Origin of the sequence: Mesorhizobium sp. M0062, assembly GCF_040323125.1 — a bacterium.
In the GTDB taxonomy this organism is placed as follows: domain Bacteria; phylum Pseudomonadota; class Alphaproteobacteria; order Rhizobiales; family Rhizobiaceae; genus Mesorhizobium.
In genome coordinates, this window is the sequence record NZ_JAMYUO010000029.1 from 1 (window position 1) to 54,633 (window position 54,633).

Below are 54,633 nucleotides of genomic sequence, written 5' to 3' on the forward strand. Positions count from 1 at the left end.
TCGCGGGAATCAGTGACGTGAACAATCACCAGCCTGCCATGACCGCCCCCTCTCAGCGAATTTGCAGAACTCTCAGCACACTACCTGAAGCCCGGCTGATTGCCGTCTGGCTCCAATGTCCAGATATGACCCCCAATAAACCTGCCGGTCCGAGCATATTTCTTGAACGCAGCCTGCACATTCGGCCACTTTTTCGAAATCTTCAGCGCAAGTCCGGTGCCAAGGCCCTCTTGATTGCCCTCTGCCACGCCTTGAGCGATATAGCTTTCCTGGGCGGCCAGCAGGTCTCCGGTGACAAAGACAATCATCGCACCTTCAATGCGCCTCGTCCCAGTTGTTCGCTGCGCGGGCATCGACATGCAGCGGCACCGACATCGAGATGGCCGGCATCGGCGCGTTCTCCATCACCCTGCGCACCACGGGGATCGTCGCCTCGACTTCCGCTTCAACCGTCTCGAAGATCAATTCGTCATGCACCTGCAAGAGCATGCGGGCGGACAGGCCGGCCTTTTCCAGCGCCTCGTCCATATGCACCATGGCGCGGCGGATGATATCGGCAGCGGTGCCTTGCAGCCTGGCGTTGATCGAGGCGCGCTCGTTGAAGGCACGGATCGACGGGTTTGACGACCGGATCTCAGGATAGTGGATGCGGCGGCCGAAGATGGTTTCGACGAAGCCATGCTCGCGGGCATAGGCTTTTGTTGCCTCGATATAGTCGCGGATGCCGGGGAAACGCTCGAAGTATTTCTTGATGTAGGCGCCGGCCTCCTCGCGCGGGATCGACAGCTGGTTGGCCAGCCCAAAGGCCGAGATGCCGTAGATGATGCCGAAATTGATTGCCTTGGCGCGGCGGCGCACTTCGGAAGGCATGCCTTCGACCGGCACGTTGAACATTTCCGAGGCGGTGATGGCGTGGATGTCGGCGCCATCGGCGAAGGCCTGCTTCAACTGCGGGATCTCGGCGACGTGGGCAAGCACGCGCAGTTCGATCTGGCTGTAGTCGGCCGAGACCAGTTTCTGGCCCTTGTCGGCGATGAAGGCCGTCCTGATCTTGCGTCCCTCCGCGGTGCGCACCGGGATGTTCTGCAGATTGGGATCGGAGGAGGACAGCCGGCCCGTCGTCGTTGCGGCCAGCGCATACGATGTGTGCACGCGCCTGGTGTCGGGATGGATGAAGCCGGGCAGCGCGTCGGTGTAGGTCGATTTCAGCTTGGTCAGCTGACGCCAGTCGACGATCTTGCGCGGCAGTTCGTGGCCTTCGGCGGCGAGGTCTTCCAGAAGCTGCGCGGAGGTCGACCATTGCCCGGTCTTGGTCTTGGAGCCGCCGGGCAGGCCCATGCGGCCGAACAGGATGTCGCCGAGTTGCTTTGGCGACCCGATGTTGATGCGCTCGCCGACAAGGCCGTAGATTTCCTCTTCCAGCCGTGCGGCGCCTTGCGCCAGCTCGCCGGAGAGCCGCGACAGGATCTGGCGGTCGACTGAGATGCCGCGCTGTTCCATCCGCGCCAGCACCGGCACCAGCGGCCGTTCCAGCCGCTCATAGACCGAAACCAGGCCCTTGGCGGCAAGTCGCGGCTTCAGCACCTGCCATAGCCGCAACGCTACGTCGGCATGGCCGGCGGCGTAGGCGGTCGCCCGGTCGATGTCGACCTGCTCGAACCCGACCGAGCTTCTGCCGGAACCGGCGAGATCCTTGAGCGGCGTCGTGGCATGGCCGAGCCATTTGTCGGCAAGCGAGGACAAAGTGTGGTGGCCGGTGCCGGCGTCGAGCACATAGGAAATCAACATCGTGTCGTCGAAGGGTGCGATATCGATGCCGTGGCGGCTCATGACGACGATGTCGTATTTGGCGTCCTGGGCGATCTTGAGCACCGATTTGTCTTCCAGCAACGGCTTCAGCAGCGCCAGCGCCTCGCGGACCGGAATCTGGTTCTCCAGCGTGCCGCCGCCGAGCAGGTCGCCAGCGCCGCTCTTGTGGGCGAGCGGCACATAGGCGGCGCGGCCGGGGCCGATCGCCAGGGAGAAACCGATGAGGTCGGCCAGCATCGGATCGGAAGACGTGGTTTCGGTGTCGAAGGCGACGGTTCCGGTCTCCTTGGCTTGGGCCAGCCAGGTCTTGAGCGTTGCCGTGTCGCGGATGGCGACATAGGCGGCAGGATCGATTTTGGCCGCGGCGGCCGTTTCCAGGCGAAGTGCGGCAAGCAGCGAAGGCGCGTCCCCGGCCCTGGCGGTTTCGGATTTGGCTTCATCCTGTGTTGCCGCAGGCACCGGTGTGCCGGAGCCGACATCGGGGCCGTGCGCGGTGTCGGCGCGCTCGACGGTGACTGCGACAGCCTGCACATCGCCGGCTTCGGTGCTGGTCGCCTCGGCCACACGGCGGGTCAGCGAGGTGAATTCCATGGTTTTGAGAAAGCCGATCAGCTTCGGCCCATCCGGCGCATGCAGCACGAAATCGTCGAGCCCGTCGGTCACCGGCACGTCGTTCTTCAGCGTCACCAGCTGGCGCGATATGCGCGCCTTGTCGGCATTGGCGATGATGGATTCGCGCCTCTTGTCCTGCTTGATCTCGCTGGCCCGGGCGAGCAGCCCGTCAAGGTCGCCGAACTGTTCCAGAAGCTGCGCCGCCGTTTTCGGCCCGATGCCGGGTACGCCCGGCACATTGTCGACGGAGTCGCCGGTCAGCGCCTGCAGGTCTATCATCTTTTCCGGCGGCACGCCCCATTTCTCGATGACTTCGGGGATGCCGATCTGGCGGTCCTTCATCGGGTCGTACATGCCGACCGTGGGTCCGACCAGCTGCATCAGATCCTTGTCAGAGGAGATGATAGTGGTGTCGCCGCCGGCCTCGCACGCCAGCCTGGCATAGGTGGCGATGAGGTCGTCGGCCTCGTAGCCTTCGATCTCGATGCAAGGCAGGTTGAAGGCCACGGTTGCCTGGCGGATCAGACCGAATTGCGGGATCAGGTCTTCGGGCGGTGCGTTGCGGTTGGCCTTGTATTCCGGGTAAAGATCATTGCGGAAGGTTTTCGACGAATAATCGAAAATGACCGCTAAATGCGTCGGCACGATGCCTACATCGGTGTTGCGGGCGTCCTGCATCAGCTTCCACAACATGTTGCAGAAGCCGGAGACCGCGCCGACCGGCAGCCCATCGGATTTGCGGGTCAGCGGCGGCAGCGCATGATAGGCGCGAAAGATGTAGCCGGAGCCGTCGATAAGGAAGAGATGGTCGCCTTTTTTCATGCCGGCAGGGATAGCGCGGCAGGACGGCGCGGTCCATGGCAAAGGCGGGCTTCCAACAGGTGTTGCGGCGACATGCTGACAGAGCCTGCCTGCCGATAGGTCCTGCTGCTGTTTGCCTCGGCGCTCACGGCTATGTTACAAAAGTGTAATTTTTGTGCCCTTGAAACGCCACGATCCGAGACACAAATAAAGGTCATCGGCAGTTTTCGCCGAGTCCGGAGCAAGGCCCGTCCCCCGCCTATCCCGGACAATTGCGGCAGCCTATCCCCCCTCTCCGGGCTGCCGCATCGTTTCGAGTAAAAGACCGCCGTGGTTCCCCTCCACCACGGCGGTTCTTTTTTGCCTTCTGACAAGTGTTTACGGTCCGTGGTCCAACGATCGCGGGCTTTTCGTTTTGATGCGCTGCCTTTACGGTCCCGGCACCGAAAAGAAAGGCCCGCAGTAATGTCCACCATTTCCTCCGTCCTCGACCGTCTCGACAAAAATCTCGACCAGAGCCTGGAGCGCCTGTTCGGCCTGCTCCGCATCAAGTCGATCTCCACCGATTCAGACTATGCCGCCGACTGCCGCAAGGCCGCCGAATGGCTGGTGGCGGACCTCAAGCTGATCGGCTTCGACGCTTCGGTGCGCGACACGCCGGGACACCCGATGGTGGTTGCGCACCATGAAGGCCCCGCCGGTTCGCCGCATGTGCTGTTTTACGGCCATTACGACGTGCAGCCGGTCGATCCGATCGAGCTTTGGGAGAACGACCCGTTTGCGCCGGCGGTCAAGGAGATTGAGCCCGGTCACAAGGTAATCACCGGCCGTGGCTCGGCCGACGACAAGGGGCAGCTGATGACCTTCGTCGAGGCCTGCCGCGCCTGGAAGCAGGTGCATGGCAATCTGCCCTGCCGCATCACCATCCTGTTCGAGGGCGAGGAGGAGTCCGGTTCGCCGTCGCTCAAGCCGTTCCTCGAGGCCAATGCCGATGAGCTCAAGGCCGATTTCGCTCTGGTCTGCGACACCGGCATGTGGGACCGCGAAACGCCGTCGATCTGCGTTTCGCTGCGCGGAATGGTCGGCGAGGAGGTCACGGTCAAGGCTGCCGATCGCGACCTGCATTCGGGCCTCTATGGCGGCGCCGCCGCCAACCCGATCCGCATCCTGGCGAAAATCCTCGCCGACATCCATGACGAGAACGGCCACATCACCATTCCCGGCTTCTATGACGGGGTCGAGGAAACGCCGTCGCAGATCCTGAAATCCTGGGAGACATTGGGCGAGACAGCCGAGACCTTCCTCGGACCGATCGGCCTGTCGATCCCGTCGGGCGAAAAAGGCCGCTCGGTGATGGAACTGACCTGGGCGCGGCCGACGGCCGAGTTCAACGGCATCATCGGCGGCTATACTGGTAAGGGCTTCAAGACTGTGATCGCGGCGGAAGCGTCGTCGAAAATCTCCTTTCGCCTTGTCCACAAACAGGACCCCGAGAAGATCCGCGCCGCGTTCCGGGAATTCGTCAAGGCGCGCATTCCCAGGGACTGTTCGGTCGAATTCCACCCGCATGGCGGCGGGCCGGCAATTCAGCTTTCCTACGACTCGCCATTCCTGGCCAAGGCCAAGACTGCGCTGTCGGATGAATGGCCGAAGCCAGCGGTGACGACGGGCAGCGGAGGCTCGATACCGGTGGTCGGCGACTTCCAGACCTATCTCGGCATGGAATCGCTGCTGGTCGGGTTCGGCCTCGACGACGACCGCATCCACTCGCCCAACGAGAAATACGAGCTGACCTCCTTCCACAAGGGCCAGCGCTCCTGGGCGCGCATTCTCGATGCGCTGACGCGCTGAGGAGGCTGGGAAGTTTTCTTGTTGATTTTTCAGCGGATCGCGGCGAGGACGAGTTACGCCGCGATCCGGAGAAAACCATGCCCGACATCCGCTTCCACAAGAACGATCTGCCCGACCTCGCCCACTACAATGTCGACGCGGTGGCCATCGATACCGAGACGCTGGGGTTGAACCCGCACCGCGACCGGCTGTGCGTGGTGCAGATCTCGCCCGGCGATGGCTCGGCCGACGTGATCCAGATCGCGCCCGGCCAGAAGAAAGCGCCGAACCTCGTCAGCCTGCTCCGCAACCGCGGCATATCGAAACTGTTCCACTACGGCCGTTTCGACCTCGCCGTGCTCTACAACGCCTTCGGCGTCATGCCGGAGCCGGTGTTCTGCACCAAGATCGCCTCGCGGCTGACCCGCACCTATACCGACCGGCACGGCTTGAAGGACATCTGCTTCGAACTGCTTGGCGTCGGCCTGTCGAAGGCGCAGCAATCGTCGGACTGGGCGGCCGAGACCCTGTCGCCCGAACAGCTCGAATATGCCGCTTCCGACGTTCTCTATCTGCACCGTCTGCGCGAGGTGCTGGCTGGACGCCTGGCGCGGGACGGGCGCACCAAGGAAGCCGACGCCTGCTTCCGCTTCCTGCCGACGCGTGCCAAGCTCGATTTGATGGGTTGGGACGAAGAGGATATTTTTGCCCACAGCTGATGGCCTTCGGATAACGCTTCCGGCAGCCTTGCAACCAGACACGCGTCGTGGCGTTCTGTCGACTCAATGAGGGGGATGACGTGGCAGACCGCAAACCGATAGCGACCGCCCCGACGGATGGATCCAAGGTCACTGTTCTGTGGAAGGACGGCGCCGGCGTCGTCAGCGAATCCGTCGGGCAATATCGCGACGGCGCCTGGTGGGTCTACACCGACAGCGATACCCAGAAAAAGGTCGACCCGACCAGCTGGCGGCCAGTCTCCAGCGACGATGACGACGATCAATGAGCGCCGCTGGCGGGTGCAACTGCTTTCGCATAGCCTGAAGTCGTTGATATCGAGGCCGATTCGGGGCCTTCCGCTCCGTAGCCTCTCTTCCTGGAGGAACGCGTCATGGGCATCGAAAGCCTTCTCATCTTCATCATAATCGGCGCCATTGCCGGCTGGCTCGCCGGCCTCATCGTCTCGGGCTTCGGCTTCGGCCTCATCGGCAACATCATCGTCGGCATTATCGGCGCCCTGATCGCCGGCTGGCTATTTCCAAGGCTCGGTTTCGCTATCGGCGGCGGCATTCTGGCTGCCATCATCAACGCCACGATCGGCGCCGTCATCCTGCTGGTGCTGGTCAAGGTTCTGAAGCGAGCTTGACGCTCTAAGTTTCATTCAACGCAATCCTCAGGAGAAAGCCTGTGCTTTCCTGGAATTGCTGCCAAAGGAGCGCGCCGTGAAACAGAACACTCTCTATCTCCTTGTCGGCGCGCTCGTTGTCGTGGTCATCGCGCTCGGTGCATATGTCTATCACGAATAGACCAAGCCCAAGGGCGTCGAACTGAAGATCGACGACAAGGGCATTTCGATCCAGCAGAATTGAAATATTCGGGGTAGCCAGGGCCTCTGCCTTTTGCGGCAGACAGGCCGCGAGGATGCGGCTTTCGGACCCAGTTGGCGGCAGCGGATTTTAGAAATTCTTAAGGAATTTCAGAAGGGTGCATAAACCCTGCTTTAACGCGCCCTTAAACCGCCGCATCTACCCTCCAACCCGAGCGCCATTGACACCGGGAAGACAGCGCAACGCATGGCGAACCGCAGAGACAGTCGCATCGAACCCAGCTTCGAGGGATCGCCAAAGGCGAAATCCGCGGCCGGTTTTTCGGTGAACGAGGAGGATCGGGTCGTGCCGGCCAATCGCAAATCATCTTCGGCGCGCAAAACCTCCAAGGCAAAATCATCGTCACGCGGCAAGCGCGGCAAACCCCGGCGCGGGCTGTTCGGCGTGATGGCGCGGATGTTCTACTGGTGCTTCGTGCTCTGCATCTGGGGCGGCATCGCGGTGGCCGGCATCATCGTCTACTACGGCGCCAAGATGCCGGCGGCGACCACCTGGTCGATCCCCGACCGTGCCCCCAACATCAAGATCGTCTCGGTCGACGGGCAACTGCTTGCCAACCGCGGCATGAGCGGCGGCGAGGCGGTCGGCCTGCACGAAATGTCGCCTTATATTCCCGAAGCCGTCATCGCCATCGAGGATCGGCGCTTTTATTCGCATTTCGGCATCGACCCGATCGGCCTGTCGCGCGCCATGGTGACCAATGTTCTGGGCCGGCGTTTCTCGCAGGGCGGCTCGACGCTGACCCAGCAACTGGCCAAGAACCTGTTCCTGAAGCCCGACCGCACGCTGGAGCGCAAGGTGCAGGAAGTGCTGCTGGCGCTGTGGCTGGAGCACAAGCATACCAAGGACCAGATCCTCGAAATGTACCTCAACCGGGTCTATTTCGGCTCCGGCGCCTATGGCGTCGAGGCGGCCTCGCGCCGCTATTTCGGCAAGAGCGCGCGCGATGTCACTCTGTCGGAGGCGGCCCTTCTCGCCGGCCTCTTGAAGGCGCCGTCGCGACTGTCGCCGGCGCGGGATCCGAAGGCGGCGGAGGAGCGCTCGCAACTGGTGCTGGCCGCCATGCGCGACGAAGGCAAGATCAGCGCCAAGGAACTGGCCTCGGCGATGAGCGCGCCGGCAACGCGCGCGCCATCCTATTGGACCGGCTCGGAAAACTATGTCGCCGACACCATCATGGAAGAATTGCCCGATTTGATTGGTGACGTGCGCAGCGACATCGTCGTCGACACCACCGTCGACCTCAACCTGCAGAAGCTCGCCGAACAGTCGATCCGCCGGCTGATCGACGAGAGCGGCAAGAAGCTCAATGTCAGCCAAGGCGCGCTGGTCTCGATCGACAATTCCGGCGCCGTGCGCGCCATGGTCGGCGGCTACGACTATTCGACCAGCCAGTTCGACCGCGCCTCCGAAGCACGCCGCCAGCCGGGCTCGGCGTTCAAGCCGTTCGTCTATATGGCCGCGCTGGAAGCCGGCCGCACGCCCGACAGCGTGCGCAACGACGCACCGATCAAGATCGGCAAGTGGACACCGGACAATTACGGCGGCAAGTATTTCGGCAAGGTGACGTTGGCGACCGCTTTGGCGAAGTCGCTGAATTCCGTCGCCGCACAGCTGACCATGGAAGTCGGGCCCGACGCCGTGGTCGAGGCGGCGCACCGTATGGGCATTCAGTCCGATCTGATCGCCAACACCTCGATCGCGCTCGGCACTTCGGAGGTGACGCCGCTGGAGCTGACATCGGCCTATGTGCCGTTCGCCAATGGCGGCTACAAGCCCGACATCCATTTCATCCGCCGCATCACCACGACCGAAGGCAAGGTGCTCTATGACGACAATGGCGGCAGCGCGCCGCGCGTCGTCAAGCAGAACATTGTCGGCATGATGAACTCGATGATGACCGGCACGGTCGAGATCGGCACGGCGAAGAAGGCGGCCTTCGCCTGGCCGTCTGCCGGCAAGACCGGAACCAGCCAGAATTCGCGCGACGCCTGGTTCGTCGGTTACACCGCAAACCTCACCACCGGCGTATGGTTCGGCAATGATGACGGCACGCCGATGAAGAAGGTCACCGGTGGCGCGCTGCCGGCACAGGCCTGGCACGAATTCATGGTGGCGGCGCATGAAGGCGTGCCGGTCAGGCCGCTGCCCGGGACCTGGAAATCGACGCCGCCCGACACCATCGTGCCCGACGATATTCCGTCAGTCGATAACAATCAGGCGGCGCCGTTGCCTGCCGTGGCCGTCAGCCGTTCGGAGCCTGCTGCCGCGCCGGCACCTGCTGCTGTACCCGCACAAGCACCGGTCCGCCGTCCGGCCGAAACGGTCGATGCCGACGGCTTCGACATGCCGGGCGACGGCGGCACCACGGCCTCGATCAAGCACCCGGTACCGCCGGGCAGCGTCGGCGGCCCGGCCAAGAAGCGGAAAACCTCAATCCTGGATATTCTCGGCGGCGGCTGAGCGGCTCGTCATTCTGGCTTCAAACCAATGGCGAGCTGGCAATCCGTTCCTCATATGAGAGCTGAGTTGACAATTCGGCCTCTCGCCACCTCCGCCGCATTCGGCTACATCTCCGGCCGGAGTGACAGACATGGCTGAGACCGACACCAGAAAAACCATCGTGCTGACCGGAGCCAGCCGCGGCATCGGCCATGCCACGGTCAAGCGCTTTTCGCGTGAGGGCTGGCGGGTCATCACCTGTTCGCGCCAGGCTTTTGCCGAGGATTGCCCGTGGCCGGCCGGCCCAGAGGACCACATCAAGGTCGATCTCGCCGACCAGGAGGATGTCGGCATCGCCGTCTCGGAGATCCGTCACCGGCTGGAAGCGCATGGCGGGCAATTGCACGCGCTGGTCAACAATGCCGGCATTTCGCCGAAGCTCAAGGACGGCAACAGCCGCATGGATTCGATCGACACGCCGATGCATGTCTGGCGCGATGTGTTCCAGGTGAATTTCTTCGCGCCGATCATGCTCGCGCGGGGCCTCTTCAAGGAGCTTGCTGCAGCGAAAGGTTCGATCGTCAACGTCACCTCGATCGCCGGCACGCGCGTGCATCCTTTCGCCGGCACCGCCTATGCGACCTCGAAGGCGGCGCTCGGCTCGCTGACGCGCGAGATGGCGCATGATTTCGGCCCGCACGGCATCCGCGTCAATGCGATTGCGCCGGGCGAGATCGACACCGCGATCCTGTCGCCTGGCACCGACAAGATCGTCGAGACGATCCCACTCAGGCGCCTTGGCGCCACCTCGGAAGTCGCCGACATCATCTTCTTCCTCTGCTCGCAGCAGGCGTCCTATGTGACGGGCTCGGAAATCCACATCAATGGCGGCCAGCACGTCTGAGCACTGACAGACTGCTCATTCGGCGATGGTGAGAACAGCCTTGCCGCTGAAGCTGCGCTGTCGCAGGGCGTCCAGAGCCTGGGCGATGTCTGTCCACGGCACGGTCATGGACACACGGGTTTCCAGCCGGCCAGCCGCGACCAGAGCGAGCAGCGAGGCGATGTCCGCGCCAATGGCTGGACCGGATGTGTAGTAGGCGAAAGTCTGAAGCCTCGCTCCCTCATGGCCCGGAACGAACTGTCTGAAGCCAACCGGCGTGAGTTCGCCGCTGCTCGAACCGAACATGACGATGGTGCCGCCGGGGGCGACGCGGTCGATGGCATGGGCGAGGCTTTGGCCGCCGACCGACTCGGTGATCAGAGAGAATGGCCCTTCGGCCAGTTCGATCGACTCGACGACCTCGTGAGCACCAAGACCGCGGAGATCCTCGGCGTGCCGGGCGGCGGCGATTGCAATCACCGCGGCGCCTTGCTCGCGGGCGATCTGGATCTGGAAACGGCCGACCGCGCCGCTGGCGCCGGTGATCAACACCTGCTGTCCCGCGAGGTCGCCGCCATGGCGCAAGACCCTGAGAGCCGTCGTGCCCGCGACCGGAAGCGTGGCGGCGGACCCGAAGCTGACCTCGTCCGGGATGACGGCGAGGCGGTCGGTCGGAACGGCGACCTGTTCGGCCCAGCCGGCCTCGTCGACCAAAGCCACAACCCGGGCGCCGACGGCAGGCCCGGAGCCATCGGCTGCCGCCCGCTTGATTACTCCAACCACGTCCTGGCCAGGTATCCAGCCTTCCGGGCGTATGGTGAGCAGGCGCAATTCACCGCGGTTCAAGGAGGTTGCGTGGACGCAGACAAGCGCTTCGTTGGGGAGGGGCCGAGGGTCCTCGACCTCGGCGAGACTGATCCGGGTGATGCTCTCGGGAGAGATGACAAGCGCGCGCATGGGAAGCCTTCCTGCCGGTTTGTGACATGCCAGCCACGAACCAGAGTCTATCGACTCCCCGCATCAAAGAATTTAGCTATCACGGCGAATAGTCGCTAAAAGCCATCAATCATGAGGCAGCCGCTCCGCTACCCCTGGGTCAATTTCGATGTCGATGATGTGCAGGCACCTGCGATTGCCGTGCGCGTCGATGTCACCGAAACCAAAGCGGAAGTCGCCGCCCATTGGCACCGCAAGGGCCAGCTCGTCTTCGCGCTCGGCGGTGGCGTCACTTGCCGCGTCCCGAGCGGCCTGTGGATGGTGCCGCCGCATTGCGGTGTGTGGATTCCTGGCAGTATGGAACACAGCAACATCGCGACCGCCAATGCGCGGATCTTCTTCGTCTATATCGAGCCGGGAGCCGCCGATCTGCCGGACCGGTGCTGCACGCTGTCGATCTCGCCATTGTTGCGCGAACTGATCATCGAGCTGGCCGATCGCGTGGAGGAAGATGAGGCGAGGGACGGGCTCTTGACCACGATCCTGCTTTCGGAACTGCCGCGCATGCCTGTCCAGCAGCTGCATCTGCCGATCTCCGCCGAGCCGCGCTTGCGGCGGATCGCCGAAGCGTTGGCGCAGAACCCTGCCGATCGCAGCACGCTTGCCGAGTGGGCCAACCGTGTTGCGCTCTCAGAAAGCAGCCTCGCCCGTCTCATCGTGAAGCAGACCGGCCTGAGCTTCGGCCGCTGGCGCCAGCAATTGCACCTGATCGTCGCCATAAGGGAGCTGGCCTCGGGTGCCAGCGTGCAGCAGGTTTCAGGCGATCTTGGCTATGGCTCCGTCACCGCCTTCATCACCATGTTCAAGAAGGCGCTTGGCAAGCCGCCGGCAAAGTATCTCGCCAGCGTCGCGCACAATGGCGGCTCCGCCTTCGTTGGATGATCGATGCGCCTGTGGCAAGCCTCAGGCCGGGGAGGGCTCAATGGCTTCGGGGCGCGGCATCGGCTTTTGCTCCAGCACTTCTTGCACGATGCCGCGGGCGATCTCGCGTTCGCCCATGATGACGGTGTCGGCGCCGAGCCCCATCAGGTGCTCGACCTCGGCATCGGAATGGGCCCGCGCTATGACGTTGATGCCGGGATTGGCGGCGCGTGCCCTGAGCACGATCTGCCCGGCCTCGAACGCGTTGGGGATGGCAAGGATCAAGCGTTTGGCCCCCTGCGGATTGGCGGCGGCAAACACGCCCCCATTGGCCGCATTGCCGGAGACGATTTCGACGCCGTCGTCTCTGAGCCTCGCCAGCGTCTTGTCGGCGTCCTCGATGACCAGGAAGGGCAGCGATGCCTGTTTCAGCGCCGCGCCGACCAGGCTGCCGACGCGGCCGTAGCCGATCAGGATGGTGTGGCCCGAAAGCGTTGTGCGTGGCGGTGGGCCATTCTCTTTTGCCGCGGCGGCCACCGAGGCCACTTGTCCGGGCTGCGTCGCCGGGCCGACCGGCTTGGCCTCTTCCGGTGGTGCTGCCTTGGCGGCGCGCGCGTCCAGCCATGGCTTCATCCAGTCGAGGGCGAGGAACATCAGCGGATTGACCAGGATCGACAGGATGGCGCCTGCCAGGATCAGGTCGCGTCCCTGTTCGGGCAACAGCTTCAGCCCGACGCCGAGCTCCGCCAGGATGAAGGAGAATTCGCCGATCTGCGCGAGGCTGGCCGAGATCATCAAGGCGGTTCCCAGCGGATAGCGGAAGGCGATGACGATAACGAAGGCGGCCAGCGACTTGCCGATGACGATGATGGCCAGCGTCGCCAGGATCGGCCAGCCATTGCTCATCAGGCTGAACGGATCGAACAGCATGCCGACCGAGACGAAGAACAGCACCGAGAAGGCGTCGCGCAGCGGCAGTGATTCCTCCGCCGCGCGGTGGCTGAGCTCGGATTCGCTCATGATCATGCCGGCGAAGAAGGCACCGAGCGCCAGCGAGACGCCGAACAGTTTGGCGGCGCCGAAGGCGACGCCGAGCGCGATCGCCAGCACCGCCAGCCGGAACAGTTCGCGCGAGCCGGTATGGGCGACGTAATGCAGGATCCACGGAATGACGCGGCGGCCAACCACCAGCATGACGATGACGAAGGCGACGACCTTGGCCAGCGTGAGGCCGACGACGCCCCAGATGCCGAAGCTGGCCGGCAGCGACAAAAGGCTCGCATGGTCATCGACCTGCGGCTGGCCGCCGAGCACGCCGGCCAACGCCGGCAAAAGCACCAGCGCCAGCACCATGGCGAGGTCCTCGACGATCAGCCAGCCGACGGCGATGCGGCCGCGCTCGGTCTCGATCAGCCGTCGCTCCTGCAACGCGCGCAACAGCACCACTGTAGACGCGACGGAAAGCGCCAGGCCGAAGACGAGGCCTGCGCCCATCGACCAGCCGAGCATCCAGGCAAGGCCGGCGCCCAGCGCGGTGGCAAAGCCGATCTGGACGATGGCGCCGGGTACGGCGATGGCGCGGACGGAGAGAAGATCCTTCAGCGAGAAATGCAGGCCGACGCCGAACATGAGCAGGATGACGCCGATTTCGGCCAGCTCATTGGCAAGACCGGCATCGGCGACGAAACCCGGCGTGTTCGGTCCAACCAGCACGCCGGCGACGAGATAGCCGACCAGCGGCGGGATGCGAAAACGGTTGGCGAGCGCCCCGAAGATGAATGCCAGCCCCAGACCGGCGACGATGGTGGCGATAAGGGGCGTGTCATGCGGCATTGTCTATGGAGCGCCTTTCGGGAAATGTCGGGTGTGCGCCGCCCGCAGCCGCCGCCTTTGCAATATGGTGGAGGGGGTGCGGGCGACGCAACCCGCGAGACGTAAATTGGTGGCCAGAGGCGCCGAAAAACGAAAGGCGCGCGCAGCGAAAACGCTGCGCGCGCGAATGATCTATGAGATAGCGTCAGGCTGCCTGCTGCAGCATGGCCTCGATGTCGATCAGCGGGCGGTTGGTCAGTGTCTTTGGGATCTCCGCCTGCACCTTGTCGGTGACTTCCTTGTGCAATTTCTTGCGCATGGTGCCGAGCACCAGCGGTGGCGCGACCAGCACGATGTCGTCGAAGATGCCGTGATGGGCGAGCTTGTAGAGCCGGTCCGCGATCTCTTCGGCAAAGCGTTCCTTGCCCTGCCGGTGCCAGTCGGTTTCCTCAACCGCGCTGCGATGCACGGAGGGGCCGTCATTGTAGCGGCCGGGACTGTCGCTGCCTTGTTCGCGCGTTGCCGGATTGTCCTGGTTCATCTCTTGGAAGAGCTGCAGGTGCGGATAGAGATTGTCGCCCTCGTTCTTCAGGAACAGCGCTTTCTCGCCATCGGCCACCATGACCAGAAGGCCATGTTTCAGGTTGATCTTGCTCATTTGCGGGCTCCTGTTTGAAGGTTCAAATCCAGCCGACGATTGTCTGTTGCGGCAGGGGCAGAACGCGTGGCGAAGCGGGAACGTTCCACTTCGTTCGCCGAGATCGCACGCAGCCATATCGAGCCCGATCTATCGTCCATCGGAGCAATGTCCAAGGTGACGGCTTTAATCTACTAAATTGGTAGAATTTAGAAAAAACAATTTTGCAGCTTGGCCGCCTGCCGGATAAAAGAGCCGCAGAACAAGGCCTGCGGCAGCAGCTTGAATCCGAGCCTGGTATGCGGATGTGAATATTTTTCTCTTGGCCCTTTGGCTTGCGGAAAAGCGATTGCCTCCCGCAAGGGGATGCGCGAGTGGGTTCCTTCAGCTTTTTCGCGTCCGCGCCTAAAACTGCCGAATTGTTCCGGAATCTGTTCGTCATGCCGCACGCCAATCCCAAGCTCACCGCGTTCCCGGTCTTCATGCGGGTCGAAGGCGAAGCCGTGGCCATCGTCGGCGGCGGCGTCGAAGCGTTGGCCAAGGCGCGGCTACTTGATCAGTCGAGTGCTGTGCTTCGCATCATTGCCGATGTTGCCGACGCCGAATTGCTGAGCTTCATCGCCACGACCGGCGCCATCCGTATCGACGCCCCCTACGACGCCGCGCATCTCGAAGGCGCGGTCCTGGTGTTTGCCGCCAGCGGCGACGAGACGCTCGACCGCCGCGTCGCCGACGATGCGCGCCGCCTTGGCATTCCGGTCAATGCCGTCGACCGGCCGGAGCTGTGCGATTTCTTCACCCCGGCGCTGGTCAACCGCGCTCCGGTCGCCATCGCCATCGGCACGGAAGGCGCCGGTCCGGTGCTGGCGCAGATGCTGCGCAGCCGCATCGACCGCATGCTGTCGCCGTCGCTCGGGCCGCTGGCAGCGCTTGCCGCCTCTTTCCGGGGTGCCGCCGAAAAGCTGCTGCCGAAAGGCAACGCCCGCCGCCAGTTCTGGAGCAGTTTTTTCCAGGGTGCACCGGCGCGCGCCGTCGAAGCCGGCGAGCTTTCGCAGGCGCATGACGCCGCCGCCGATCTGTTGCTGTCGAAGGCTCCGGCTTCGGGCCATATCGCCCTGGTCGGCGCCGGGCCAGGTGCTGAGGATCTTCTGACGCTGCGCGCACATCGGCTTTTGATGGAAGCCGACGTCATCGTCTATGACGCGTTGGTGCCGGAGGCGATCGTCGCCATGGGCCGCCGCGACGCCGAGCGGCTGCCGGTCGGAAAACGCAAGGGATGCCACACCAAGAGCCAGGCCGAGATCAATGCGCTGCTGGCCGATCTCGGCAGGCAGGGCAAGCGCGTCGTGCGGCTGAAGTCGGGCGACCCGCTGGTGTTCGGCCGCGCCGGCGAGGAGATGGCCGCACTGCGCGATGCCGGCATCGCCTATGATGTCGTCCCCGGCGTCACCGCCGCCTTTGCCGCCGCCGCCGACTTCGAGCTGCCGCTGACGCTGCGCGGCGTCTCCTCGTCGATGGTGTTCACCACCGGCCATGATCTGAAGGGCAATTCGCTGCCGGATTGGGCCAAGCTCGCCATTTCCGGCGCCACCGTCGCCGTCTATATGGGCCGCTCGGTCGCCGCCGAAGTCGCCGGGCGGCTGATCGAGGCCGGCCTGTCGCCGGACACGGCGGTTGCCGTGGTCGAGAATGCCAGCTTGCAGAACCGCCGCCGTTTCCACGGCACGCTGGCCGATTTGCCGTCGCTGGAAGCGCGCGCCGATCTGGCCGGTCCGGTGATGACCATCATCGGCGACGCGGTTGCCGGCGCCAACTTTGAACGTTCCGAGCCGCTCGCGGCACATAACTATGAGGGCGCCGCCACCGCGGCCGGCGCAGAGGTCGAGCCATGAAGATACTGACCGCAAACCGCCTCTCCGACGGCATCGCCGTCTGGTACGCCGACGGCGGCTGGGCCGAGACGGTCGACCATGCCGACCTTGCCCATGACCAAGCGGCAGAGGACAGGCTGGAAGCAATCGGCGCCAAGGCCAACGCCAACAATCAGGTTGTCGACGTCAATCTGATCGACGCTGAAGTCGTCAATGGCATCGTCGTGCCGGTGCGGCTGCGCGAAAAGATCCGCGCCGCCGGCCCGACCATCCGGGAAGATCTGGGCAAGCAGGCTGCGCGGGCAGCGTAACAAAATACGGGCGGACGCGCCCTGAAAGACGAAACATGTACCGCTACGATGAGTTCGACCACGATTTTGTCCAGGCCCGCGTCGCCGAGTTCAGCGACCAGGTCGAACGCCGGCTGTCCGGCGAGATCACCGAGGATCAGTTCCGGCCGCTGCGGCTGATGAACGGCGTCTACCTGCAGCTGCACGCCTACATGCTGCGCATCGCGGTGCCCTATGGCACGCTGAACAGCGCCCAGTTGCGCATGCTCGGCCACATCGCGCGCAAATACGACAAGGGCTACGGCCATTTCACCACGCGCCAGAACATCCAGTTCAACTGGCCGGCGCTGTCCGACATTCCGGCGATCCTGGCCGATCTCGCCAGCGTCGAGATGCATGCCATCCAGACCAGCGGCAATTGCATCCGCAACGTCACCGCCGATCATTTTGCCGGCGCCGCCGCCGACGAGGTCGCTGATCCGCGCCCCTATGCCGAGATCCTGCGGCAATGGTCGTCTGTGCATCCGGAATTCTCGTTCCTGCCGCGCAAGTTCAAGATCGCGGTGACCGGGGCCGAGCGCGACCGCGCCGCCATCCAGACGCATGATATCGGTCTGCATCTGAAGAAGGACGCCGCCGGCGAGCTCGGCTTTGCCGTCTATGTCGGTGGCGGCCAGGGCCGCACGCCGATGGTGGCGCGCAAGATCCGCGACTTCCTGCCGGAAGCCGACCTGCTGTCCTACTGCACCGCGATCCTGCGCGTGTACAACCTCTATGGCCGCCGCGACAACAAGTACAAGGCGCGCATCAAGATCCTCGTCCACGAGACCGGCGTCGAGGAAATCACCCGCCAGGTCGAGGCCGAATGGCAGGAGCTGAAGGACGCCGAGCTGAAGCTGCCGGAAGCCGACATCCGTGCCATCGACGCCTATTTCGCGCCGCCGGCACTGACCGCCCGGCCGGAAGGCGACGCGGCGATCAAGCTGGCGCGGCTCGATTCCAAAAGCTTCTCGGATTGGCTCGACCAGAATGTCGTGACGCATCGCCATCCCGACTATGCCGCGGTGACGATCTCACTGAAAGGCATTGGCGAGGTGCCGGGCGATGCCACCGACAGCCAGATGGAAGCGGTTGCCGACATCGCCGAGAAATACGCGTTCGACGAACTGCGCGTCAGCCATGAGCAGAACCTGATCCTGCCGCATGTGGCGCGCGCCGATTTGAAAGCGGTCTACGACGCTTTGGTCGACATTGGCCTCGCGACGGCCAATTCCAACCTGATCAGCGACATCATCGCGTGCCCTGGCCTCGATTATTGCGCGCTGGCGACAGCGCGCTCGATCCCGATCGCGCAGGAGATTTCGCTTCGCTTCGCCTCGCTGGAGCGGCAGCGCGAGATCGGCGAATTGAAGCTGAAGATTTCCGGCTGCATCAATGCCTGCGGACATCACCATGTCGGCCATATCGGTATCCTCGGCGTCGAGAAGAAAGGCTCCGAACTCTACCAGGTGACGCTTGGCGGATCGGCCGACGAGAACACCTCGGTTGGCGAAATCATCGGCCGCGGCTTCTCTTCGGAAGAGATCACCGACGCCATCGAGCAGATCGTCGACACCTATCTCGGCCTTCGGCTCGGTCCCAGTGAACGTTTTATCGACGCCTACCGCCGTGTCGGTCCCGCGCCGTTCAAGGAGGCGCTCTATGCTGGCGAAACCAAGGCCGCTTGACCGCATCCTCGACGTCGACGACAGCATCGCCGCCAAAGCGGCGGGCTTCGACGCGCTGTTTGGACATCTGAGCCCGCTCGACATCATCGAACGCGCGGCGAGCGAATTGTTTCATGACGAGATCGCCGCCGTGTCGTCCTTCGGCGCGGATTCCGCCGTCCTGCTGCATATGATCGCCAAGGTCGACCGCACGCTGCCGGTCATCTTCCTGGACACCGGCAAGCATTTCGAAGAGACGCTGGGCTATCGCGATGCGCTGGTCGCCGATTTCGGGCTGACCAACATCAGGGTGATCAAGCCCGAAGACGCAGCGCTCGAACGGGTCGATCCGACCGGCAATCTGCACCAGAGCAACACCGATGCCTGCTGCGACGTGCGCAAGGTCGAGCCGCTGGCGCGCGGCGTCGCCCCCTTCCGGGCCTGGCTGACCGGCCGCAAGCGCTTCCAGGCGGCGACGCGAGCCGCGCTGCCGGTGTTCGAGGCGGTCGGCCCGCGCGTACGCATCAATCCGCTGGCGCACTGGACGACATCCGACCAGGCTGACTACATGCGCGCGCATGCGCTGCGCGAAAATCCGCTGGTTGCGTACGGCTATCTGTCGATCGGCTGCTTCCCATGCACGCAGCCGGTGCAGCCGGGCGAGGATGCGCGAAGCGGACGCTGGGCCGGTCATGCCAAGACCGAGTGCGGCATCCATCTGTCGGGACTGGAAGTGTCGCTGACCGACGCATCCCTTTAAGCTATGGTGATATTCAGGTGAGGCTGGCCTGCAACGGCGGCTTCCGCTCGGAGGCCGCCGGTTTGGTGTGGACCGGCTTTCGCGGACTTTCGATTTTTAGGGCTTTAGGAATTTTCTATGACTGAACAGACCACAGCGGAGACCCGCCTCTGGACCCGGACGGGTTTTCGCGAAGACGAGTGGACACATGCCGAAAGTGCGGATGCACTGGCGGGCAATGGCCGCTTCATCCTGCCGTTGCAGGCATTTCTCGGCCTCGATGCCGAAGTGCGGCGCTCGGCCAAGGAGCGGCTTGGCGTCGCGCTGCAGCCCGGCGACCAGCTGGAAAAGATTGTGGATCTGCTCGACCAGCTGTCGCTGGTGGCGCTGGCCTTCCCGGCCTTCAGCGACGGCCGCTCGTTTTCCAAGGGCGAATTGCTGCGCAGCCGCTACCATTTCGAGGGCGCGGTCCGCGCCACTGGCCAGGTGCTCGTCGACCAGCTGCCGCATATGCTGCGCCTCGGCTTCGACGAGTTCGAAATCTCCAACCCGGTTCTGCTGAAGCGCCTCGAAGAAGGCCGCACAGGCGGGCTGGGCCTTTACTATCAGCCGACCGAAGCGTCGGAGCCGAAGGGGCCGAAATACTCCTGGCGGCGCGTTCGCAACATCTGACGCAGCGGTAATTTCGCCTGTCTTTACAAAGACTGTGATCGGGCCTTCTCCTGGCTGTCCGGACGGAAATATCCGCCGGGCGCGAGGGAGGAATCGGCGCTCATCGGCGGCAACACCAATGCACCGTCCATCATGATCGCCGAAAAGGCGCCTGACATGATCAGGGCTGCAAGGTCTGGATGCGCGAGGAGCGCAAGGCTGCCTGAGCCGGTTTTTGGAAGATGCCGCCGCGCCTTCGGTGCGGCGGTTTTTTTCTTTGTCTTACGGCATTCCCAAGCGAAAGCCCGGAAAACCGCCTCACACTTTGCTGGAATTGCTTTTAGGCCAAGGCCCGCGCTTCGCGAAACGAGATCAGCTTGCGGCGGTTCTCGTCCCACAACGCCAGCTTGACGCAGCGCAGGCTGTCGAGAAGCGTGACGCGGCCGATGCCGCGCAGTTCGGGATAGTCGCGCAGCACTTCCTGCAGCCGGTAGCCCGGCACCTTGGCCGAGAGATGGTGCACGTGATGGACGCCGATATTGCCGGTGAACCAGTTCAGCACCGGCGGCAAATCATAATAGGACGAGCCGTGCAGGGCGGCACGCTGGAATTCCCACTCTTCGTCCTTCGCCCATTCCGTCTCCTCGAACTGGTGCTGGACGTAGAACAGCCAGATTCCGGCCGATCCGGCCAGGATCACGATCGGCAAATGGACGATCAGGAAAGCGCCGGGGCCGACCAGCCAGATAAGCAGCGCTGCCGCGACCGCGATGCCGAGATTGGTGGTCATCGACGACACCCAGGGCGTCAGGCCGCCGCGCATCATGCCGACCGGCAGCCTCTGCTCGAAGATGAACAGCCAGATCGGGCCAAGGCCGAACATCACCAGGGGATGGCGGTAGAGACGATAGGCAAGGCGTCCCCGCCAAGACAGCTGCCGGTATTCAGCAACCGTCAACGTCCTGATATCGCCCATGCCGCGCTCGTCAAGATTGCCGGCGCTGGCGTGATGGGTGGCGTGCGCGCGCCGCCAGCAATCGTAAGGGGTCAGCGTCAGCACGCCGAGCGCGCGGCCGATCCAGTCGTCGGCAGTGCGGTTGGCGAAGAAGGAGCCGTGGCCGCAATCGTGCTGGATCATGAAGATCCGCACCAGAAAACCGGCGGCGGGAAGGATCAGGATCAAGCCCCACCAGTGGCCATAGGAATAGGCTGCCGAAGACAGCGCCCACAGCGTAACGAAAGGAATAAGGGTGATGGCGAGTTCAAGAGTGCTGCGTCGCCGGTCGGGCTTCTTGTAGCGCGCCAGGATCTTCAACCAGGCGCGCTTGCTGTTGGCGGCCGTCTCGGGGGAAATCATGTTCATCAGGAAGCATAGGCGGGGCGTCCCGCTGCCGCAAGGAAAAGCTCACGCAAAATTACTGCGCGTAATTGTCGCGCGATAGCATCGCTATTGACGGCGTTGGCCGCCGGCCATGCTGGCTTCTATGCCGTCCAGCCGGTCGAGCAGATCCCGGAAACGGGCGGGAATGTCGGCCTCGGTGCGGAAGGCCGGCAAGGTGCGCAAGAAGCGCGTCGTCGCCTCGGTGCCGAACTGGCGCCTGATGTCGGCGGCGAGCTCTTCGCTTCTGTTGCCAGTATTGCGGTCCATTGTCTCAAATCCTGTGTCGGTTTCAAAACTCCTCCAAGCTTTGAATGGTTCCCCATAGCGGGGTATTGGCAAGCAAAGGCTGCCGTTACGGTAAAGTTTGAATTAATTTTGAACGTCTTTGCGTCCCGCACCAAGTCCGACGGGCAGCCCGCAACATTGCCTGCTGTTGGGCGTCCTCCTGGGCTTGCCCCTTGATTTTTGGCCGCCAAACCTCGATATCGGGCGCAAATCCAAACCATTCGAATGACGGGAAATGGCGATGAGCGACCAGACAAAAGACGAACGCGCGCCCGAGGATATCGAAACGGCCGAGGCCGAGCGCACGCAAGGCGGCATCGACGGCGACTATGAAGCGCTGGTGCGGCTGCTGAAGGAAAACGAGGAGCTGAAGGACCGCGCGCTGCGGGTCGCGGCCGAGATGGAGAATCTGCGCCGCCGCACCGCCCGCGACGTGCATGATGCGCGCGCCTATGCGGTGGCCAATTTCGCCCGCGACATGCTGTCGGTATCGGACAATCTGCGCCGCGCACTCGATGCTATCCCCGCCCAGGCGAAAGCGGCCGGAGATGCCGGCTTCAAGGCGCTGATCGACGGCGTCGAGATCACCGAGCGCGCCATGCTGTCGACGCTGGAACGGCATGGGGTGAAGAAGCTCGAACCGGAAGGTGAGAAGTTCGACCCGAATTTCCACCAGGCGATGTTCGAAGTGCCCAATCCCGATGTGCCGGCCAACACCGTCGTCCAGGTCGTGCAGCCGGGCTATTCGATCGGCGAGCGCGTGCTGCGGCCGGCCATGGTCGGGGTCGCCAAGGGCGGCCCCAAGATCGCGGCCACCGAAGCGCCGGTCGAGCCGGGGCCGGTGAACGAGCAGGCCGAGAAGGATGCGTGAGTAGGAATAGGCAGTAGGGGATAGGGAATAGGGAATAGGGAATAGGGAATAGGGAATAGGGAATAGGCAGGCGTATCAATCGCGCGGCTTCGTGTTATTCATTCTTTCCCTAATTCCCAATCCCTACTACCTCATGTCCCTGACACCCATCGACCTCCTCGACTATGCTGGCGTCGCCGTCTTTGCCGCGACCGGGGCGTTGGCGGCTTCGCGCAAGCAGCTCGACATCATCGGCTTCCTGTTTCTGGCCAGCGTCACCGGCATTGGCGGCGGCACGCTTCGCGACGTCATCCTCAACCTGCCCGTCTTTTGGGTCGCCAACTCCGGCTATGTGCTGGTTTGCGCGGCGGTTGCGGTGCTGGTCTTCTTCATCGCCCACCGCGTCGAATCCCGCTGGAAATGGCTGCTCTGGCTCGACGCCATCGGATTGGCGGCCTTTTCCGTAATGGGCGCGGCCAAGGGGCTGGCCATCACCGGCTCGCCGGTCGTCTCCGTTGTTATGGGCGTGTTGACCGCCACATTTGGCGGCATCCTGCGCGATCTGCTGGCCGGCGAGCCATCGGTGCTGCTCAGGCCCGAAATCTACGTCACCGCCGCACTCGCGGGCGCCGGCCTCTACACACTTGGCGATCTTGCCGGCCTGCCGCCGCTCGCCTCGGATATCGCCGGCTTCGTCGCGGCTTTCCTGGTGCGCGGCGGCGCGCTGAAATTCGGCTGGACCTTTCCGTCCTACAAGAGCCGCCCGGGACGGCGACCGGAGGATATTCCGTAGGGAGAGGGATTAGGGAATAGGGAATAGGGAATAGTCGGTAGTCAGCAATTCGCGGCAGCCTTCACTACTGCCTACTGCCTACTGCCTACTGCCTCACGCCGCAAAGCGCTGCGCTTCCCCGCCATAATAGTTGACGTAGCGGGCGCCGATTTCCTTGACCGGCATCACCACGAACACATCGACGGTGGAGAACTCACGGTCGATGACGCAGCCGTCGCCGATGCGGGCGCCGACGCGCAGATAGCCCTTGACCAACGGCGGCATGGCCGCAATCGCCGCCTTGGCGTTGACCGCCTCGATCGGCATAAGGTCCATCGAGCAATAGCGCCCGGAGACCGCCCGCACATCCCAGGCGGAGTTGGTCCGGCAGTGATGGGCAAGGTAGGTGAGCGCCTCGGCATGCGCAGCCGGCACCGTGCCAGGGAACGAGGCACAACCGGTCATCACGCCGATCTCATAGTGGTTGATGTAGGCCCAGATGCCTTGCCACAGCGCCTCGATGGTGCGCTTCGAGCGGTATTCCGGCAGCACGCAGGAGCGGCCGAGCTCAAGGAAGCGCTGGCCAGGATGGCGGGCGATCAGCTTGGTCAGTTCGAACTCGCCTTCGGAATAGAAGCCGCCGGCGGTCGCGGCAATCTCTTGCCGCAGCAGGCGGTAAGTGCCGACGATGCGGCGATGCTCGGGGCCGGAGATCGAAGTGTCCAGCACGAGGAGATGGTCGCACAGCGGGTCGAAGCGGTCGGCGTCGCGCCGGTCCTGCGCCTGGAACAGGTCCTTCCTGGCGCCAAGCTCGTCATAAAACACCCGGTAGCGCACTTCCTGGGCGGCGGCGATTTCGGCCTCATTGCGGGCAAGCCGCACTTCGAGATTGCCGATACGGCCCAGCGGTGCGCCTGTTGCGACGGCATCGGCGTTCCGCGCGGCGAGCAAAGCGCCGCCTGCGCTGGGCCGAGTGTCACATTCCGGCATAACTGTATGCACGAGTGATTCTCCTTCGAGCCATCCCTCTTGGCACGGGGATACGGTGTAGGTGCAACAGGATTGTGACAGTACCGTGATACGGCGCGACGGGCAATACTTCGTCGGCTGGCGAAAACCCTCATTCGGCTACCTACGTGAGGCGAGGATTGCGCCAGCGTCGCCTTGAAGCGCGTCGCGCTGGGACAATTCACGCGACGCGCTTCAAGTCTTTGTTTTGCATGTCGTCTTCTCAAAACCGGGGCCACTTTTGAGCGACATGAATTCAGGCGGCCACCTGGCCCTCGACGGCATGGACCAGCGCGTCGGGATCGAGCGGCTTGGTGACAAAGCCGCTGGCGCCATGGGCGAGCACGGTGTGGCGGGTCTTTTCCTGGCTGTCGGCCGAAAGCACCATGATCGGAACCGGCGGCACAGCCATTTCCTCCTCGTGGCGGCGGATGGCGGCGATCGCGTCCAGCCCGTCCATGACCGGCATGTGCAAATCCATCAGCACCACATCGAAGCGATTTTTCAGCCCGGCTTCGGTCACCGCCTCGACCGCGGCCTTGCCATTGCCGACCACTTTCACGCGATGTCCCGCCTTCAAAAGCGTGGCGCGGGCAAGCATGGCGTTGATGTCGTTGTCTTCGGCGATCAGCACCGACAAACCTTGCTGGCGCCCGCCATGGGCACGAAGCGAGGACGCGCCGGTCTTTTCCGGCTTGGGCGGCGGCAAGGCAGGGGCATGACTGGTCAGCAGCACGCGCAGCAGGGTTTCGCCGCGCACCGGCCTCGCCAAGAAGGTGGCGTAGCCGCTGGTGCGGAATTCGCCAAGCATGCCGCGGTCGGTCGGCGCGATCAGCGTGATCGCCTCGCAATCGGCAAAGCCACTCTGGCGCAGGCGCTTGAGCAGTCTGCCGTCGCCGTCCTCCAGGGCCGCGTCGATCAACAGCACATCGCAATGTTCGGCGAAGGGCGTCGCCTGGGAAGCGGTTGCGGCGACGTCGACGGCGCCGCCATGGGCGCGGATGGTGCGGGCGATGGCGTCCGCCTCGACGGCGTTCTTCGACACGATCACGGCGCGCCGGCCGGCCAGGATGTTCTGCCGGTTCTGCGGTGCTTCGGTTGCTCCTGCGGCCGGGATCTCGAAGACGAATTCCGATCCCTCGCCAAGCCGGCTCGACACCGAAATGGCACCGCCCATGGCGGCGACCAGGCGCCTCGATATGGCCAGACCGAGGCCGGCGCCGCCATGGGTGCGGGTCGAGGTGCCGTCGGACTGTTCGAACTCCTCGAAGATGCGCTCCATATCCTCTTCGCGCAGGCCAGGGCCGGTGTCGGCGACGGTGAAGCAGATGCGGTCGCTGGTCTCGGTGCGGGCCCGTGCAACCGAAACCAGCACGCCGCCGGTGTCGGTGAACTTGATCGCATTGCCGATCAGGTTGAGCAGCACCTGCCTGACTCTTCCCGGATCGGCCATGATCATCTGTGGCACGTCGGGCTCGACATGACAGCCGAGGCCGATGTTCTTGGCGAAGGCTTTGGCCGCCATCAGTTCGATGATGTTGTCGGCGATTTCGCGCAGCGATGTCGGCTGCGGCTCCGGGTCGAAACGGCCGGCCTCTATCTTGGAATAGTCGAGCAAATCCTCGATGAGCGCCAAAAGGGCGCTGGCCGAGGTCGAGACAGCGCCGACATAGGTGCGCTGCTCGGGCGACAGATTGGTGTCAGCCAGAAGCTTGGCCATGCCCATGATGCCGTTCATCGGCGTGCGGATCTCATGGCTGACGGTGGCGAGGAAGCGCGACTTGGCCTGGCTGGCATATTCGGCGCGCTCACGCGCGGTGATCAACGAGGATTCGGCGCGCTTGCGGGCGGTGATGTCACGGGCAATCGCCCGGTGCGAGACGGCGCCGCTATCCTTGTCGCGCACCGACAGTTCGATCCATGAGAACCAGCGCGGACCGTTCGGGGTACGTATGGAGACGTCGGTGGAGCTCAGGCATTCATGATCGGAAAAGGCGGCGTCGGGAACGATACCGACATCGATGCCGAGGTCGGCCAGAGTCCTGCCGGCAAGGTCGCGCTGATCGGTTCCGACGAGGCCGGCGAAAACCATGTTCGCATAGACGATGTGGCCGTCGCGGTCGCGGTGGACGACGAGATCGCCGAGCGCATCGATCAGCCCGCGAAAACGCTCCTCGCTCTCCTGCATCTCCCACATGCGGTCGGCCAGCGTCTCGATCTCGGCGCGGCTGCGGGCGGCGGTTTCGTCGAGCAAGGCCGTCGCGCGGTGGACGGTGCGGCGGTTGCGCAGGTGCATGGCGACGCCGGCAAGGCCGGTCGCCAGCAGACCGAACGTGATGAAGATCGGCGCGCCGGTGAGGTGAGACAGGCCCGCCAGCACGACGCTGGCGACGACCGTCAGGAACAGCAGGCCCTCGTGCGTGGCGCGCGGAAAATCCGGCGCCAGCGGCGGCGCAGCAACATGCTGCCGCTTGGGCGTCGCCGGGTTCGGCCCGTCGATGCTTTCGGCGCGGCTCTTCTCTTTCCTGGCGGACTCCGCGATCATGCGGAAATCCTTGCCAGATAGAGATTATGGAAAAGCGCGGCGGATCGTTCGAATTTTAGCGGTCATGCATTTTTGCCGCCCGTTCTGGCGGCTTCGGGGCCTCACATATCCACGACCATGCGCCCCCTGATCTTGCCCTCGACGATGTCGTGGGCGGCGGCGATGATGTCGTCGAAGCCGATGGTCGTCGACAGGCCGGCGAGCTTTTGCAGATCGAGATCGCTGCCGATGCGGCGCCAGGCTTCGAGGCGCACGGCCTTGGGCGCCATCACCGAATCGATGCCGAGCAGCGAGACGCCGCGCAGGATGAACGGGGCGACGCTCGACGGCAGATCCATGCCACCCGCCAGGCCGCAGGCGGCGACCGCGCCGCCATAGGCGGTCATCGACAGCACATTGGCCAGCGTGTGGCTGCCGACGGCATCGATGCCGCCGGCCCAGCGCTCCTTGGCCAGCGGCTTGGCCGGCTGGGAGAGTTCCTCGCGCGAAATCACTTCGGCGGCACCGAGGTCGATCAGATAGTAGCTTTCGGCGTTGCGGCCGGTCGAAGCGATGACGTGATAGCCAAGGCTGGACAGGATCGAGACCGCGACCGACCCAACGCCGCCGGCTGCACCCGTCACCACCACCGGGCCGCGATCCGGCAGGATGCCGTGCCGCTCCAGCGCCATGACGCTGAGCATGGCCGTATAGCCGGCGGTGCCGACCGCCATCGCATCGTGGGCGCTGATGCCGTCGGGCAACGGCACCAGCCAGTCGCCGTTGACGCGGGCGCGCCCGGCATAGGCGCCGAAATGCGTCTCGCCGACGCCCCAGCCATTGAGAATGACCTTGTCGCCCTTGCGCCAGTCGGCATGCGATGAGGAGAGGACGGTTCCGGCGAAATCGATGCCCGGCACCAGCGGCCAGCGGCGGATCACTGGCGCTTTCCCAGTGATGGCCAGCCCGTCCTTGTAGTTGACCGTCGTCGCCTCGACCGCGACGGTGACGTCGCCTTCCATCAGATCGGCTTCGCCGAAATCGACGACCTCCACCGACTGTTTCTTTTCGGCGTCGCGCGAAACGAGGATGGCTTTGAAGGTTTCAGGCATCTCTTCTCCTCGGCTTCGCAAAGGCTGGAGGTCGGCATTGGCTGGCTCTGGCCGAACTGTGCGGCGACCGTCCGGCGAGGTCAATTGGTCAAAAGAGTCGGGCCGTCAGGCTTCTGGGCCTTGCGGCTTGGCCTCGCGCCGCCAGCCTATGAACTCGTCGAAGACAACCAGCGCCGCGCCGACCGAAATGAAGGCATCGGCGAGGTTGAAGACGGCGAAGGACCATACCGGCGTGTGGAACAATATATAGTCGATGACGTGGCCGTAGACGGCGCGGTCGATCAGATTGCCGATCGCACCGCCGATGATCAATGCAAAGCCGATGCGGGCCAGCACATGGCCGGCGGGGGTGCGCGTTGCCAGATAAAGCACGAAGGCGACGACGACGACCGCGATGACGACCAGGCCGGTGTCGCCGAAAGACGAGAACATCGAAAAGGCAATACCGGTATTGTAGGTGCGAAACAGCGCCAGGAACGGCATCAGGTCGAGCTTTTCCTGAAAGGCGAGGCCGGTCTCGATCAGATGCTTTATCCACTGGTCGAGCGCGATTGCCACCACCACCAGCAGCGCATAGGGAGACCATGATTTCACGATGTGGCGTCCTCGGGGGCAAGTTTCAGAGCGCCGCGCCGGATCTCGAACAGCATGATTCCGGTGGCGACCGCCAAATTGAGCGAATCGGCGCGGCCGGCCTGCGGAATCCGCAGCAGCCGGTCGCAGCTTTCCGCCAGATTGTCGGGCAGGCCCTGCTGCTCATTGCCCATCATCAAGAGCACCGGTCCTCGGGAGAAATCGACCGAGCGGTAGTCGACCGCACCCTTCAGATGGGTGCCGACCACCAGGCCCGAGAAGCTGTTTCGCCAAGCCAGAAATGCTTCCGGCGTCGCCTTGGTCACCGGCACGGCGAAGATCGAGCCCATGGTGGCGCGCACGGTCTCGACAGAAAAAGGATCGGTGGTCTCGCCGACCAGGATGACGCCCTTGGCGCCGACGGCATCGACGGTGCGGATGACGGTGCCGAGATTGCCGGGATCGCGCACCCGGTCGAGCGCCACCCAGACGTCGCCGTCGTGAGCGCGGATGTCTCTTAGCGGCAGCAGTTTTTGCCGGAAGACGCCGACCACCATTTGCGGATTGTCGCGGCGGGTGATGGCGACCAGCACTTTTTCGGACACTTCGAGCACGGTGCCGCCGGCGGCAACCGTGCGCGCCGCCACCTTTTCGACCGCCGCATTGCCGCGTCCGGCCTTGGCGAAAACCAGCGTCCTGATCGACCAGCCGAGGTCGAGGGCGTCGATGACCAGCTTCAGCCCTTCGGCCATGAAGGCGTTCTGCTGGTCGCGGAATTTCTTCTGGGCGAGCGCCTTGATGTCCTTGATCAGCGGATTGGCAAGGCTGGTGACTTCCTTGACCTGCCCGGGCGCACCTGCGTGCCGCTCATTCATTCGGGACTCCCGGGCATTCAGGTCTCCCGGGCATTCAGGCCACCCAGCGCGAAAACAGCGATGTCGACAGCGCCCGGCCGGCGGATTGCTCGCGGATGATCAGTTCGCCTGATTCAACGGTGCCGCCCATGCTGGCAAAGGTGTCGCGCATCAAGGCATGGATGGCGAAGAAGGAGGCGCGGATGGAATAGGCGGTCAGCACCACGGTGAGCGGTTTCGGCGTCAGGATCGCGCGGCAAAGATCGGTCAGGCCGGGCAGGTCCTCGAACAACTGCCAGACCTCGCCCTTGGGGCCGCGGCCATAGGCGGGCGGGTCGAACAGGATGATGTCGTAGCGGCTGCCGCGGCGCTCTTCGCGCTCGGCGAATTTCACAGCATCGTCGACGATCCAGCGGATCGGCTTGCTGCCGAGACCGGCCATTTCCTGGTTTTCGCGCGCCCAGCCGACCGCCTTCTTGGAGGCATCGACATGGGTGACCTCGGCACCGGCGCGGGCGGCTACGAGAGACGCGAGCCCGGTATAGCCGAACAGGTTCAGCACCTTGACCGGGCGGTTGGCCGCCGCGATCAGGCTGGCCATATGGTCCCAGTGCGAAGCCTGCTCGGGGAAGACGCCGACATGGCGAAACGAGGTGAAGCGGCCGAGATAGTCGATGCCGTCATGCTTCATCGGCCAGGTCTCGCCCAGCGGTACCTTCGGGAACCGCCAGCGGCCGATGCCTTCCTCGTCGGTGTCGCCGGTGAAGATGGCGTCGGCTCGGTCCCAGTCCCTGGCGGGCAAGGCCTTTTGCCAGATCGCCTGTCCCTCGGGCCGCACGATGCGGTAGGGGCCGTATTGTTCGAGCTTCTCGCCGGCACCGCTGTCGAGCAGTGCATAATCCTGATTGGGCGCCACTTCGAGGATCACCGGCAGGCGCTCAGTGGGCAGGATGCCTTCGCGACGCGCCAGGATACGGGGGGCGGGCTTCGGATCAGACCGGTCGTCCGGTTTTGTTTCGTGGCGTTGCTGTCTGGCTTGGGGTCGGACTGGTACGGTCTCCGGCTGTGGCCGCGCATGTTCGGTCCTGCCTTTTGCGGGCGGACGGTTGTCGCGGCGTTTGTCGCGAAAAGACTTCAAGCAGGAGCGTCTCCGGAGGCGGCAGGCCGCTTTTGGCATAGGGTTACCGGCTGCGCAAACAAAATGGTCCAGCGTGCGAATGTCTGAGGTGGTGGACCTCGCTGAGGAAACAGGCAAATCTCGAATCATGTCCCGTTCCGAACGCCTGCTCGACCTGATCCAGATCCTGCGCCGGCATCGCCGGCCGGTGAGCGGTCGCACGCTTGCCGGCGAGATGGACGTTTCGATCCGAACGCTCTACCGCGACATTGCCACGCTGCAGGGGCAAGGCGCGCCGATCGAGGGCGAGGCTGGGCTGGGCTATGTGCTGAAACCCGGCTTCATGCTGCCGCCACTGATGTTCACCGACGAGGAGATCGAGGCCATCGTTCTGGGATCGCGTTGGGTTGCCAGACAACCGGACAAGCGGCTGTCGGCCGCCGCCACCGACGCGCTGGCCAAGATCGCCGCTGTGCTGCCGGATGATCTGCGCGAGGACCTCGATGCGACCGCGCTTTTGGTCGGGCCGCACGGCGATGCTGTCGAAAGCATCGACCTTGGCCTGGTGCGCCAGGCGATCCGCAACGAGAGAAAACTCGGCTTTCTTTACCGCGATGCCGGCGGCGCCGCCTCCGAGCGCTTGATCTGGCCATTCGCGCTCGGCTTTTTCGACAAGGTGCGGGTGGTGGTGGCCTGGTGCGAGACGCGGCAGGATTTCAGACATTTTCGCTCCGACCGGATGTCGGGGCTCAACACCACGGATATCCGCTATCCGCGTCGTCGGCAGGCGCTGCTGAAGGAATGGCGCGCGACGCTGGACGCACCGAAGCGCCAGCCTGGCGCTTAATGCTCCTTTCCACGCGCCCACAAGACGCTGCTGCCAGAATCTGACAGTGGGGTCACCTATGCTCCTCCAATCGAAACCCTGGAGAGCAGACATGAACACCCCCAATTTCGTCATTCTTTATGTCGACAGCCCGGAGCGGAGCGGCGCCTTCTACGGTGCGCTGCTGGGACGCCAGCCGGTGGAGACGTCGCCGACCTTCGTGCTGTTCGTGCTCGACAATGGCTTCAAGCTCGGCCTGTGGTCGCGCCACACGGTGGAGCCGTCGGCCGCGGCCGCGGGCGGCGGTGCGGAGCTCGTCTTCGCGTTGGACCGGCCTGATGCGGTGGACGCCGCCTACACGGACTGGGCAGGACGCGGCTTGACCATTCTGCAGACGCCGACCGACATGGACTTCGGCCGCACCTTCGTTGCGCTCGATCCCGACAAGCACCGGCTGCGCGTCTACTGGCTGAACGACGGAGAACAGGCCAATGGGGAACAGGCCAATGGAGAACAGAAATGAGTGCGCACTGGATCGCGGTCGCTTCCGCCGAACATGTCCGGCGCGGCCGCGAGGCCGGCTTCATGCAGGTCAACCACGGCAAGGCGGCACCTTTGCGCCGCATGAAGCCCGGCGACGGCATCATCTACTACTCGCCGACCACAATTCTGCGCGAGAAGGACGGCCTGCAGGCCTTCACGGCAATCGGCACCGTGCGAGAAGGCGAGCCTTACCAGGGCGACATGGGCGGTGGCTTCACGCCGTTCCGCAGGGATGTCGAATGGGCCAAGGCCGAGGAGGCGCCGATCAAGCCGCTGCTCGAGCAGCTCGACTTCACCGCGGGCAAATCGAACTGGGGTTATCAACTGCGCTTTGGGCTGTTCGAAATTACGGCGCATGATTTCGCGCTGATCGCCGAGGCGATGGGCGCTGCCATGAAGGCCGACTGAAGCATCCAGCCGCCGGATCGGCAAGGCACCGTGACAACGCTGCTGACACCAAGTTGTCAGCAGCGTTGTGCGACAAGCGATTGTCTTCAGATAGCGTCGCGCTTGCCCCAGGAGAATAAGATGGACTTCGTCTCGATCCGCATCATTACCGATCAGATCAAGCCCTTGGTGGCATTCTACGACACGATCACCGGGCTTACCGCAACCTGGTTCACAGACGATTTCGCCGAACTGGCAACGCCGTCCTGCACACTGGCGATCGGCAGCACCCACACGCTGGCCCTGTTCGGAACTGATGTGGGGCAGCCGGCCGCCAATCGCTCAGCGATCATCGAGTTTCGCGTCGCCGATGTTGATGCTGAGTACAGCAGGCTGGCGAAAATCATCGGCGATTTCGTACAGACGCCGACGACGATGCCATGGGGTAACCGGTCGCTGCTGCTGCGCGATCCCGATGGCAATCTGGTGAACTTCTTCACCCCGGTCAGCGCGGAAGCGATCAGGAAGTTCGATCGCAGAACCGGCGCAGACGCTACTGCTTGAGCGCGTTGTAGACGGCAATGCCGGCGGCAAGGTCCTCAAGCGCGGCGCCGACCGACTTGAACAGCGTGACCTCAGTGGGGCTCTGCCGGCCCTGTTTTTCCCCGCGCGCCAGCTCATGCAGATCGGCGACGATGGCTTCCGGCTTCAGCACGCCGGAGGCGAGCGGCTGGACGATGTCGCCGGCTTCCTTGGTGGCGCCGGCGCGGGTGTCGACATAGACGCGGGCGCGCGCGATCGCGTCGTCGTCGCTCTCGCGCATGGTCGGCGTGAAGCCGCCGACCAGATCGACATGCGCGCCCGGCTTGAGCAGCGCACCCTTGACCAGCGGCGTCGTCGTGATCGTCGCCGATGAGACGATGTCGGCCTCGGCGAGTTCGGCGTCGAGATCGCTTGCGGCCTCGGCGTTGAAACCGTCCGCGCGCAAATCAGCCGCGACCTTTTCGGCATTGGCGGGCGTGCGGTTCCAGATGCGGATGGTCTTGATCGGCCGCACCGCGGAGTGCGCCTTGGCGAGGAACGGCGACAGCGCGCCGGCGCCGGCCACCAGAAGCCGCGATGCGTCCTCGCGGGCGAGATAGGAGGCCGCCAGCGCCGAGGCGCAAGCGGTGCGCCACTGTGTCAGCCGTTGGCCGTCGATCAGCGCTTCGGGCTCGCCGGTGGAGCCGTTGAGCAGGAGGTAGAGCCCCATCACCGCCGGTTTGCCGATGGCGTTGTTGTCGGGCGATACGGTGACGATCTTGACGCCGATATGACCCCCGACCGATGTGCCGGCCGCATGGAAGTCGGTCCACGCCGGCATCAAAAGCAGCGTGGATGTGGCACCGTCGGGCCGCTCGACCCCGTGATGATGGCGGACGGGTTGCACAGCACCCTCGCGGAAGGCCGCGCGCAATGTCTCGACCAGCCCGGGAAAGGTCAGCGCCTGGTCGACAGCGTCGGCCGAAATGGTCAGCATGCAAAACTCCGCGAAGATAAAAGCGCCGGCTTCAGGCCGTTGGCTTCGGCAGCGCCGGCCCGGTGGCCGCGCCCTGCTGCACGGCGGGTATACGGCTGACCGCCTGGCGCAAATTCTCGGCCTCGACGCCGCGCTGGCGCGCCAGCTTGCGGTAGCGGCCCTGCTTGACCCAGGTCGCCAGGCTGCCGACGACCATGCCGATGGCGAGCGCCACGAACAGGAAGATGAACAGCGGCAAGGTCAGCGTCAGTTTCGGATTGCCGGGGTTGAACGGGTCGAGCGTGAAGGCGACCAGCTCGCGGTTGGCGACGGCCAGCGCAATCAGGATGACGGCGAGCGGCACGAAGACCACGATAAGTATGAAGCGGTTCAACATAGAAATTCCCTGGAGAAGGCAGGCCTTGATAACGCCGGCGCGTTGGTCCGCGCCTACTTGCCGCCATTCAGCCTTTCACGCAATTCCTTGCCGGTCTTGAAGAACGGCACCCACTTCTCCTCGACCTCGACGGATTCGCCGGTGCGCGGGTTGCGGCCGGTGCGGGCAGGGCGATTTTTCACCGAAAAAGCGCCGAAGCCACGCAACTCGACCCGATTGCCTTCCGCCAGGGCATCGGTGATCTCGTCGAAGATCGCTCCCACGATGTTTTCGACGTCGCGCAGGAAAAGATGCGGGTTGCGCGTGGCAATGATCTGCACAAGCTCGGATTTGATCATCAGAAAGGTCCCCGTGAAAGCGCTGCGGTCAAATTATCAGGATGATTTTATTTGCTTTTTTACTCGCCCCAACCGGCAGATCAAGGGTGCCAGACGGAAACGAGACCGTCAAGAAACAAGCGATCCGCGCCAATTTCGTGAAGCACGTCGCTGCCGGCCTCCGACAGGCCGAGCGCGCTGCCGACGCTGCGCGCTATTGCTTTCGAGAACAGGAAGCCGCCACGCCGCTCGGTGTCCTTCCATTCCACCACCTTGAGCTTGGCGTCGACACCCTTGGTCGCCAGCCAGTCGATCGCCACGCTCTCGCCGCCGACAGCGTCGATCAGACCGTTGGCAAGGCCCTGGCGGCCGGTGAAGATCGAGCCGTCGGCAAGGGCCAGTGCCTGATCGCGGGTCATTTTGCGGCGCTCGGCGACGATGCCGACGAACCAGTCATAGCTGTCGAGGATGAGCTTGCGGACCATGGCTCGCTCGTCTTCATTGGTCGGCTTGAAGGGCGAGGGCGATGCCTTCAGCGGCGAGGATTTCACTTCCTCGAGCTTGATGCCGACCTTGTCCATCAGACCGCTGACATCGGGATACTGGATGAGCACACCGATCGAGCCGACGATCGACGTCTTGCGGGCAACGATATGGTCGCTGGCACTGGCGATCATGTAGCCGGCCGATGCGGCCAGCGTGCCGACCTCGGCCACCACCGGCTTGTCGGCGGCAAGCTTGCGCACCTCCTCGTAGATCGATTCGCCGCCGACCGTGGTGCCGCCGGGCGAATCGATCGCCAGGATGACGCCCTTGACCTGCGAGGATGTGCGGATGGTTTCCAACCGCTTGATCAGTTCCTCGTCCTCGGTGATGGTGCCTTCGATCCTGACCTTGGCGATGTGGTCGACGGAAGAACCGCCGAGGTCGCCCCCATAGAACCAGCTTGCAAGCGCAATCACCCCAAGGGCCACGATGGCAATGGCGGCGCCGCGCCAGAAGGTCAGCTTGCGCCGCAAGCGGCGGCGGTCGATCAGGTCGTCGGCTCTCAGTGCCATGGTCTGCCTCACAGTCGGTGGGAAGCGATGCTTTTAAAGCAAGCGTCCGCGCCCGGCTACCTCTTCCTCAAGAGCCTGCGACGAAGCGACCTTCACGACGGAGGCATTTCAGGAAAAAATGACGCGGCGCGTTCGTTTCTGCTATGAAGTGACGAAATTGTGTCGCCTGAGTTCCGTCTGTAAAACAGCGGCCGTCACATTTTTGCGGTTTTCCTCCGCTTGTGCTTGCTTGCGGGGGCCGGCAACCCACCTATAGCAGGTGTTTTGGCGGACAAGGGTTTATTAGAAGTCAGTCATGCTTGCGCGATCGAACGAACCGACCAACGCCGATGCGGCCTTGGCGCCCACGGCGCCAGCGGGCACGCGCGGCGACGCCTTCGACCGCGCCCAGCGCCACTCGCGCCGCGTGCGCGTGCTTAAGTTTGCCGTGCCGGTGCTTGCCGCCGGGATCGCGGTTGCGTTTCCGGTCTATTCCTATCTGGCGGCGCCGATCAACATTTCGATACAGGCAGACGGCACCGCTTTCGCGGATGGCAAGCTGGTGATGGCCAATCCGAAGCTCAACGGCTTCACCAAGGACAAGCTGCCCTATTCGCTGACGGCCTTGCGCGCCATTCAGGATGTCGGCAAGCAGGACATCATCGAACTCGAAGGCATCCATGCCAAATTGCCGCTGACGGCCGACAATGTGGCGACCGTCGACGCCAAGCGCGGGATCTACAACAGAAACGCCAACACGATGGACATGACCAGCGACGTTACCGTCACCACCACCGACGGCGTCGCTGCCATCTTCAAATCGGTCTTCCTCGATATGGGCAAAGGCTCTATGAAGACAGGTGATGCGGTCGATGTCAGCCGTAACGGCTCGCGGATCACCGCGGGTTCAATGTCGGTCGAAGACAATGGCAAGGTCATCGTTTTCGAGAACAAGGTAAGCGTTCACATCGATCCGGCCACTATGAAGGCGGCAGAGGCAAAGAGCGGAGAAACGAATGCGTCCCAGTAATTCGGCACGGCTTGTCGCCGCAGCTTCGGCCTTGCTGTTGCTGGGTATGGCGCCGTCCTGGGCTCAGTCCAGCGCCAGCAGCCAATCCGGGCTCAAACTGTCGGGCGACCAGCCGATCCAGATCGAGAGCGACAAACTTGAGGTCCGCCAGGCCGACAGCATGGCGCTGTTCAGCGGCAACGTCACCGTCACGCAAGGGCCGACGCTGCTCAAGGCCGGCAGCATGGAGGTCTACTACGTCAAGGACCCCAACGCCGCCAAAGGTGCTGCCGCCGGCGCTTCGGCGATGACCGGTTCGGCCAATATCGACCATCTGGTGGTCAAGAACAAAGTCTACATCAAGTCGAATGACCAGATCGCCACCGGCGACAACGCCACGTTCGACATGAAGACGCAGGTGCTTGTTCTGTCGGGCAAGGAGGTCGTCTTGTCCCAAGGACCCAACGTCCTCAAGGGCTGCAAGCTCACCGTGCAGATGAAAAGCGGCCTTGCTCAGGTCGATGGCTGCGGCGGGCGCGTCATCATGTCGATGACGCCGCCACCGAAATCCGAGGCCCCGAAGCCCGAATGACTGGCGTGTCTTCGCTGCTGACCCGCCTTCCGGGACGGGCGGCCAGTAAACTTGCAGCACCGGCCACAGTCACCGTTGATTCCTCGAAGTTCAAGGGCACCCTGATCGCCAAGGGTCTGACCAAGAGCTACAAGGGCCGCAAGGTGGTCAGCGGTGTCACCATCGGCGTGCGCGCCGGCGAGGCTGTCGGGCTGCTCGGGCCGAACGGCGCCGGCAAGACCACCTGTTTCTACATGGTCACCGGCTTGGTGCCGGTCGATGAGGGCACGATCGAGATCGACGGTTTCGACGTCACCTCGATGCCGATGTACCGCCGCGCCCGCCTCGGCATCGGCTATTTGCCGCAGGAAGCCTCGATCTTCCGCGGCCTGAATGTCGAGCAGAACATCCGCGCCGTGCTCGAAGTGGTTGAGAAGGACCGCAAGGTGCGCGAGCGCAATCTCGACGAACTGCTCGAGGAATTTCACATCAGCCATCTGCGGAAGTCGCCGTCCATGTCGCTGTCGGGTGGCGAGCGGCGGCGTCTTGAGATCGCCCGAGCTTTGGCGACGCGCCCGGCCTACATGCTGCTCGACGAGCCGTTCGCCGGCATCGACCCGATTGCCGTCGCCGACATCCAGCAGCTGGTTCGTCATCTAACGGCGCGCGGCATCGGCGTGCTGATTACCGACCACAATGTGCGCGAAACGCTCGGCCTCATCGACCGCGCCTACATCATCCATGCCGGCCAGGTGCTGACTCATGGCCGTGCCGACGAGGTGGTGGCGAACCCCGATGTGCGCCGGCTCTACCTCGGCGAAGGTTTCACGCTCTGAGCGTGAAATTTGTTTCCTGACGTGATTTTTGCCGCCCCGCCGGGCTTTTTTCTCCGATTTTGCGTGAGATAATGCTTCGGTAGGGGCCTTTTGCCATCGTTCGCCTTGACAAGCAAAAGCCGGGCCAGTTTCTATGGAAGGTCGGAAAAATTCATTTTCCGGCAGCTTCTGATGTGTAGGCTTCCGGGTGCAGAAGGGCGTTTGAAACCGAACCATGGCGTTGGCGGCGAAACTACAGCTACGACAATCCCAGTCGCTGGTGATGACGCCGCAGCTGATGCAGTCGATCAGGCTGTTGCAGCTCACCCATGTCGAGCTCGACCACTTCATCGACGACGAGATCGAGCGCAATCCGCTGCTGGAGCGCGCCGAGCCCCAGGATGACGCCGCAAGCGACCAGGTGCAGAAGGGCGATGCCGCTCCTGAGCCTGCCGCCGATGGCGACTGGTTCGAAAACGAGACGGCGTGGAGCGCCGAAGCGATCTCCGACAAGCTCGACAGCTCGCTGGAAAATCTGTTCCCCGACGATCCCGGCACCAGCGAGCGGCTCGGCCCGGACCTGACGGCGCAGTGGAAGTCGGCCACCGGCAATAGTTCGTCCGGTTCTTCCGAAGGCTTCGACGTCGGCGACATGGCAGCCGCAGCGATCACGCTGCGCCAGCATGTTGGCGAGCAGATCGCGCTTGCCTTTGCCGATCCGGCCGCAAGGCTGATCGCAGCCGAACTGGCCGACGGCCTGGACGAGGCCGGCTATCTGCGCGCCGATCCCGCCGAGATCGCCAAACGGCTCGGCGCCGATCAGGCGATGGTGGCCAATGTGCTGGCAGCCTGCCACACATTCGAGCCGGTCGGCCTGTTTGCGCGCGACCTTGCCGAATGCCTGTCGCTGCAGCTTGCCATGCGCGATCGTCTCGATCCGGCGATGAAGACGCTGATCGGCAACCTAGAACTCCTGGCGCGGCGCGATTTCCAGACGCTGAAGCGGCTTTGCGGGGTCGACGAAGAGGATCTCCTCGACATGCTGGCCGAAATCCGCGCGCTCGACCCGCGCCCGGGCATGGCGTTTTCGGGCGGCGCCAGCGACGCCATCGTCGCCGATGTCGAAGTCCGCGCCGCCAATGACGGCAGCTGGACGGTCGAGCTCAATGCCGAGACGCTGCCGCGCGTGCTTGTCGATCACATCTATTTCGCCCAGGTCTCGCCGCATGCGAAGAATCAGGCGGAGAAGGATTTCCTGGCCGAATGCCTGCAGAATGCCAACTGGCTGACGCGCAGTCTCGACCAGCGGGCAAAGACGATCCTGAAAGTGGCGTCGGAAATCGTGCGCCAGCAGGACGCTTTTCTCGTCCATGGCGTGCGTCAGCTCAGGCCGCTCAACCTGCGCACGGTGGCCGATGCCATCGGCATGCATGAATCGACCGTCAGCCGGGTGACGGCCAACAAATACATGCTGACGCCGCGTGGCGTGTTCGAGCTGCGTTATTTCTTCACGGCTTCGATCGCGGCGTCGGGCGGCGGTGATGCGCATTCCTCGGAAGCGGTGCGCGACCGCATCAAGCAGCTGATCGACGAGGAAAAGCCCGCCGATGTGCTGTCCGATGACGCAATCGTCGACATGTTGAAGGAAAGCGGCGTCGATATTGCCCGGCGCACGGTGGCCAAGTACCGGGAGGGTATGAATATTCCGTCGTCGGTGCAGCGGCGGCGTGAAAAGCGCGCTCTGGCGAGCGCGGGGCGCTAGCTCTGCTTGCCCGACAAGGGCTTTTGCTATGGCTGGATTCCACAACTTTCCGACCTTAAAGCGCATCGCGCTGAAACGGATTCATACGACGCGCTTTAAGTCTTTGTTTTTATGCATGTCGTTGTCCCAGAACCGCAGCGCACTTCTGGGCGACATGCATTAATTGACAAGCTGCAATGAAGTGTCTAGAAGCCCGCCCGCATGAGACGGGCTCGCGGCCCGCATGCGGATGGTCCGTCACGACGAAGGCCACGGGACGGCCAAGAAGGCGGATTGTGATCAACCGGAAAGTTCGGATCTAAAATCGGCGCGAGTTGACGCCGCAAAGCTTGTGCGCACGGATCACGAGTATAAACTCTGGCCAGTTTGAAGCCTGAGCAAGGAAGGTCAGTTTTCAGATGAAATTGCGCATATCGGGTAAACACATGGATATCGGCGATGCGTTGCGTACGCGCATTACCGATCGTGTCGGCGAGGCGATTGGAAAATATTTCGATCGCGGTTTTTCAGGGCACGTCACGGTCATCAAATCGGGGTCGCGTTACTCGGCCGATTGCATGATCAGGCTGGATTCCGGCGCTTCGCTGCAGGCAACCGGCGATTCCCAGGATCCGACACTTGCCTTCGAGGCGGCCGCGGACCGCCTCGAAACCAGGCTGCGGCGCTACAAACGCCGTCTGAAATCGCACAATTCAGGCAATGGAAATGGCGAAATCACCGACATCGCCTATACGGTAATGGCGCCGCTGACCGATGACGATGAGGACATTCCGGAGGACTACGCCCCGGCCATCGTCGCCGAATCAACCATGACGCTGCAGACCATGTCGGTGGCGTCGGCGGTTATCGAACTCGACACCAAGGACAGCCCGGTTTTCGTATTCCGCAACGCCGGAAACGACCACCTCAACATCGTCTATCGGCGGCCGGACGGAAATATCGGCTGGATCGACCCGTCGACGACCAAAGTCGCACAGGCGTGACGACAACGACAATGGTCGCACAGGTGACGGCAATGGTCGCACAGGGATAATAGCCAGCCGCGCGAGGGGCGAGGACTGGCGACGGCAGGCGAATAAGGGATTTCAAATATGGATCTGAGCGATCTTCTCAACGTTCCGGCGATCTTGCCGGCGTTGAAGGCGAACTCCAAAAAGCAGCTTCTGCAGTTGCTGTCCGAGAGAGCGGCGGCGATTTCCGGCATTCCGGAGCGCGAAGTGTTCGACACCATCCTGCAGCGCGAACGGCTGGGCTCCACCGGCGTCGGCAACGGCATCGCCATTCCGCACGGCAAGCTCGCCGGGGTGAAGCGCATCGCCGGCGTCTTTGCCCGGCTGGAGACGCCGGTCGATTTCGAGGCCTTGGATGACCAGCCGGTTGATCTGGTGTTTTTGCTGCTGGCCCCGGAAGGCGCCGGCGCCGATCACCTCAAGGCACTGTCGCGCATCGCCAGGGTTTTGCGCGACGCCGACACGGTGGCCAAGATCAGAGGCACGCGCGACGCGGTCGCCATCCACGCACTGCTTTCGGACACGCAGGCCTCGCACGCCGCCTGAAGTTCTTCGGATTTAAGTCTTCCAGGGGCCGCCGAAGGCGGCCCTCTCCATTTCAACCGCCAGCAGTCGCCTTAGTGAATGGCGACAGTGGTCAGGTCGTTTTCCATGGCGCCGGCCAAAGCCCGGTCTTTCGCATCCGAAAGCAGGATCGGCTGGCCGTTGGCGGCAAACAGGGCCCACAGGACCATACCAGGCGCTATTTCGCCGAGGTTGGGGAAGCGCCCGAGCAGCTCGTCGCTCGAGACCTTGCGGAGATAAGCGACCGAGCCTTCGCCGAGATGGGCGAATTCGCCGCTGGTCATGGTGATGGTTTCGTCAGTTCTGGTCATTTCAAGCCTCCTTGGCGCGAGGACGCCGCTCAAGGCCATCCCGCATGAGAGCCATCGGTAAAGATCAGTCTTTCACCGATATATTTATTTTCCGTACCAGCCGTTCGGTATCCGGCCGATCGAGATCGATCGACAAAAGGCCGTTCTTCAGTTCCGCTGCGATCACCCGCATGCCGTCGGCCAGCACGAAACAGCGCTGGAACTGGCGCGCGGCGATGCCGCGGTGGAGGAATTCGCGCTCGGTGTCGTCGGTTTGACGGCCGCGCACGACCAACTGGTTTTCCTCCGTGGTGACATCGAGATCGCTTTCGGCGAAACCCGCGACAGCCAGCGTAATGCGCAGCCTTTCGGCCTTGCCGTCAGCACCGCTGAGGCGCTCGATGTTGTAGGGAGGATAACTGTCACCGGATTTCGCCAGTCGTTCCAGGGTCTTTTCCATGGCATCGAAACCAAGGAGAAGCGGGCTGGAGAAGGGCGTCATTCGGCTCATGTTACACTGTCCTCTTTGGAGCGACATAAACTGGAAAAACCCGGATGGCATTTTTCCCGATGGTCTTGATATGGTCCGCGCCGCGGCCAAGTTCAAGCCGCCGAACACCCCCGCCAAAAAGACTCCCCCGCATAAGGAAATGAAATGCCCCAGACCCGCAAGATCATCATCGACACGGATCCCGGCCAGGACGATGCCGTCGCCATATTGCTGGCGCTCGGCAGCGCCGAGCTGGAGATCGTCGGCATCTCTGCTGTTGCCGGCAACGTGCCGCTGAAATTGACCGAAAAGAACGCCAGGAAAATCTGCGAACTGGCCGGCCGGCCCGACATCAAGGTCTATGCAGGCGCCATCCGCCCGTTGGCGCGCGAGCTGGTCACCGCCGAGGAAGTGCATGGCAAGACCGGCCTCAACGGCCCGCAACTGCCCGATCCGAAGATGAAGCTGCAGGGCCAGTATGCGGTCGACTTCATCGTCGAGACGCTGATGAAGGAAGAGGCCGGCACGATCACGCTGTGCGCGCTCGGCCCGCTCACCAATGTCGCGCTGGCGCTGATCCGTGAGCCGAAGATCGCGCCGCGCATCAAGGAAATCGTACTGATGGGCGGCGGTTTCTTCGAAGGCGGCAATGTCACGCCGACCGCAGAATTCAACATCTATGTCGATCCGCAAGCCGCCGACCTGGTGTTCAAATCCGGCATTCCGATCGTCATGATGCCGCTCGACGTCACCCACAAGGCGCTGACCACGGCCAAGCGCACGCAGGCCATCCGCCAGCTCGGCACCCGGGTCGGCACCGCGACGGCCGAGATGCTGGAGTTCTTCGAGCGCTTCGACGAGGAGAAATACGGCACCGATGGCGGCCCGCTGCACGACCCCTGCGTCATCGCGTATCTGTTGAAGCCGGAGCTGTTCAAGGGCCGCAACTGCAACGTCACCGTCGAAACCACCTCCGAACTCACCATGGGCATGACCGTGATCGACTGGTGGGGCGTGACCAAGCGGCCGAAGAACGCCATGGTGATGCGCGACATCGACCATGACGCCTTTTTCGCGCTTCTGGTGGAGCGGTTGGCTCGGCTTTAGCTCTGTCTTTCCTTTCTCCCCATTGTGGGTTCCGAAGGGACGGGGCGAGACAAGTGGCTCGCCCCCGGGCGGTGTCGCCGAAGGCGACGGATGTGGGGTGTTCCAGGGAACGCCCACGTCTCACTCCGCTGGAACACCCCTCATCCGTCTCGGCGCTATCGCGCCGATCCACCTTCTCCCACAGGGGAGAAGGAAGGCGCCGCCGCCGTTCACTTTGCAAATCGATAGAAGACCATTCCATTCTCGCGCGTGACGCGCTCCATGTTTGCCGTCGCGCCGATCAGATGCGGCCGGTCGTCATCGACAAGAATGGACGAACCGCTTTCGAGCGAAACCAGATAAAGGGTGTGGTCGTGGTCCGATTGGGCGCTTTTGACCGTTGCGTGGATTGGCTCGACTGACCGGATGGGGCTTGCATCATTCGTCCATTTGTAGAGCGCCGAAGGAACCATCATCGCGAACATGGCGACGATCAGGACCACGCCGGGCGCGTTCCTTTTCAAATCCCTATAAGTCCATGACATTTGAAAGAATCCCCAGCACAAAGTCATGTGGTGGCGTGGAGACTGACTTTCAATCAGCCTTCACGTACGGGCTCATTCTGCCGTTGGAAACGACCGTCCACGGTTGTTACTTCGCCTTCGAAAAAGCTAGCCACAGGCCGCCGCCGACCAGAAAGCTGCCGCTGATCCTGGACATCAGCTTGATGCGGCTGGCCGAGAGCAGGCGGCCGGCGCGGCTGGCGGCGAGAGCATAGGTGGAATCCGAGACGGCGGCGAAGATCATGGCGGTGAGGCCCATGACGACGATCTGCAGGGTGTAATTGCCCTGCGGGGCGATGAATTGCGGGAAGAAGGCGCCGAAGAACACCAGGGTCTTGGGGTTGCTGAGCGCCACCAGCAGACCCTGCAGGAAGAAGCCGCCACGCGGCTTTCTCGCCGTGCCGTCGGCGTTCAGCGTGCCCTTGGCGCGGAACATCTGCACGCCCATCCAGATCAGATAGGCGGCGCCGATCAGACGCACCCATTCGAACCAGTGGCCCATGCCCGCGATCAGCGTGTTGAGGCCGATGCCGACGATGGCGATCATGATGGCAAGCCCGGCCTGCGTGCCGGCGACATTGGCAAGCCCGGCTCGCGCGCCGTGGCGGATGCTGTTGGCGATGATCAGCGTCACCGTCGGACCGGGCACCAGGATGATGACGATGCAGGCAAGGACATAGGCGGCGTAGAGTTCCAGCGACATGGGGATTTCCTCGAGGATGCGCTTAGGCGGCTGGCTGCAATCAATGCATGGCGCCGGGGCTGGTGCAAGCCGTCGCAGACCGTGCCGCCCCTCGCGTCAGGACGCCCCCGCCTGCCAAGGCAAGGTCGCCTCATAGGCCGCGCCGGCCCTGAGCACGGCGAGGTCGCCGCGCGGGCGTCCGATCAGCTGCATGCCCATGGGACGGCCTTTGTCGTCGAAGCCGACCGGCACATTGAGCGCAGGACAGCCGCCGAGCGTGGCGAAGGCCGAAACCTGCATCCAGCGATGGTAGCTGTCCATCGCCCGCCCGGCGACCTCACTTGGCCAATGCGTGTCGACGTCGAAAGGAAACACCTGCGCAGTCGGCAGCGCGATGAGATCGAAGTGCTCGAACAGCGACAGCAGCGTCCGGTGCCAGGCGGTGCGGATGACCGAGGCCGCGCGGATTTGCGGCGCCGTCAGCCGCATGGCGTTCTCCACCTCCCAGACGGCTTCCGGCTTCAGCAGGGCGCGCTTGTGCGGGTCGTCATAATGGACTTTCAGCGCCGAGCCGCTGCTCGCCTGCCGCAGCGTCACGAAGGCTTGCCACAGTGCCTCGAAATCGAAATCCGGCAGCAAGGGCTCGGTCAGGAAGGATGCCTCCGCGAAGCGGCCGAGTGCGGCCTCGCACAGATCGAGGATGCCAGGCTCTACCGGCAGGTGACCGCCGAGATCACCGAGCCAGCCGACGCGGCCGCCGCTTGCCGGCGTTGCCAGCCCTTCGAGGAACGAGCCGGGTTTCTCCCAAGACAGCGGCGCGTGCGGGTGGTAGCCCGCCTGCACATCGAGCAGCAGCGCCATGTCGCTGATGCTGCGGCCCATCGGCCCGTCGATGCCCATCTGGGCATGAAAGACTTCGAGGTCCGGCCCACCGGGGACAAGGCCCTGCGACGGGCGGAAGCCAAAGACATTGTTCCACGCCGCCGGATTGCGGAGCGAGCCGCCGAAATCGCTGCCGTCGGCGACCGGGACCATGTCGAGCGCAAGGGCGACCGCTGCGCCGCCGCTCGAGCCGCCGGCGGTCAGCGCCGGATCGAACGCGTTCAGCGTCGGTCCGAAAACATTATTGTAGGTGTTGGATCCCAGCCCGAATTCGGGAACATTGGTCTTGCCGATGATGATGGCGCCGGCCTTGCGGATGCGCTCGACGAAGAAATCATCCTCCTGCGGCACGAAATCGGCGAAGATCGGCGAGCCGAAACTGGTCCTCAAGCCTCGCGTCATGGCGAGGTCCTTTATCGCCACCGGCAGGCCAAACAGCGAGCCGGCCGGCCCGCCTTGCGCCAGATCGGCGTCCGCCGCGTCGGCCTCGCGCAGGATGTCGGAGCGCTCGCGCAACGAGACGATGGCGTTGACCAGCGGGTTTGCCGCGTCGATGCGGTCGAGGAATGCGGCGACCAACTCGCGCACGGACAGGCGGCGCAGCCGGATCGCCTCGGCCAGGTCGACAGCGGACATCCGGCAGATGTCGCCGGCGGGGGGCACGGCGTGCTTCGTTGCGGGGCGCAGGGCTGTCATCCGGCGTTGTTGCGCAGGGCGGTGTCGACATCCGCCGCCAGCGGGATGGCCGGCTGGGCGCCGGGCTTCAGGCAGGCGAGCGAGCCGGCGGCTGCGGCGCGAGTGAGAGCCTGCTCCAGCGGCAGGTTGGACGCCAGCCCGGCAGCGAGATAACCGCAAAAAGTATCGCCGGCCCCGACCGTGTCGACCGGCGTGATTTTCAGCGCCGGCACGGTCAGGAAATCCTCCGGGGTCGCCGCCAGCACGCCGTCGCCGCCGAGCGTGACGACGATGGTGCGGCCGGTTTTGCCGGCGAAGTCGCGCATGCGCGCCGGGCGGTCGCGGCCTTTCAGCGACAGCGCCTCGCCGTAAAGGTCGAATTCGGTTTCGTTGGCGACGGCGTAGTCGGCCTTGCCGAGCAACGCTGCCGCCTCGCTACGGAACGGCGCGGTGTTGAGCACGGTGACCGCGGCGGCGGCGCGTGCGGCGTCGAGCGCTGCATCGACAGTCTGCAACGGGATCTCGTGCTGCAGCAGGACGACGTCGCCCTTCGCAAGGAAAGCCTTGGCGAGATCGCCGGGCAGCACCGAATCATTGGCGCCCGGCACCACGGCGATGACATTCTCGCCATCGGCGCCGACGAGGATCAGCGCCGTGCCGGTGGAGGCGAAGCTCTGGCCGACGCCGGAGAGATCGACCTTGCCGGCCACGAGCAAAGCGAGGGCTTCGGTTGCGAAATTGTCCTTGCCGACGGCGCCGACCATGCGCACCTTGGCGCCGGCGCGCGCCGCAGCCAGCGCCTGGTTGGCGCCCTTGCCGCCGGGCGCGGTGGTGAAGCCGGAGCCGCGGACCGTCTCGCCCGGCGAAGGCAGGCGGTCGACATTGGCGATAAGGTCGAGGTTGATCGAGCCGACAACGATGATCAAGAAAGCCTCCTGCGGAATGCGCGGGAAGCTAACCTGTAAGCCGGCGGCTTGCCAGAGCGTGCGGATGTTTTGCGCCGGGAGCTCGCAAAAAGAAAAACACCGGCGAAGGGATTTCGCCGGTGTTGTTTGATGCGGGCAGCTTCAGGACGCGGTCTGGCCCGCTTCCCAACCGAGGATGGCGCGTTTGCGGGTCAGGCCCCAGTGGTAGCCGGTGAGTGCGCCGGACTTGCCCAGCGCCCGATGGCAAGGGACGACGAATGACAATGGGTTGGCACCGACCGCCGCCCCCACCGCCCGGCTGGCGTTTGGCGCGCCGATCCTGGAGGCGATCGAGGAATAAGTGCAGGCCTTGCCCATCGGGATCCTGAGCAGCGCGTCCCAGACGCGCAGCTGGAAGTCGGAGCCGATCATCACCACGCGCAGCGGCTGGTCGGCGCGCCACAATGTCGGATCGAAGATGCGCGCCGCATAGGGCTGGGTGGCGCTCATGTCCTCGACATAGGTGGCGTTCGGCCAGCGGCCCGACATGTCGGCGAAAGCCGCCCGCTCGCCGCCCGGATCGTTGAAGGCGAGCCCCGCAAGGCCACGGTCGGTGACCATGATCAGGGCGATGCCGAAGGGCGAGATGTGGTAGCCGTAGCGGATGGTCAGGCCAGCGCCGCGCGTCTTGTAGTCGCCCGGCGACATCGCTTCATGGGTGACGAACAAATCGTGCAGCCGGCCGGGGCCGGACATGCCGAGTTCGAACGATGTTTCGAGGAGCGGCATGCCGGAATCGAGCAGTTTGCGGGCATGGTCGAGGGTGACCGCCTGCAGGAAGGCTTTTGGCGACAGGCCGGCCCAGCGGGTGAACAGTTTTTGCAGGCCCGTGGGTGTCTCGCCGACATCGGCTGCCAGGGCTTCCAGCGAGGGCTGGTCGCGATAGTCGAGGCTGATCTTCTCGATGGCGCGGCGCACGACCTCGTAGTCGCTGCCCTCGGGGGTGATGTCGTGCTGCAGGATCGCTGTCGGTTTCATCTGCGTATTCATGGTCATCTGGGCGTTCATGGCAATATCTCCTTGACCGCGAATATCGGTCTTTCCGCCCCTTGCAACCACCCGAAACTTGCCTTGTTGCCGCCTGTTCCCAGATAAATACTGGATTGCGCCCCGGGAGATGCCAATGGCCGGCGAAAGGGTGAATCTGAGCGGAGCAAGGGAGACCTTGCTGATGACGCTTTATGGCAAGGCACTGGAAAGCCGGCTGCCGCATTCGCTGCTCGGGGATCGCTTCGCCGACGAGGCCGTGCGCAAGATCGACTATGATTTCTCGCGCCTCAAGGTCGACACCAATCTCGGCATCGGCCTGGCGATCCGGGCCAAGACGTATGATGTCCGCGTTCAGGATTTCATCGCCAGAAATCCCGGCGCCATCGTGCTGCATCTCGGCTGCGGGCTCGATACGCGCATTTTCCGTGTCGATCCACCCGAATGCGTGGAGTGGTTCGATGTCGATTTTCCGGATGTCATCGCGCTCCGGCGCAAGCTTTACCCGTCCCGGGACCATTACCACCTCGTCGGCTCTTCGGTAACCGACCCAGACTGGCTGGCAGAAGTGCCGCGCAATCGTCCGGCCGTCGTGGTGATGGAGGGGTTGACGCCTTATCTCCCGGTAGAGGAGGGGCCACGGCTGCTGTCACGCCTTGTCGCGCATCTTGCCGGCGGCGAGCTGATGTTCGACGCCTACAGCCACTTCGGCCTGAAGATGCTGCGCCTCGATCCGACCATCAGGGCGACGGGCGCCGAGGTTCACTGGGCGATCGACGACCCGCAGGTACTGGAGCGTGCCGTTCCGAAGCTGCGCTTTGTCGACGATATCTCGGCCTACAGCGCGGAACGCACAGCGCATATGAGCTGGTCCGCAAAACTGTTCATCGGGCTCTGGAGACACATTCCCGCATTGCGCAAGGTCGGCAGGATTTTACGCTACCGGTTCTGACGCGCCGGCTCTAACGCGTCCTGGCTTTTGTCAGAGCACGTGAAAATGCAGTGGCAAAACTCTCGCGGGAGTCAGGGTCCAGGAATGACCCGATCGGCACATTCTGTCCTTGTGCTTCCACCGTCATCCTGGTGATGCCGATCTCGGCATGGCGCGCGACGGAAAAGCGCGCCCAGAACGGGTTGAAGCGATGCGCTTCCGACTTTCCCGAGGGCGCCGTCTTGCGGATGTCGAGGCTGGTGCGCGACACCGACACTTCCTCGCGGGCACGGGCGGCACGATAGTTGGCGCGGAAGGCGATGTAGACGGCGATGACGTCGAGGCCGAAGAAGCCGAACACCGGCCAAGCGCCGCGCGACAGGAAAAACGCCCCGGTCACCACCCAGCCGAACAGCAGCGCGCCCATCAGCACGGCAAAGCCGGTGCGGCCCAGCGAGCGGTGCGGTGTCAGCAGCGCCTGGAAGAATGGCTCGTCGGCCTGAAACGAGGCGTTTGTGTCGCTCATCCCAGGATATTATAGGAGGGAAATGGCCAGCCCCAAGTCCAAAAATCTTTCCCTATCCAAAAGTGAACTGCCGCCCGGGCGGCGCGACGGCTCGAATGCCAAGCGGCGACCGCGGCCGGCGCGGCTCCGTTCGCTCTACAGCGCCGCCGAGGTGCATGAGATCTTCCGGCGGTTTTCGGTGCAGCGGCCCGAGCCGAAGGGCGAGCTCGAGCACGTCAACGCCTTCACGCTGCTGGTGGCCGTGGTGCTGTCGGCGCAGGCGACCGATGCCGGCGTCAACAAGGCGACGCGGGCGTTGTTCAAGGTCGCCGACACACCTGAAAAGATGCTGGCGCTGGGCGGAGCCAGGGTCGGCGAGTACATCCGCACCATCGGACTCTGGCGCAACAAGGCCAAGAATGTCGTGGCGCTCTCGGAGGCGCTGATACGCGATTACGGCGGCGAGGTGCCCAGCGAGCGCGATGAGTTGGTCAAGCTGCCGGGGGTCGGGCGCAAGACCGCCAATGTCGTGCTCAACATGGCGTTCGGCCAGCACACGATGGCGGTCGACACCCATATTTTCCGCATCGGCAACCGCCTCGGCCTGGCGCCAGGCAAGACGCCGGAGCAGGTCGAGCAAGGGCTGCTGCGGATCATTCCGGACGAGTATATGCGCCACGCGCATCACTGGCTGATCCTGCATGGCCGCTATGTCTGCAAGGCGCGCAAACCCGATTGCCCGGCCTGCGTCATCGCCGATCTCTGCAAGGCCGAAGTGAAGACGACCGATGTGCCGGCGCCGCTGGTGGAAATCGCGGCGCCCGGCGTCCCGACAACTAGCTTTCCTCCACGAACACCTCTTCGCGCTTCTTCTTGACCGACGGCAGGAAGACGACGACGAGCACGGCCAGTGCGACGAGCAGCAGGCCGGCGCTGATCGGCCGCGTCACGAAGGTCGAGGGGTCGCCGCGCGACAGGATCATGGCGCGGCGCAGGTTTTCCTCGAGCAGCGGGCCGAGCACGAAGCCGAGCAGCAGGGGTGCGGGTTCGCAGCGCAGCTTGGTCAGGATGTAGCCGAGCAGGCCGAAGAATGCGACCGCGTAGAGATCGAAGGCGTTGGTGTTGACGCTGTAAACGCCGATCGAGCAGAACGCCATGATGATCGGGAAGAGCACATAATAGGGGATCGTCAGCAGCTTCACCCACAGCCCGATCAGCGGCAGGTTCAGCACGATCAGCATCAGATTGCCGATCCACATCGAGGCGATGATGCCCCAGAACAGCGCCGGCTGCTCGATCGCGACATTGGGGCCGGGCACGATGCCCTGGATGATCATGGCGCCGATCATCAGCGCCATGACCGGATTGGCCGGAATGCCCAGCGTCAGCATCGGAATGAAGGAGGTCTGGGCGCCGGCATTGTTGGCCGATTCCGGGCCGGCGACGCCGGCGATGGCGCCCTTGCCGAACTCCTCCGGGTGTTTCGACACGCGCTTTTCGACCGTGTAGGAGGCAAAGGCCGCAAGCACCGCGCCGCCGCCGGGCAGGATGCCGAGCGCCGAACCGATGATCGTGCCGCGCACGATGGGCGCGGCCATCGCCTTGAAGTCGTCGCGGGTCGGCATCAGGCCGGAGACCTTTTTGATCATCACCGAGCGCTCGTGCTCGTTTTCGAGATTGCGCAGGATCTCGGCAACGCCGAAGACGCCGACCGCCACCGCGACGAAGTTCAGCCCGTCGGCATATTCGCGGATGCCGAGCGTGAAGCGCGGCGTGCCGGTGTAGATGTCGGTGCCGACAATGCCGAGCAGCAGGCCGAGCACGACCATCGCCAGCGCCTTGACGATCGAGCCGTGGGCGAGCGCGATGGACGAGACGAGGCCGACGATCATCAGCGAAAAATATTCGGCCGCGCCGAATTGCAGGGCTATTGCCGTCAGCGGCGGGGCAAAGACGGCGACGAGGAAGGTCGACACCGTGCCGGCGAAGAACGAGCCGATCGCGGCGATCGCCAGAGCCGCCCCGGCGCGACCGTTCCTGGCCATCTGGTAGCCGTCGATGGCGGTCACGGCCGAGGAGGATTCGCCGGGCATGTTGATGAGAATGGCGGTGGTCGAACCGCCATACTGGGCGCCGTAGTAGATGCCGGCCAGCATGATGAGGGACGAGACCGGGTCGCCGATCTGAAAGGTGATCGGCAGCAGCATGGCGATGGTTGCGGTGGCGCCGATGCCGGGCAGGACGCCGATCAGCGTGCCGAGCAGAACGCCGATGAGGCAAAAACCCAGATTGGCCGGCGTGGTGGCCGTCGAAAAGCCGAGTTCGAGGTTCCTGAGGAGGTCCATCTCAGCGCCTCACAATGCCAGCCATTGGGGCAACCAGGGGCCGAAGCGCTGGAATGGCAGCCCGAGCGCGTAGCTGAAGACCAGCACCGAAAACAGCGTCAGGCCGGCCGACAGCAGAAGTGCCGTCAGCGGCTTCATGCGGGCGCTGGCAAAAGAGGCGATCAACGCCGTCAGGAAGATCGACGGGACGAAGCCGAGGCCGCGCACGGTCATGCCGAAAAAGATCGGCGCCGGCAGGATGAACAGCATGCCGCGCCACGCAATGGGGCCGATCGGCTCGCCCTCGACGCGCACCGCCTGGACGAGGATGATGGCGCCGAGCACGATCAGCACGATCGCCAGCACCAGCGGGAAATAGCCCGGTCCCATGCGAAAGGCGGTGCCGATTTCGAGGCCGAGCGATTGTATCGCGAAAAAGGCGCCGAAAAAGATGAACAGCGCGGCGCACAGGCCGTTTGTCCTGTCGATGGCGAAAGGTTTCATGGCGGTCCTCCCCTGACCCTTGCAACGGGCTTGCCGTTGCAAATGTGAAAACGGACGTCGAAGCGAAAACGGGGCGCCGGCAGCGCCCCGTTCAAGCCTCAGTCGGCGTATTGGCCGGCGGCTTCGATGATCGGCTTCCAGCGCGTGATCTCGCCTTCCAGCTTGGCCTTCAGCGCTGCCGGCGTCGCGTCGGACTCGGACGACGGCTTGGTGCCGAGTTCGGCAAAGCGGGCGATGACGTTGGGGTCCTTCAGCGCGACCTGGAGCGATTTCGACAGTCGGCCGGTGATCTCGGCCGGCGTGCCCTTCGGCGCATAGAGGCCGTGCCAGATGCCGACCTGCACCGCGGGCAGGCCGGCTTCGATGGTCGTCGGCACGTCCTTCAGCACGTCGAGGCGCTCCGGCGTGGTGACGGCATAGGCCTTGATCGTGCCGCCCTGGATCTGCTTGGTGGTGTTGGTGGTCTGGTCGCACATAATGTCGACCTGGCCGCCGAGAAGGTCGGTCATGGCCGGGCCGGTGCCCTTGTAGGGCACGGTGACCAGCGGCGTGCCGATGGCGCTCATGAACAGCATGCCGCACAGATGCGAGGCAGCGCCGATGCCGGCATTGGCGACGGTGATGGTGTCCTTGTTGGTCTTGGCGTATTCGACCAGCCCTTTCAGGTCGGCCGGCTCCAGATCCTTGCGGGCGACGATCGCCATCGGCACCTCGGTGACGAGGCCGATATACTCGAAGCCGTTCAGCGTGTCGTAGGCGAGTTTTCTGTAGAGGGTCGCGCTGGTCGCCATGCCGATGTGATGGAGGAGCAGCGTGTAGCCATCCGGGTCGGCGTTGGCGACGCGGCCGGCGCCCAGCGTGCCGCCGGCGCCGCCGACATTTTCGACGATGATCTGCTGGCCGAGATCCTTCGACATGGCTTCGGCGACGAGCCGCGTAACCGTGTCGGTCGGACCGCCGGCCGCAAACGGCACGACGACGGTGATGGTGCGCTCGGGATACGTCTGTGCGCTGGCGGTGAACGAATAAAGCGTGACGGCCGCGGCGGCGGCCAGGGCGGCTACAATTTTCCTCATCGTAATTCTCCTCCCAGGATATCAATCTCCGATCGCTGTGCAGGTCAGGCAGCAGGGTGCAACAAAGGCAAGCTAACAGATTGTCGCCTGACGCAAACTGCAAAATACAGTCGTGCGCAACCATGGCAATCAGGGGGAGTATGCCCGGCGAAGATGGGGTTTCGTGTTGGCGTTGCTTCAATAACCGTAGCCGCGCGCCATCGCCGCCGCGAAGACCGGGATCAGCAGGAAGATGAAGGCCTCGGCGCGCACATAGGTCTTCACCGAGGCGAGTTCCGCCGCCGGCACCTGGAAGCCGGGACTGGCGCTGGCTTGCCGGTTCCAGGAGATGAAGCGGATGGTCGGGATGATCGACAGCAGGCCAACGATGCCGAACGCCGCCATCTTGGCCCAGAACACCCAGTTGTAGACATAGAACTCCCAGCCCTTCAGGCCGTAGACGACGCGGCCGATGCCGACGATGATGATCGACATCGCGAGGATGCCGTAGTGGCGGTCGATGCCGGCAAGCCGCTTCAGCGTGGCGGCGGAGAGGTCGCCGCGGATCAGGACAAATTCGGCGCCAATGATGCCGGCCAGCGAGAACACCAGCAGATGATGGAAAATGGCAAGCACGAGATCGGTGGTGTCCATGGCGTTCTCCTCCCATTGGCGGTATCGAGACCGGCCCTTGCCGGACCGGTTGCGAAAGGTAGCATCGTTCGGCAGAATTCCCAGAGGCGGACCTGGGTTGGACCATCGGCGTCGCCATCCTGACAGCTGGGGTTTTCTGAAATGACCGGACTGAAGCGCGCCCTGAACCCGATGCCGGACGACATCCGCATCGCCCTGACCGAAAAAGGACTGACAGCGGCCTACGAGGCGCGGCCGGACTACCAGAAGAACGATTATCTCGGCTGGGTCGCCCGCGCCAAACGCAGCGACACCAGGCAGAAGCGGCTCGACCAGATGCTGGACGAATTGCGGCGCGGTGGGCTCTACATGAAGATGGTCTGGCACGGCTGAAAGTAAGCCGACGCTGTTCGCTTCGACCGCCTGGTCGCGCCAGGCCGTTCGGAAGCTTCCCTGGCTGAATGATGATCCGGCTTGGCCCTTGTCCGGGCGCGCTGGTTTGCTAAGCGCTGACCGTCAACGGAGGCAGAGTTTCATGGGCAGTCCAAAAACAGCCGGCGTCCCGGTTCTCGAAACGGAACGGACCATCATGCGGGCGCACCGGATCGAAGATTTCGACGACTATGCCGTCATGTGGGCCGACCCCGTCACCACCCGTTTCATCGGCGGCAAGCCGCGGACGCGGGAGGAAAGCTGGATGCGGTTCCTGCGGCATGCCGGCCTGTGGTCGCTGCTCGGCTACGGCTTCTGGGCGGTCGAGGACAAGGCCAGCGGTCGCTTCATCGGCGAGGCCGGATTCCACGATCTGAAGCGCGACATCGAGCCGTCGCTCGAGGGCATTCCGGAAGCCGGCTGGGCGCTGGCGCCCCAAGCACATGGCAAGGGTCTTGCCAGCGAAGTCGTCAGAAGGGCCCTGGCCTGGGGCGACGAAACCTTTGCCGGCGCGAGAACCGTCTGCATCATCGATCCGGAAAACACCGGCTCGTTGAACGTTGCGGCAAAGTGCGGCTACACCAAGGTCCTGGAAACGACCTATCACGACGGGCTGACGATCCTGCTCGAACGGCGGGTGTGAGGCGCTTCATCGACGCAATTTCCACGTTCTGCCAGGGTTGGCTATTCTAATCTAGCTACGCAATTCCTGTGGGAAAACCGCTCACACTTTTCCTGGAATTGCCCTTTGGGGGAGCCGACCATGCGTGCGATCAATGCGATATTTCTGAAGCTTTTCTGGGCGGGGCTGCTGCTCCTGGCGGCCGTGCAACTGGCGGGCGCCGATGCGACGGTACCGACCGCCGACAT

At 63.8% G+C, this 54,633-nt stretch carries 60 protein-coding genes (1 of these 60 only partly in view); 30 read left to right on the plus strand and 30 right to left on the minus strand.

Features of this window, described 5'->3' with window-relative positions; translation table 11 throughout:
- Positions 1-80: 80 nt before the first annotated feature.
- Positions 81-308 carry a hypothetical protein gene (locus NKJ64_RS25795; protein WP_352463563.1) on the minus strand — a complete coding sequence of 76 codons (228 nt, stop codon included), beginning with the start codon at positions 306-308 and terminating at the stop codon, positions 81-83.
- Between the two features lie 7 nt (positions 309-315).
- Positions 316-3,243: a DNA polymerase I gene (gene polA / locus NKJ64_RS25800; protein ID WP_023691985.1), complete on the minus strand. Its 2,928-nt coding sequence runs from the start codon at positions 3,241-3,243 to the stop codon at positions 316-318.
- Between the two features lie 444 nt (positions 3,244-3,687).
- Between polA and NKJ64_RS25805 the strand changes: the two genes are divergently transcribed.
- The 6 genes from NKJ64_RS25805 to NKJ64_RS25830 all read left to right on the plus strand — a co-directional run bounded on the left by NKJ64_RS25805 (position 3,688) and on the right by NKJ64_RS25830 (position 10,005).
- A complete protein-coding gene (locus tag NKJ64_RS25805) occupies positions 3,688-5,073 on the plus strand; it encodes a M20/M25/M40 family metallo-hydrolase (protein WP_023686593.1) in 1,386 nt (461 codons plus the stop codon).
- A gap of 77 nt (positions 5,074-5,150) precedes the next feature.
- A complete protein-coding gene (locus NKJ64_RS25810) occupies positions 5,151-5,771 on the plus strand; it encodes a ribonuclease D (protein WP_023698188.1) in 621 nt (206 codons plus the stop codon).
- Between the two features lie 80 nt (positions 5,772-5,851).
- Positions 5,852-6,058: a hypothetical protein gene (locus NKJ64_RS25815; protein ID WP_023683046.1), complete on the plus strand. Its 207-nt coding sequence runs from the start codon at positions 5,852-5,854 to the stop codon at positions 6,056-6,058.
- Positions 6,059-6,163: 105 nt separating this feature from the next.
- Complete coding sequence (locus NKJ64_RS25820) at positions 6,164-6,418, plus strand: GlsB/YeaQ/YmgE family stress response membrane protein (RefSeq protein ID WP_023704219.1); 255 nt, start codon at positions 6,164-6,166, stop codon at positions 6,416-6,418.
- 427 nt (positions 6,419-6,845) lie between these two features.
- Positions 6,846-9,122, plus strand: coding sequence for a transglycosylase domain-containing protein (locus NKJ64_RS25825; RefSeq protein WP_023754251.1), 2,277 nt, complete (start codon positions 6,846-6,848; stop codon positions 9,120-9,122).
- Positions 9,123-9,252: 130 nt separating this feature from the next.
- Positions 9,253-10,005 (plus strand): SDR family NAD(P)-dependent oxidoreductase, encoded by a 753-nt coding sequence (locus tag NKJ64_RS25830; RefSeq protein WP_023669777.1) that lies wholly within the window; start codon positions 9,253-9,255, stop codon positions 10,003-10,005.
- A 15-nt stretch (positions 10,006-10,020) separates the two neighbouring features.
- Here NKJ64_RS25830 and NKJ64_RS25835 read toward each other — a convergent pair whose 3' ends face one another.
- Positions 10,021-10,941, minus strand: a complete 921-nt coding sequence (locus tag NKJ64_RS25835; protein ID WP_023712327.1) for a zinc-binding dehydrogenase — start codon at positions 10,939-10,941, stop codon at positions 10,021-10,023.
- 111 nt (positions 10,942-11,052) lie between these two features.
- On the opposite strand from NKJ64_RS25835, the gene NKJ64_RS25840 reads away from it, so the two are divergent.
- Positions 11,053-11,862 carry an AraC family transcriptional regulator gene (locus tag NKJ64_RS25840; protein WP_023754252.1) on the plus strand — a complete coding sequence of 270 codons (810 nt, stop codon included), beginning with the start codon at positions 11,053-11,055 and terminating at the stop codon, positions 11,860-11,862.
- A gap of 21 nt (positions 11,863-11,883) precedes the next feature.
- Here the strand turns inward: NKJ64_RS25840 and NKJ64_RS25845 are convergent, their stop codons facing one another.
- From NKJ64_RS25845 to NKJ64_RS25855, 3 genes are all read right to left on the minus strand, one after another.
- Complete coding sequence (locus NKJ64_RS25845) at positions 11,884-13,674, minus strand: cation:proton antiporter domain-containing protein (protein WP_023754253.1); 1,791 nt, start codon at positions 13,672-13,674, stop codon at positions 11,884-11,886.
- Between the two features lie 184 nt (positions 13,675-13,858).
- Positions 13,859-14,311, minus strand: coding sequence for a baeRF12 domain-containing protein (locus tag NKJ64_RS25850; RefSeq protein WP_023686586.1), 453 nt, complete (start codon positions 14,309-14,311; stop codon positions 13,859-13,861).
- Between the two features lie 188 nt (positions 14,312-14,499).
- Positions 14,500-14,739, minus strand: coding sequence for a hypothetical protein (locus NKJ64_RS25855; RefSeq protein WP_352463564.1), 240 nt, complete (start codon positions 14,737-14,739; stop codon positions 14,500-14,502).
- On the opposite strand from NKJ64_RS25855, the gene cysG reads away from it, so the two are divergent.
- The 5 genes from cysG to NKJ64_RS25880 all read left to right on the plus strand — a co-directional run bounded on the left by cysG (position 14,731) and on the right by NKJ64_RS25880 (position 19,568).
- Positions 14,731-16,182, plus strand: coding sequence for a siroheme synthase CysG (cysG, locus tag NKJ64_RS25860; RefSeq protein ID WP_023754254.1), 1,452 nt, complete (start codon positions 14,731-14,733; stop codon positions 16,180-16,182). The two genes, NKJ64_RS25855 and cysG, sit on opposite strands and share 9 nt — an antisense overlap.
- Positions 16,179-16,472, plus strand: a complete 294-nt coding sequence (locus NKJ64_RS25865) for a DUF2849 domain-containing protein (RefSeq protein ID WP_023691980.1) — start codon at positions 16,179-16,181, stop codon at positions 16,470-16,472. The genes cysG and NKJ64_RS25865 overlap by 4 nt, the downstream gene beginning before the upstream one ends.
- Before the next feature lie 35 nt (positions 16,473-16,507).
- On the plus strand, positions 16,508-18,178 hold the full coding sequence (locus NKJ64_RS25870) for a nitrite/sulfite reductase (protein WP_023726455.1): 1,671 nt from the start codon (positions 16,508-16,510) through the stop codon (positions 18,176-18,178).
- Positions 18,153-18,917, plus strand: a complete 765-nt coding sequence (locus NKJ64_RS25875; RefSeq protein ID WP_023754256.1) for a phosphoadenylyl-sulfate reductase — start codon at positions 18,153-18,155, stop codon at positions 18,915-18,917. The genes NKJ64_RS25870 and NKJ64_RS25875 overlap by 26 nt, the downstream gene beginning before the upstream one ends.
- 117 nt (positions 18,918-19,034) lie before the next feature.
- Complete coding sequence (locus tag NKJ64_RS25880) at positions 19,035-19,568, plus strand: DUF934 domain-containing protein (protein WP_023754257.1); 534 nt, start codon at positions 19,035-19,037, stop codon at positions 19,566-19,568.
- 319 nt (positions 19,569-19,887) lie between these two features.
- On the opposite strand, the gene NKJ64_RS25885 is transcribed toward NKJ64_RS25880, so the two are convergent.
- Both NKJ64_RS25885 and NKJ64_RS25890 read right to left on the minus strand, forming a co-directional pair.
- On the minus strand, positions 19,888-20,910 hold the full coding sequence (locus tag NKJ64_RS25885) for a fatty acid desaturase (RefSeq protein WP_023691976.1): 1,023 nt from the start codon (positions 20,908-20,910) through the stop codon (positions 19,888-19,890).
- A gap of 84 nt (positions 20,911-20,994) precedes the next feature.
- Entirely contained in the window at positions 20,995-21,195 is a 201-nt protein-coding gene (locus NKJ64_RS25890) for a hypothetical protein (protein WP_023669766.1), read from the minus strand.
- Positions 21,196-21,454: 259 nt separating this feature from the next.
- On the opposite strand from NKJ64_RS25890, the gene grpE reads away from it, so the two are divergent.
- Positions 21,455-22,084 (plus strand): nucleotide exchange factor GrpE, encoded by a 630-nt coding sequence (gene grpE / locus NKJ64_RS25895; protein ID WP_352463565.1) that lies wholly within the window; start codon positions 21,455-21,457, stop codon positions 22,082-22,084.
- Between the two features lie 139 nt (positions 22,085-22,223).
- Positions 22,224-22,856, plus strand: a complete 633-nt coding sequence (locus NKJ64_RS25900) for a trimeric intracellular cation channel family protein (protein WP_023683056.1) — start codon at positions 22,224-22,226, stop codon at positions 22,854-22,856.
- Positions 22,857-22,949: 93 nt separating this feature from the next.
- Here NKJ64_RS25900 and olsB read toward each other — a convergent pair whose 3' ends face one another.
- From olsB to NKJ64_RS25930, 6 genes are all read right to left on the minus strand, one after another.
- The gene (olsB, locus tag NKJ64_RS25905; RefSeq protein ID WP_023683057.1) at positions 22,950-23,825 is read right to left on the minus strand and encodes a l-ornithine N(alpha)-acyltransferase; all 876 of its coding nucleotides are present in this window, start codon (positions 23,823-23,825) and stop codon (positions 22,950-22,952) included.
- 274 nt (positions 23,826-24,099) lie between these two features.
- The gene (locus tag NKJ64_RS25910) at positions 24,100-26,388 is read right to left on the minus strand and encodes a response regulator (RefSeq protein ID WP_023740832.1); all 2,289 of its coding nucleotides are present in this window, start codon (positions 26,386-26,388) and stop codon (positions 24,100-24,102) included.
- Between the two features lie 101 nt (positions 26,389-26,489).
- Positions 26,490-27,479, minus strand: coding sequence for an acrylyl-CoA reductase (NADPH) (acuI, locus tag NKJ64_RS25915; protein WP_352463566.1), 990 nt, complete (start codon positions 27,477-27,479; stop codon positions 26,490-26,492).
- Between the two features lie 105 nt (positions 27,480-27,584).
- Positions 27,585-28,073, minus strand: coding sequence for a signal peptidase II (lspA, locus tag NKJ64_RS25920; RefSeq protein ID WP_352463567.1), 489 nt, complete (start codon positions 28,071-28,073; stop codon positions 27,585-27,587).
- Entirely contained in the window at positions 28,070-28,927 is an 858-nt protein-coding gene (locus tag NKJ64_RS25925; protein ID WP_023683061.1) for a TrmH family RNA methyltransferase, read from the minus strand. Before NKJ64_RS25925 ends, lspA begins: the two co-directional genes overlap by 4 nt.
- A 34-nt stretch (positions 28,928-28,961) precedes the next feature.
- Entirely contained in the window at positions 28,962-30,044 is a 1,083-nt protein-coding gene (locus NKJ64_RS25930) for an RsmD family RNA methyltransferase (protein WP_352463568.1), read from the minus strand.
- A 127-nt stretch (positions 30,045-30,171) separates the two neighbouring features.
- Between NKJ64_RS25930 and NKJ64_RS25935 the strand changes: the two genes are divergently transcribed.
- The 4 genes from NKJ64_RS25935 to NKJ64_RS25950 all read left to right on the plus strand — a co-directional run bounded on the left by NKJ64_RS25935 (position 30,172) and on the right by NKJ64_RS25950 (position 32,343).
- Positions 30,172-30,870 (plus strand): helix-turn-helix transcriptional regulator, encoded by a 699-nt coding sequence (locus tag NKJ64_RS25935; protein ID WP_023698199.1) that lies wholly within the window; start codon positions 30,172-30,174, stop codon positions 30,868-30,870.
- Positions 30,871-30,961: 91 nt separating this feature from the next.
- The gene (locus tag NKJ64_RS25940) at positions 30,962-31,372 is read left to right on the plus strand and encodes a VOC family protein (protein ID WP_023698200.1); all 411 of its coding nucleotides are present in this window, start codon (positions 30,962-30,964) and stop codon (positions 31,370-31,372) included.
- Complete coding sequence (locus NKJ64_RS25945; protein ID WP_352463569.1) at positions 31,369-31,800, plus strand: EVE domain-containing protein; 432 nt, start codon at positions 31,369-31,371, stop codon at positions 31,798-31,800. The genes NKJ64_RS25940 and NKJ64_RS25945 overlap by 4 nt, the downstream gene beginning before the upstream one ends.
- 120 nt (positions 31,801-31,920) lie before the next feature.
- The gene (locus tag NKJ64_RS25950) at positions 31,921-32,343 is read left to right on the plus strand and encodes a VOC family protein (RefSeq protein ID WP_352463570.1); all 423 of its coding nucleotides are present in this window, start codon (positions 31,921-31,923) and stop codon (positions 32,341-32,343) included.
- On the opposite strand, the gene lhpI is transcribed toward NKJ64_RS25950, so the two are convergent.
- From lhpI to sppA, 4 genes are all read right to left on the minus strand, one after another.
- Positions 32,333-33,298, minus strand: coding sequence for a bifunctional Delta(1)-pyrroline-2-carboxylate/Delta(1)-piperideine-2-carboxylate reductase (lhpI, locus tag NKJ64_RS25955; RefSeq protein WP_352463571.1), 966 nt, complete (start codon positions 33,296-33,298; stop codon positions 32,333-32,335). The two genes, NKJ64_RS25950 and lhpI, sit on opposite strands and share 11 nt — an antisense overlap.
- 31 nt (positions 33,299-33,329) lie before the next feature.
- On the minus strand, positions 33,330-33,674 hold the full coding sequence (locus NKJ64_RS25960) for a lipopolysaccharide assembly protein LapA domain-containing protein (RefSeq protein ID WP_023691965.1): 345 nt from the start codon (positions 33,672-33,674) through the stop codon (positions 33,330-33,332).
- Positions 33,675-33,727: 53 nt separating this feature from the next.
- Positions 33,728-34,012 (minus strand): integration host factor subunit beta, encoded by a 285-nt coding sequence (locus NKJ64_RS25965; RefSeq protein ID WP_006200394.1) that lies wholly within the window; start codon positions 34,010-34,012, stop codon positions 33,728-33,730.
- A gap of 80 nt (positions 34,013-34,092) precedes the next feature.
- On the minus strand, positions 34,093-35,049 hold the full coding sequence (gene sppA / locus NKJ64_RS25970) for a signal peptide peptidase SppA (RefSeq protein ID WP_023698204.1): 957 nt from the start codon (positions 35,047-35,049) through the stop codon (positions 34,093-34,095).
- 295 nt (positions 35,050-35,344) lie between these two features.
- Between sppA and lptC the strand changes: the two genes are divergently transcribed.
- The 6 genes from lptC to ptsN all read left to right on the plus strand — a co-directional run bounded on the left by lptC (position 35,345) and on the right by ptsN (position 40,741).
- On the plus strand, positions 35,345-36,058 hold the full coding sequence (gene lptC / locus NKJ64_RS25975) for an LPS export ABC transporter periplasmic protein LptC (protein WP_023669748.1): 714 nt from the start codon (positions 35,345-35,347) through the stop codon (positions 36,056-36,058).
- A complete protein-coding gene (locus tag NKJ64_RS25980; protein ID WP_023683069.1) occupies positions 36,045-36,629 on the plus strand; it encodes an LptA/OstA family protein in 585 nt (194 codons plus the stop codon). Before lptC ends, NKJ64_RS25980 begins: the two co-directional genes overlap by 14 nt.
- Complete coding sequence (gene lptB / locus NKJ64_RS25985) at positions 36,626-37,444, plus strand: LPS export ABC transporter ATP-binding protein (RefSeq protein WP_023669746.1); 819 nt, start codon at positions 36,626-36,628, stop codon at positions 37,442-37,444. Before NKJ64_RS25980 ends, lptB begins: the two co-directional genes overlap by 4 nt.
- 214 nt (positions 37,445-37,658) lie before the next feature.
- Complete coding sequence (rpoN, locus tag NKJ64_RS25990; protein ID WP_023683070.1) at positions 37,659-39,185, plus strand: RNA polymerase factor sigma-54; 1,527 nt, start codon at positions 37,659-37,661, stop codon at positions 39,183-39,185.
- Between the two features lie 398 nt (positions 39,186-39,583).
- Positions 39,584-40,168, plus strand: coding sequence for a ribosome hibernation-promoting factor, HPF/YfiA family (hpf, locus tag NKJ64_RS25995; RefSeq protein ID WP_023751408.1), 585 nt, complete (start codon positions 39,584-39,586; stop codon positions 40,166-40,168).
- Between the two features lie 108 nt (positions 40,169-40,276).
- On the plus strand, positions 40,277-40,741 hold the full coding sequence (ptsN, locus tag NKJ64_RS26000; RefSeq protein WP_023669743.1) for a PTS IIA-like nitrogen regulatory protein PtsN: 465 nt from the start codon (positions 40,277-40,279) through the stop codon (positions 40,739-40,741).
- A 71-nt stretch (positions 40,742-40,812) separates the two neighbouring features.
- Here the strand turns inward: ptsN and NKJ64_RS26005 are convergent, their stop codons facing one another.
- Positions 40,813-41,070 carry a BQ00720 family protein gene (locus NKJ64_RS26005; protein WP_023683072.1) on the minus strand — a complete coding sequence of 86 codons (258 nt, stop codon included), beginning with the start codon at positions 41,068-41,070 and terminating at the stop codon, positions 40,813-40,815.
- A 64-nt stretch (positions 41,071-41,134) separates the two neighbouring features.
- A complete protein-coding gene (locus NKJ64_RS26010; protein WP_023669741.1) occupies positions 41,135-41,560 on the minus strand; it encodes an Hsp20 family protein in 426 nt (141 codons plus the stop codon).
- Between the two features lie 144 nt (positions 41,561-41,704).
- Here NKJ64_RS26010 and NKJ64_RS26015 point away from each other — a divergent pair, with 144 nt between their 5' ends.
- Positions 41,705-42,646: a nucleoside hydrolase gene (locus tag NKJ64_RS26015; RefSeq protein WP_023698210.1), complete on the plus strand. Its 942-nt coding sequence runs from the start codon at positions 41,705-41,707 to the stop codon at positions 42,644-42,646.
- 209 nt (positions 42,647-42,855) lie between these two features.
- On the opposite strand, the gene NKJ64_RS26020 is transcribed toward NKJ64_RS26015, so the two are convergent.
- From NKJ64_RS26020 to NKJ64_RS26040, 5 genes are all read right to left on the minus strand, one after another.
- Positions 42,856-43,128 (minus strand): hypothetical protein, encoded by a 273-nt coding sequence (locus NKJ64_RS26020; RefSeq protein WP_245261353.1) that lies wholly within the window; start codon positions 43,126-43,128, stop codon positions 42,856-42,858.
- A gap of 148 nt (positions 43,129-43,276) precedes the next feature.
- Complete coding sequence (locus NKJ64_RS26025) at positions 43,277-43,891, minus strand: LysE family translocator (protein WP_023728526.1); 615 nt, start codon at positions 43,889-43,891, stop codon at positions 43,277-43,279.
- A gap of 96 nt (positions 43,892-43,987) precedes the next feature.
- Positions 43,988-45,448, minus strand: coding sequence for an amidase (locus NKJ64_RS26030; RefSeq protein ID WP_352463572.1), 1,461 nt, complete (start codon positions 45,446-45,448; stop codon positions 43,988-43,990).
- Positions 45,445-46,353 (minus strand): ribokinase, encoded by a 909-nt coding sequence (locus tag NKJ64_RS26035; protein WP_023714115.1) that lies wholly within the window; start codon positions 46,351-46,353, stop codon positions 45,445-45,447. Before NKJ64_RS26035 ends, NKJ64_RS26030 begins: the two co-directional genes overlap by 4 nt.
- A gap of 141 nt (positions 46,354-46,494) precedes the next feature.
- Positions 46,495-47,400, minus strand: coding sequence for a methylated-DNA--[protein]-cysteine S-methyltransferase (locus tag NKJ64_RS26040; RefSeq protein ID WP_023669734.1), 906 nt, complete (start codon positions 47,398-47,400; stop codon positions 46,495-46,497).
- A 115-nt stretch (positions 47,401-47,515) separates the two neighbouring features.
- Here NKJ64_RS26040 and NKJ64_RS26045 point away from each other — a divergent pair, with 115 nt between their 5' ends.
- A complete protein-coding gene (locus NKJ64_RS26045; protein ID WP_023828333.1) occupies positions 47,516-48,331 on the plus strand; it encodes a class I SAM-dependent methyltransferase in 816 nt (271 codons plus the stop codon).
- Between the two features lie 10 nt (positions 48,332-48,341).
- Here the strand turns inward: NKJ64_RS26045 and NKJ64_RS26050 are convergent, their stop codons facing one another.
- Positions 48,342-48,836 (minus strand): DUF2244 domain-containing protein, encoded by a 495-nt coding sequence (locus NKJ64_RS26050; RefSeq protein WP_023669732.1) that lies wholly within the window; start codon positions 48,834-48,836, stop codon positions 48,342-48,344.
- Between the two features lie 22 nt (positions 48,837-48,858).
- On the opposite strand from NKJ64_RS26050, the gene nth reads away from it, so the two are divergent.
- Entirely contained in the window at positions 48,859-49,692 is an 834-nt protein-coding gene (gene nth / locus NKJ64_RS26055) for an endonuclease III (protein WP_023828334.1), read from the plus strand.
- Here nth and NKJ64_RS26060 read toward each other — a convergent pair.
- The 4 genes from NKJ64_RS26060 to NKJ64_RS26075 form a co-directional block, all read right to left on the minus strand.
- Positions 49,652-51,160 (minus strand): tripartite tricarboxylate transporter permease, encoded by a 1,509-nt coding sequence (locus NKJ64_RS26060; protein ID WP_023683079.1) that lies wholly within the window; start codon positions 51,158-51,160, stop codon positions 49,652-49,654. The two genes, nth and NKJ64_RS26060, sit on opposite strands and share 41 nt — an antisense overlap.
- Positions 51,161-51,169: 9 nt before the next feature.
- On the minus strand, positions 51,170-51,643 hold the full coding sequence (locus NKJ64_RS26065; protein ID WP_023686558.1) for a tripartite tricarboxylate transporter TctB family protein: 474 nt from the start codon (positions 51,641-51,643) through the stop codon (positions 51,170-51,172).
- A 98-nt stretch (positions 51,644-51,741) separates the two neighbouring features.
- Positions 51,742-52,719 (minus strand): tripartite tricarboxylate transporter substrate-binding protein, encoded by a 978-nt coding sequence (locus NKJ64_RS26070; RefSeq protein ID WP_023699120.1) that lies wholly within the window; start codon positions 52,717-52,719, stop codon positions 51,742-51,744.
- Between the two features lie 177 nt (positions 52,720-52,896).
- Complete coding sequence (locus tag NKJ64_RS26075; RefSeq protein WP_023700090.1) at positions 52,897-53,352, minus strand: DUF2214 family protein; 456 nt, start codon at positions 53,350-53,352, stop codon at positions 52,897-52,899.
- Between the two features lie 141 nt (positions 53,353-53,493).
- On the opposite strand from NKJ64_RS26075, the gene NKJ64_RS26080 reads away from it, so the two are divergent.
- The 3 genes from NKJ64_RS26080 to NKJ64_RS26090 form a co-directional block, all read left to right on the plus strand.
- Complete coding sequence (locus tag NKJ64_RS26080) at positions 53,494-53,724, plus strand: YdeI/OmpD-associated family protein (protein ID WP_023683083.1); 231 nt, start codon at positions 53,494-53,496, stop codon at positions 53,722-53,724.
- 142 nt (positions 53,725-53,866) lie between these two features.
- Positions 53,867-54,406: a GNAT family N-acetyltransferase gene (locus NKJ64_RS26085; RefSeq protein WP_023686555.1), complete on the plus strand. Its 540-nt coding sequence runs from the start codon at positions 53,867-53,869 to the stop codon at positions 54,404-54,406.
- 120 nt (positions 54,407-54,526) lie between these two features.
- Positions 54,527-54,633, plus strand: the 5' end (the start) of a protein-coding gene (locus NKJ64_RS26090; RefSeq protein ID WP_352463573.1) for an OmpA family protein. It continues 994 nt past the right edge of the window; the window shows 107 of its 1,101 coding nt (coding positions 1-107); its start codon is at positions 54,527-54,529; its stop codon lies beyond the right edge, outside the window.

Bases quoted from the DNA above. Each gene is read 5' to 3' on its own strand.
- NKJ64_RS25880 (WP_023754257.1), top strand. From the start codon at position 19,035: ATGACTGAACAGACCACAGCGGAGACCCGCCTCTGGACCCGGACGGGT.
- cysG (WP_023754254.1), top strand. From the start codon at position 14,731: ATGCCGCACGCCAATCCCAAGCTCACCGCGTTCCCGGTCTTCATGCGG.
- NKJ64_RS25935 (WP_023698199.1), top strand. From the start codon at position 30,172: ATGTCCCGTTCCGAACGCCTGCTCGACCTGATCCAGATCCTGCGCCGG.
- NKJ64_RS26070 (WP_023699120.1), bottom strand. From the start codon at position 52,719: ATGAGGAAAATTGTAGCCGCCCTGGCCGCCGCCGCGGCCGTCACGCTT.
- lptC (WP_023669748.1), top strand. From the start codon at position 35,345: ATGCTTGCGCGATCGAACGAACCGACCAACGCCGATGCGGCCTTGGCG.
- NKJ64_RS25875 (WP_023754256.1), top strand. From the start codon at position 18,153: ATGCTGGCGAAACCAAGGCCGCTTGACCGCATCCTCGACGTCGACGAC.
- rpoN (WP_023683070.1), top strand. From the start codon at position 37,659: ATGGCGTTGGCGGCGAAACTACAGCTACGACAATCCCAGTCGCTGGTG.
- NKJ64_RS25925 (WP_023683061.1), bottom strand. From the start codon at position 28,927: ATGAATGAGCGGCACGCAGGTGCGCCCGGGCAGGTCAAGGAAGTCACC.
- polA (WP_023691985.1), bottom strand. From the start codon at position 3,243: ATGAAAAAAGGCGACCATCTCTTCCTTATCGACGGCTCCGGCTACATC.
- sppA (WP_023698204.1), bottom strand. From the start codon at position 35,049: ATGGCACTGAGAGCCGACGACCTGATCGACCGCCGCCGCTTGCGGCGC.
- NKJ64_RS25830 (WP_023669777.1), top strand. From the start codon at position 9,253: ATGGCTGAGACCGACACCAGAAAAACCATCGTGCTGACCGGAGCCAGC.
- NKJ64_RS25845 (WP_023754253.1), bottom strand. From the start codon at position 13,674: ATGCCGCATGACACGCCCCTTATCGCCACCATCGTCGCCGGTCTGGGG.
- NKJ64_RS26040 (WP_023669734.1), bottom strand. From the start codon at position 47,400: ATGAACGCCCAGATGACCATGAATACGCAGATGAAACCGACAGCGATC.
- NKJ64_RS25945 (WP_352463569.1), top strand. From the start codon at position 31,369: ATGAGTGCGCACTGGATCGCGGTCGCTTCCGCCGAACATGTCCGGCGC.
- NKJ64_RS26085 (WP_023686555.1), top strand. From the start codon at position 53,867: ATGGGCAGTCCAAAAACAGCCGGCGTCCCGGTTCTCGAAACGGAACGG.
- NKJ64_RS26050 (WP_023669732.1), bottom strand. From the start codon at position 48,836: ATGAGCGACACAAACGCCTCGTTTCAGGCCGACGAGCCATTCTTCCAG.
- lptB (WP_023669746.1), top strand. From the start codon at position 36,626: ATGACTGGCGTGTCTTCGCTGCTGACCCGCCTTCCGGGACGGGCGGCC.
- NKJ64_RS25980 (WP_023683069.1), top strand. From the start codon at position 36,045: ATGCGTCCCAGTAATTCGGCACGGCTTGTCGCCGCAGCTTCGGCCTTG.
- NKJ64_RS25865 (WP_023691980.1), top strand. From the start codon at position 16,179: ATGAAGATACTGACCGCAAACCGCCTCTCCGACGGCATCGCCGTCTGG.
- acuI (WP_352463566.1), bottom strand. From the start codon at position 27,479: ATGCCTGAAACCTTCAAAGCCATCCTCGTTTCGCGCGACGCCGAAAAG.
- NKJ64_RS26080 (WP_023683083.1), top strand. From the start codon at position 53,494: ATGACCGGACTGAAGCGCGCCCTGAACCCGATGCCGGACGACATCCGC.
- NKJ64_RS26045 (WP_023828333.1), top strand. From the start codon at position 47,516: ATGGCCGGCGAAAGGGTGAATCTGAGCGGAGCAAGGGAGACCTTGCTG.
- NKJ64_RS25805 (WP_023686593.1), top strand. From the start codon at position 3,688: ATGTCCACCATTTCCTCCGTCCTCGACCGTCTCGACAAAAATCTCGAC.
- NKJ64_RS25795 (WP_352463563.1), bottom strand. From the start codon at position 308: ATGATTGTCTTTGTCACCGGAGACCTGCTGGCCGCCCAGGAAAGCTAT.
- NKJ64_RS25840 (WP_023754252.1), top strand. From the start codon at position 11,053: ATGAGGCAGCCGCTCCGCTACCCCTGGGTCAATTTCGATGTCGATGAT.
- grpE (WP_352463565.1), top strand. From the start codon at position 21,455: ATGAGCGACCAGACAAAAGACGAACGCGCGCCCGAGGATATCGAAACG.
- lhpI (WP_352463571.1), bottom strand. From the start codon at position 33,298: ATGCTGACCATTTCGGCCGACGCTGTCGACCAGGCGCTGACCTTTCCC.
- NKJ64_RS26010 (WP_023669741.1), bottom strand. From the start codon at position 41,560: ATGAGCCGAATGACGCCCTTCTCCAGCCCGCTTCTCCTTGGTTTCGAT.
- NKJ64_RS25885 (WP_023691976.1), bottom strand. From the start codon at position 20,910: ATGAACATGATTTCCCCCGAGACGGCCGCCAACAGCAAGCGCGCCTGG.
- NKJ64_RS26015 (WP_023698210.1), top strand. From the start codon at position 41,705: ATGCCCCAGACCCGCAAGATCATCATCGACACGGATCCCGGCCAGGAC.
- olsB (WP_023683057.1), bottom strand. From the start codon at position 23,825: ATGCCGGAATGTGACACTCGGCCCAGCGCAGGCGGCGCTTTGCTCGCC.
- NKJ64_RS25965 (WP_006200394.1), bottom strand. From the start codon at position 34,012: ATGATCAAATCCGAGCTTGTGCAGATCATTGCCACGCGCAACCCGCAT.
- NKJ64_RS26075 (WP_023700090.1), bottom strand. From the start codon at position 53,352: ATGGACACCACCGATCTCGTGCTTGCCATTTTCCATCATCTGCTGGTG.
- NKJ64_RS25870 (WP_023726455.1), top strand. From the start codon at position 16,508: ATGTACCGCTACGATGAGTTCGACCACGATTTTGTCCAGGCCCGCGTC.
- NKJ64_RS26065 (WP_023686558.1), bottom strand. From the start codon at position 51,643: ATGAAACCTTTCGCCATCGACAGGACAAACGGCCTGTGCGCCGCGCTG.
- NKJ64_RS25940 (WP_023698200.1), top strand. From the start codon at position 30,962: ATGAACACCCCCAATTTCGTCATTCTTTATGTCGACAGCCCGGAGCGG.
- NKJ64_RS25820 (WP_023704219.1), top strand. From the start codon at position 6,164: ATGGGCATCGAAAGCCTTCTCATCTTCATCATAATCGGCGCCATTGCC.
- nth (WP_023828334.1), top strand. From the start codon at position 48,859: ATGGCCAGCCCCAAGTCCAAAAATCTTTCCCTATCCAAAAGTGAACTG.
- NKJ64_RS26030 (WP_352463572.1), bottom strand. From the start codon at position 45,448: ATGACAGCCCTGCGCCCCGCAACGAAGCACGCCGTGCCCCCCGCCGGC.
- NKJ64_RS26025 (WP_023728526.1), bottom strand. From the start codon at position 43,891: ATGTCGCTGGAACTCTACGCCGCCTATGTCCTTGCCTGCATCGTCATC.
- NKJ64_RS25825 (WP_023754251.1), top strand. From the start codon at position 6,846: ATGGCGAACCGCAGAGACAGTCGCATCGAACCCAGCTTCGAGGGATCG.
- hpf (WP_023751408.1), top strand. From the start codon at position 39,584: ATGAAATTGCGCATATCGGGTAAACACATGGATATCGGCGATGCGTTG.
- ptsN (WP_023669743.1), top strand. From the start codon at position 40,277: ATGGATCTGAGCGATCTTCTCAACGTTCCGGCGATCTTGCCGGCGTTG.
- NKJ64_RS26060 (WP_023683079.1), bottom strand. From the start codon at position 51,160: ATGGACCTCCTCAGGAACCTCGAACTCGGCTTTTCGACGGCCACCACG.
- NKJ64_RS25835 (WP_023712327.1), bottom strand. From the start codon at position 10,941: ATGCGCGCGCTTGTCATCTCTCCCGAGAGCATCACCCGGATCAGTCTC.
- NKJ64_RS25890 (WP_023669766.1), bottom strand. From the start codon at position 21,195: ATGGACCGCAATACTGGCAACAGAAGCGAAGAGCTCGCCGCCGACATC.
- NKJ64_RS25950 (WP_352463570.1), top strand. From the start codon at position 31,921: ATGGACTTCGTCTCGATCCGCATCATTACCGATCAGATCAAGCCCTTG.
- NKJ64_RS25810 (WP_023698188.1), top strand. From the start codon at position 5,151: ATGCCCGACATCCGCTTCCACAAGAACGATCTGCCCGACCTCGCCCAC.
- NKJ64_RS25910 (WP_023740832.1), bottom strand. From the start codon at position 26,388: ATGATCGCGGAGTCCGCCAGGAAAGAGAAGAGCCGCGCCGAAAGCATC.
- NKJ64_RS25850 (WP_023686586.1), bottom strand. From the start codon at position 14,311: ATGAGCAAGATCAACCTGAAACATGGCCTTCTGGTCATGGTGGCCGAT.
- NKJ64_RS25960 (WP_023691965.1), bottom strand. From the start codon at position 33,674: ATGTTGAACCGCTTCATACTTATCGTGGTCTTCGTGCCGCTCGCCGTC.
- NKJ64_RS26005 (WP_023683072.1), bottom strand. From the start codon at position 41,070: ATGACCAGAACTGACGAAACCATCACCATGACCAGCGGCGAATTCGCC.